This is a genomic window from Gordonia namibiensis NBRC 108229, from assembly GCF_000298235.1.
GTDB lineage: Bacteria > Actinomycetota > Actinomycetes > Mycobacteriales > Mycobacteriaceae > Gordonia > Gordonia namibiensis.
This window is the reverse complement of sequence record NZ_BAHE01000054.1, coordinates 1-57,671: the sequence shown is the minus strand read 5'-3', so window position 1 is coordinate 57,671 and position 57,671 is coordinate 1. Positions and strand designations below refer to the sequence as shown.

The 57,671-nt window shown below is 67.6% G+C and carries 53 protein-coding genes; 24 read left to right on the top strand and 29 right to left on the bottom strand.

Features of this window, described 5'->3' with window-relative positions; all coding sequences use genetic code 11:
• The first annotated feature begins 21 nt into the window (after positions 1–21).
• The 3 genes from GONAM_RS19975 to GONAM_RS19965 are packed head-to-tail and all read left to right on the top strand — an operon-like array spanning position 22 to position 2,602.
• Positions 22–540, top strand: coding sequence for a hypothetical protein (locus GONAM_RS19975; protein WP_040537037.1), 519 nt, complete (start codon positions 22–24; stop codon positions 538–540).
• Positions 537–1,151: an SRPBCC family protein gene (locus GONAM_RS19970; protein WP_006868563.1), complete on the top strand. Its 615-nt coding sequence runs from the start codon at positions 537–539 to the stop codon at positions 1,149–1,151. Before GONAM_RS19975 ends, GONAM_RS19970 begins: the two co-directional genes overlap by 4 nt.
• Positions 1,152–1,210: 59 nt before the next feature.
• Positions 1,211–2,602, top strand: coding sequence for an acyl-CoA synthetase (locus GONAM_RS19965; protein ID WP_006868562.1), 1,392 nt, complete (start codon positions 1,211–1,213; stop codon positions 2,600–2,602).
• Positions 2,603–2,768: 166 nt separating this feature from the next.
• On the opposite strand, the gene GONAM_RS19960 is transcribed toward GONAM_RS19965, so the two are convergent.
• The 3 genes from GONAM_RS19960 to GONAM_RS19950 form a co-directional block, all read right to left on the bottom strand.
• On the bottom strand, positions 2,769–3,620 hold the full coding sequence (locus GONAM_RS19960; protein WP_006868561.1) for a type IV toxin-antitoxin system AbiEi family antitoxin domain-containing protein: 852 nt from the start codon (positions 3,618–3,620) through the stop codon (positions 2,769–2,771).
• A gap of 209 nt (positions 3,621–3,829) precedes the next feature.
• Entirely contained in the window at positions 3,830–5,032 is a 1,203-nt protein-coding gene (locus tag GONAM_RS19955; protein ID WP_006868560.1) for an alpha/beta fold hydrolase, read from the bottom strand.
• On the bottom strand, positions 5,029–6,138 hold the full coding sequence (locus tag GONAM_RS19950) for a homogentisate 1,2-dioxygenase (protein ID WP_006868559.1): 1,110 nt from the start codon (positions 6,136–6,138) through the stop codon (positions 5,029–5,031). Before GONAM_RS19950 ends, GONAM_RS19955 begins: the two co-directional genes overlap by 4 nt.
• A gap of 203 nt (positions 6,139–6,341) precedes the next feature.
• Here GONAM_RS19950 and GONAM_RS19945 point away from each other — a divergent pair, with 203 nt between their 5' ends.
• Entirely contained in the window at positions 6,342–6,956 is a 615-nt protein-coding gene (locus GONAM_RS19945) for a TetR/AcrR family transcriptional regulator (RefSeq protein ID WP_006868558.1), read from the top strand.
• 57 nt (positions 6,957–7,013) lie between these two features.
• Positions 7,014–7,598, top strand: a complete 585-nt coding sequence (locus tag GONAM_RS19940) for a GNAT family N-acetyltransferase (RefSeq protein WP_040537058.1) — start codon at positions 7,014–7,016, stop codon at positions 7,596–7,598.
• Positions 7,599–7,938: 340 nt separating this feature from the next.
• Here GONAM_RS19940 and GONAM_RS19935 read toward each other — a convergent pair whose 3' ends face one another.
• The 6 genes from GONAM_RS19935 to dinB all read right to left on the bottom strand — a co-directional run bounded on the left by GONAM_RS19935 (position 7,939) and on the right by dinB (position 15,251).
• A complete protein-coding gene (locus GONAM_RS19935) occupies positions 7,939–8,688 on the bottom strand; it encodes a DUF429 domain-containing protein (RefSeq protein WP_006868556.1) in 750 nt (249 codons plus the stop codon).
• Positions 8,689–8,690: 2 nt separating this feature from the next.
• Positions 8,691–9,992: a TrpB-like pyridoxal phosphate-dependent enzyme gene (locus tag GONAM_RS19930; protein ID WP_006868555.1), complete on the bottom strand. Its 1,302-nt coding sequence runs from the start codon at positions 9,990–9,992 to the stop codon at positions 8,691–8,693.
• Between the two features lie 57 nt (positions 9,993–10,049).
• Positions 10,050–10,718 (bottom strand): response regulator, encoded by a 669-nt coding sequence (locus tag GONAM_RS19925; RefSeq protein WP_006868554.1) that lies wholly within the window; start codon positions 10,716–10,718, stop codon positions 10,050–10,052.
• Entirely contained in the window at positions 10,715–12,373 is a 1,659-nt protein-coding gene (locus GONAM_RS19920) for an ATP-binding protein (RefSeq protein WP_040537035.1), read from the bottom strand. Before GONAM_RS19920 ends, GONAM_RS19925 begins: the two co-directional genes overlap by 4 nt.
• 54 nt (positions 12,374–12,427) lie before the next feature.
• Positions 12,428–13,861: a CitMHS family transporter gene (locus GONAM_RS19915; RefSeq protein WP_006868552.1), complete on the bottom strand. Its 1,434-nt coding sequence runs from the start codon at positions 13,859–13,861 to the stop codon at positions 12,428–12,430.
• A gap of 181 nt (positions 13,862–14,042) precedes the next feature.
• Positions 14,043–15,251 (bottom strand): DNA polymerase IV, encoded by a 1,209-nt coding sequence (gene dinB, locus GONAM_RS19910; protein WP_006868551.1) that lies wholly within the window; start codon positions 15,249–15,251, stop codon positions 14,043–14,045.
• 78 nt (positions 15,252–15,329) lie between these two features.
• Between dinB and GONAM_RS19905 the strand changes: the two genes are divergently transcribed.
• From GONAM_RS19905 to GONAM_RS19875, 7 genes are all read left to right on the top strand, one after another.
• A complete protein-coding gene (locus tag GONAM_RS19905; RefSeq protein ID WP_040537032.1) occupies positions 15,330–15,863 on the top strand; it encodes an NADPH-dependent FMN reductase in 534 nt (177 codons plus the stop codon).
• A 3-nt stretch (positions 15,864–15,866) separates the two neighbouring features.
• The gene (locus tag GONAM_RS19900; protein WP_006868549.1) at positions 15,867–17,360 is read left to right on the top strand and encodes a DHA2 family efflux MFS transporter permease subunit; all 1,494 of its coding nucleotides are present in this window, start codon (positions 15,867–15,869) and stop codon (positions 17,358–17,360) included.
• A 143-nt stretch (positions 17,361–17,503) separates the two neighbouring features.
• Positions 17,504–19,012, top strand: coding sequence for an acyl-CoA synthetase (locus GONAM_RS19895; RefSeq protein ID WP_006868548.1), 1,509 nt, complete (start codon positions 17,504–17,506; stop codon positions 19,010–19,012).
• A gap of 97 nt (positions 19,013–19,109) precedes the next feature.
• A complete protein-coding gene (gene ilvD, locus GONAM_RS19890) occupies positions 19,110–20,825 on the top strand; it encodes a dihydroxy-acid dehydratase (RefSeq protein ID WP_040537054.1) in 1,716 nt (571 codons plus the stop codon).
• Positions 20,826–20,904: 79 nt separating this feature from the next.
• On the top strand, positions 20,905–22,740 hold the full coding sequence (locus GONAM_RS19885; protein WP_040537029.1) for a hypothetical protein: 1,836 nt from the start codon (positions 20,905–20,907) through the stop codon (positions 22,738–22,740).
• Positions 22,737–22,976, top strand: a complete 240-nt coding sequence (locus GONAM_RS19880) for a hypothetical protein (protein ID WP_006868545.1) — start codon at positions 22,737–22,739, stop codon at positions 22,974–22,976. The genes GONAM_RS19885 and GONAM_RS19880 overlap by 4 nt, the downstream gene beginning before the upstream one ends.
• Positions 22,951–24,300 carry a hypothetical protein gene (locus GONAM_RS19875; RefSeq protein ID WP_006868544.1) on the top strand — a complete coding sequence of 450 codons (1,350 nt, stop codon included), beginning with the start codon at positions 22,951–22,953 and terminating at the stop codon, positions 24,298–24,300. Before GONAM_RS19880 ends, GONAM_RS19875 begins: the two co-directional genes overlap by 26 nt.
• A gap of 83 nt (positions 24,301–24,383) precedes the next feature.
• Here the strand turns inward: GONAM_RS19875 and GONAM_RS19870 are convergent, their stop codons facing one another.
• The gene (locus GONAM_RS19870) at positions 24,384–24,968 is read right to left on the bottom strand and encodes a hypothetical protein (RefSeq protein WP_006868543.1); all 585 of its coding nucleotides are present in this window, start codon (positions 24,966–24,968) and stop codon (positions 24,384–24,386) included.
• 230 nt (positions 24,969–25,198) lie between these two features.
• On the opposite strand from GONAM_RS19870, the gene GONAM_RS19865 reads away from it, so the two are divergent.
• Positions 25,199–26,050, top strand: a complete 852-nt coding sequence (locus GONAM_RS19865; protein WP_040537027.1) for an SGNH/GDSL hydrolase family protein — start codon at positions 25,199–25,201, stop codon at positions 26,048–26,050.
• A gap of 8 nt (positions 26,051–26,058) precedes the next feature.
• Here the strand turns inward: GONAM_RS19865 and GONAM_RS19860 are convergent, their stop codons facing one another.
• Together GONAM_RS19860 and GONAM_RS19855 are read right to left on the bottom strand one after the other, a co-directional pair.
• Positions 26,059–26,655, bottom strand: a complete 597-nt coding sequence (locus GONAM_RS19860; RefSeq protein ID WP_006868541.1) for a class I SAM-dependent methyltransferase — start codon at positions 26,653–26,655, stop codon at positions 26,059–26,061.
• Positions 26,656–26,698: 43 nt separating this feature from the next.
• Positions 26,699–27,901, bottom strand: coding sequence for a MalY/PatB family protein (locus tag GONAM_RS19855; protein ID WP_006868540.1), 1,203 nt, complete (start codon positions 27,899–27,901; stop codon positions 26,699–26,701).
• A gap of 73 nt (positions 27,902–27,974) precedes the next feature.
• Here GONAM_RS19855 and GONAM_RS19850 point away from each other — a divergent pair, with 73 nt between their 5' ends.
• From GONAM_RS19850 to GONAM_RS19830, 5 genes are all read left to right on the top strand, one after another.
• A complete protein-coding gene (locus tag GONAM_RS19850; protein WP_006868539.1) occupies positions 27,975–28,766 on the top strand; it encodes an LLM class F420-dependent oxidoreductase in 792 nt (263 codons plus the stop codon).
• Positions 28,767–28,842: 76 nt separating this feature from the next.
• On the top strand, positions 28,843–30,909 hold the full coding sequence (locus GONAM_RS19845; protein WP_051992621.1) for a TPM domain-containing protein: 2,067 nt from the start codon (positions 28,843–28,845) through the stop codon (positions 30,907–30,909).
• Positions 30,910–31,255: 346 nt separating this feature from the next.
• Positions 31,256–33,337 carry a PhoX family protein gene (locus GONAM_RS19840; protein ID WP_040537023.1) on the top strand — a complete coding sequence of 694 codons (2,082 nt, stop codon included), beginning with the start codon at positions 31,256–31,258 and terminating at the stop codon, positions 33,335–33,337.
• A gap of 168 nt (positions 33,338–33,505) precedes the next feature.
• Complete coding sequence (locus tag GONAM_RS19835) at positions 33,506–33,991, top strand: MarR family winged helix-turn-helix transcriptional regulator (protein WP_006868536.1); 486 nt, start codon at positions 33,506–33,508, stop codon at positions 33,989–33,991.
• A 59-nt stretch (positions 33,992–34,050) separates the two neighbouring features.
• Positions 34,051–35,334: an MFS transporter gene (locus GONAM_RS19830; protein WP_006868535.1), complete on the top strand. Its 1,284-nt coding sequence runs from the start codon at positions 34,051–34,053 to the stop codon at positions 35,332–35,334.
• Positions 35,335–35,480: 146 nt separating this feature from the next.
• On the opposite strand, the gene GONAM_RS19825 is transcribed toward GONAM_RS19830, so the two are convergent.
• From GONAM_RS19825 to GONAM_RS19765, 13 genes are all read right to left on the bottom strand, one after another.
• On the bottom strand, positions 35,481–36,173 hold the full coding sequence (locus GONAM_RS19825; RefSeq protein WP_006868534.1) for a helix-turn-helix domain-containing protein: 693 nt from the start codon (positions 36,171–36,173) through the stop codon (positions 35,481–35,483).
• Between the two features lie 51 nt (positions 36,174–36,224).
• Positions 36,225–37,421 (bottom strand): NAD(P)/FAD-dependent oxidoreductase, encoded by a 1,197-nt coding sequence (locus tag GONAM_RS19820; protein WP_006868533.1) that lies wholly within the window; start codon positions 37,419–37,421, stop codon positions 36,225–36,227.
• Positions 37,418–38,749: an FMN-binding glutamate synthase family protein gene (locus GONAM_RS19815; RefSeq protein WP_006868532.1), complete on the bottom strand. Its 1,332-nt coding sequence runs from the start codon at positions 38,747–38,749 to the stop codon at positions 37,418–37,420. Before GONAM_RS19815 ends, GONAM_RS19820 begins: the two co-directional genes overlap by 4 nt.
• A gap of 239 nt (positions 38,750–38,988) precedes the next feature.
• On the bottom strand, positions 38,989–39,768 hold the full coding sequence (locus GONAM_RS19810) for a GltB/FmdC/FwdC-like GXGXG domain-containing protein (RefSeq protein ID WP_006868531.1): 780 nt from the start codon (positions 39,766–39,768) through the stop codon (positions 38,989–38,991).
• Positions 39,756–40,652 carry a class II glutamine amidotransferase domain-containing protein gene (locus tag GONAM_RS19805; protein ID WP_006868530.1) on the bottom strand — a complete coding sequence of 299 codons (897 nt, stop codon included), beginning with the start codon at positions 40,650–40,652 and terminating at the stop codon, positions 39,756–39,758. Before GONAM_RS19805 ends, GONAM_RS19810 begins: the two co-directional genes overlap by 13 nt.
• A 62-nt stretch (positions 40,653–40,714) precedes the next feature.
• Positions 40,715–42,076, bottom strand: a complete 1,362-nt coding sequence (glnT, locus tag GONAM_RS19800; protein ID WP_040537051.1) for a type III glutamate--ammonia ligase — start codon at positions 42,074–42,076, stop codon at positions 40,715–40,717.
• Between the two features lie 217 nt (positions 42,077–42,293).
• Positions 42,294–43,655: an ammonium transporter gene (locus GONAM_RS19795; RefSeq protein ID WP_006868528.1), complete on the bottom strand. Its 1,362-nt coding sequence runs from the start codon at positions 43,653–43,655 to the stop codon at positions 42,294–42,296.
• Between the two features lie 62 nt (positions 43,656–43,717).
• Complete coding sequence (locus GONAM_RS19790; protein ID WP_006868527.1) at positions 43,718–44,743, bottom strand: heme-dependent oxidative N-demethylase family protein; 1,026 nt, start codon at positions 44,741–44,743, stop codon at positions 43,718–43,720.
• Positions 44,740–45,729, bottom strand: a complete 990-nt coding sequence (locus GONAM_RS19785) for a PDR/VanB family oxidoreductase (RefSeq protein WP_006868526.1) — start codon at positions 45,727–45,729, stop codon at positions 44,740–44,742. The genes GONAM_RS19790 and GONAM_RS19785 overlap by 4 nt, the downstream gene beginning before the upstream one ends.
• Positions 45,726–47,261 (bottom strand): heme-dependent oxidative N-demethylase family protein, encoded by a 1,536-nt coding sequence (locus tag GONAM_RS19780; RefSeq protein ID WP_006868525.1) that lies wholly within the window; start codon positions 47,259–47,261, stop codon positions 45,726–45,728. The genes GONAM_RS19785 and GONAM_RS19780 overlap by 4 nt, the downstream gene beginning before the upstream one ends.
• Positions 47,258–48,262 (bottom strand): PDR/VanB family oxidoreductase, encoded by a 1,005-nt coding sequence (locus GONAM_RS19775; RefSeq protein ID WP_006868524.1) that lies wholly within the window; start codon positions 48,260–48,262, stop codon positions 47,258–47,260. The genes GONAM_RS19780 and GONAM_RS19775 overlap by 4 nt, the downstream gene beginning before the upstream one ends.
• On the bottom strand, positions 48,259–48,816 hold the full coding sequence (locus GONAM_RS19770; RefSeq protein WP_006868523.1) for a dimethylamine monooxygenase subunit DmmA family protein: 558 nt from the start codon (positions 48,814–48,816) through the stop codon (positions 48,259–48,261). The genes GONAM_RS19775 and GONAM_RS19770 overlap by 4 nt, the downstream gene beginning before the upstream one ends.
• 9 nt (positions 48,817–48,825) lie before the next feature.
• The gene (locus GONAM_RS19765; RefSeq protein WP_005200607.1) at positions 48,826–49,209 is read right to left on the bottom strand and encodes a cupin domain-containing protein; all 384 of its coding nucleotides are present in this window, start codon (positions 49,207–49,209) and stop codon (positions 48,826–48,828) included.
• Positions 49,210–49,479: 270 nt separating this feature from the next.
• Between GONAM_RS19765 and GONAM_RS19760 the strand changes: the two genes are divergently transcribed.
• Positions 49,480–49,689, top strand: a complete 210-nt coding sequence (locus tag GONAM_RS19760; RefSeq protein WP_006868522.1) for a hypothetical protein — start codon at positions 49,480–49,482, stop codon at positions 49,687–49,689.
• A 75-nt stretch (positions 49,690–49,764) separates the two neighbouring features.
• Here the strand turns inward: GONAM_RS19760 and GONAM_RS19755 are convergent, their stop codons facing one another.
• Together GONAM_RS19755 and ggh are read right to left on the bottom strand one after the other, a co-directional pair.
• Entirely contained in the window at positions 49,765–50,100 is a 336-nt protein-coding gene (locus GONAM_RS19755) for a hypothetical protein (RefSeq protein ID WP_006868521.1), read from the bottom strand.
• 89 nt (positions 50,101–50,189) lie between these two features.
• On the bottom strand, positions 50,190–51,530 hold the full coding sequence (gene ggh / locus GONAM_RS19750) for a glucosylglycerate hydrolase (protein ID WP_040537050.1): 1,341 nt from the start codon (positions 51,528–51,530) through the stop codon (positions 50,190–50,192).
• Positions 51,531–51,683: 153 nt separating this feature from the next.
• Here ggh and GONAM_RS19745 point away from each other — a divergent pair, with 153 nt between their 5' ends.
• On the top strand, positions 51,684–52,364 hold the full coding sequence (locus tag GONAM_RS19745) for an SDR family oxidoreductase (RefSeq protein WP_006868519.1): 681 nt from the start codon (positions 51,684–51,686) through the stop codon (positions 52,362–52,364).
• Positions 52,365–52,526: 162 nt separating this feature from the next.
• Here GONAM_RS19745 and GONAM_RS19740 read toward each other — a convergent pair whose 3' ends face one another.
• Positions 52,527–52,916: a nuclear transport factor 2 family protein gene (locus tag GONAM_RS19740; protein WP_006868518.1), complete on the bottom strand. Its 390-nt coding sequence runs from the start codon at positions 52,914–52,916 to the stop codon at positions 52,527–52,529.
• Positions 52,917–53,093: 177 nt separating this feature from the next.
• On the opposite strand from GONAM_RS19740, the gene GONAM_RS19735 reads away from it, so the two are divergent.
• The 4 genes from GONAM_RS19735 (at position 53,094) to GONAM_RS19720 (ending at position 57,359) form a co-directional block, all read left to right on the top strand.
• Positions 53,094–53,771 (top strand): DUF4129 domain-containing protein, encoded by a 678-nt coding sequence (locus tag GONAM_RS19735; protein ID WP_006868517.1) that lies wholly within the window; start codon positions 53,094–53,096, stop codon positions 53,769–53,771.
• A 65-nt stretch (positions 53,772–53,836) separates the two neighbouring features.
• Positions 53,837–55,033 (top strand): DUF4350 domain-containing protein, encoded by a 1,197-nt coding sequence (locus GONAM_RS19730; RefSeq protein ID WP_006868516.1) that lies wholly within the window; start codon positions 53,837–53,839, stop codon positions 55,031–55,033.
• Positions 55,030–56,067, top strand: a complete 1,038-nt coding sequence (locus GONAM_RS19725; protein WP_006868515.1) for an AAA family ATPase — start codon at positions 55,030–55,032, stop codon at positions 56,065–56,067. The genes GONAM_RS19730 and GONAM_RS19725 overlap by 4 nt, the downstream gene beginning before the upstream one ends.
• Positions 56,067–57,359 (top strand): DUF58 domain-containing protein, encoded by a 1,293-nt coding sequence (locus GONAM_RS19720; RefSeq protein ID WP_006868514.1) that lies wholly within the window; start codon positions 56,067–56,069, stop codon positions 57,357–57,359. Before GONAM_RS19725 ends, GONAM_RS19720 begins: the two co-directional genes overlap by 1 nt.
• Before the next feature lie 4 nt (positions 57,360–57,363).
• Here the strand turns inward: GONAM_RS19720 and GONAM_RS19715 are convergent, their stop codons facing one another.
• Positions 57,364–57,639, bottom strand: coding sequence for a DoxX-related protein (locus GONAM_RS19715; RefSeq protein WP_006868513.1), 276 nt, complete (start codon positions 57,637–57,639; stop codon positions 57,364–57,366).
• Between the last annotated feature and the right edge of the window lie 32 nt (positions 57,640–57,671).

Below are 57,671 nucleotides of genomic sequence, written 5' to 3'. Positions count from 1 at the left end.
TCGGGCGCGCAGACTTGACGTATGAGGTCGACACCGGGCCTCCGCCGCCCGCTCAACCTGGCTGCCCGATACCGACGTACTTGGGCCGCAGCAGTGCTGACTGTCGTCGAGATGCTCGTCGCCTACCAGGCGATCAACGGTGGTCTGGCGCTCGCCGACGACCAGTGGCAGATGCCCCGGGAGTGGCTGCACAACACGCCGTTCGACACCTGGACCGGCCCCGGCCTCGTCCTCATCGCGGCGATCGGCGTGCCACATGCGCTCGCCGCACTGGCCGTCGTCCTCCTGCCCGTCGACGCCCGGATCGGCATCCTCGGCGGTCTGCTGGCCGGCACGTCGTTGGTGGCCTGGATCGGCATCCAGATCGCGCTGCTCCAGATCTTCTTCTTCCTGCAACCGGTCATCGTCGTTCTCGGAATCGTCGAGATCTGCCTGGCTGTTCTCTGGCGGCGCGCGCTGGCGCGTCATCCGGCACCTCCCCCCGACGACCCATTTCCGACTCGCCCGCTGTCCGCCGCGTCGAACCGGGATCGGAAATGAGGAGCGGCCCGATCATCGCCGGCCTGTTGGCCGCCGTCGCGTCCTCCGCCGCGTACTACGCCTGGGTTCGGCCGTGGGTGATGACCTGGGGAGCGACGGACGAGGAGGTCGCCGCAACACTCCCCGGCGACGAGTTGCTGCCCGACGCCGACGGGGTGGCCACGCGGGCGATCACGATCGCCGCACCGCCCGAGGCGATCTATCCGTGGCTGGCCCAGATGGGTCCGTTCCCGCGGGGTGGCGCCTACACCTACGACTGGATCGAGAACCTGCTCGGACTCGACATGCACAGCACAGACCGGGTGCTCGAGGAGTTCCAGCATCCGACCGTCGGCGAGACCATCGGCGTCGGTCCCGAGGCCTCCCGCATCGAGATCGCCGACCCCGACCGCGCTTTCGTCACCCGGACCGCCGACGGTGATTGGGTGTGGTCGTTCACGCTGGTCCCCGACGGCGACTCGACACGGCTGATCAGCCGCAACCGATTCCGGCTGCCCGGGCTGGGCAAGAAACTGGCGATGATCCCGATGGAACCCGGGTCGCTGATCATGGAACGCAAGATGCTCCACGGGATCAAGGAACGGGCCGAGGCTCTCGCATACGCCCGGTGACACGACGCAGGTCACGTCGGGTCCACGGCACAACCCGGCGATCGTGGCACAGTGAGAGAGTGCTCCTGCCGACGTTGACCCCCACTGCCCCGGACGATCCCGAAGTCATCCGGATAGGTGAGGATCGTCTGTCGCGGGAAGACCTGGTCGGTGCCGCCACCGCTGTGGCAGAACGGATCGCCGGGGCGCGCAGCGTCGCGGTCCTGGCGCAGCCGACGGTCGAGACCGTTCTCGCGGTGGTCGGCGGCCTGATTGCCGGCGTGCCGGTGGTCCCCGTGCCGCCCGACTCCGGCCCGCGCGAATTCGCCCACATCCTGGCCGATTCCGGCGCACAGGCCTGGCTGGGACACGGACCCGCCGACACCACGCTGCCGGTGGTCCCGGTTCGTCGCTACGCGAAGTCATGGCATCGGCACCCCGAACCCCACGCCGATTCGACGGCGATGATCCTCTACACCTCCGGCACCACCGGCCTCCCGAAAGGCGTGCCGGTCACCCGTCAGGCCATCGCCGAGGGGCTCGACGCACTCGCCGACGCCTGGCTGTGGACCGCCGATGACACACTCGCCCACGGCCTTCCGCTCTTCCACGTCCACGGGCTCATCCTCGGCGTCCTCGGGCCGCTCCGACGCGGCGGCCGGTTGATCCACACCGAGAAGCCGACCGCGGCAGGTTACGCCGCCGCGGCCGAAGCCGGTGCGTCGATGTTCTTCGGCGTCCCGACCGTATGGAGCCGCGTCGGCGCCGAGCCCGAAGCAGCCCGAACACTTTCCAGCGCACGCATTCTCGTGTCCGGCAGTGCTCCCCTCCCGGTTCCCGTCTTCGACCGGGTCCGTGAACTCACCGGTCACGAGATCGTCGAACGCTACGGCATGACCGAGACCCTCATCACCGTCAGCACCCGGGTCGACGGTGAGCGTCGCCCCGGCTGGGTCGGACTCCCACTCGTCGGGGTCGAGACCCGGCTTCGCGAGGGCGACGCCGACGTGCCCCACGACGGCGAGTCCGTCGGCGACCTCCACGTCCGCGGACCGATGACGGCGTCGCACTACCTCAACCGCCCCGACGCGACCGCCGAATCCTGGCTCGACGACGGCTTCTTCGCCACCGGCGACGTCGCCGTCATCGACCCGGACGGCATGCATCGCATCGTCGGACGCCGGTCCACCGACCTCATCAAGTCCGGCGGCTTCCGGATCGGCGCGGGCGAGATCGAGACCGTGCTTCTCGCACATCCGGCCGTCCGTGAGGCCGCCGTGATCGGCGTCCCCGACGACTACCTCGGCCAGCGGATCGTCGCGTACGTGGTGGCCGACGACGTCGCCGACACCGAGCTCATCGAATTCGTCGCCGGCGAGCTGTCGAACCACAAACGCCCCCGCGAGATCCGGTTCGTCGACTCACTCCCCCGCAACGCCATGGGCAAGGTGCAGAAGAAGCTGCTCGGCTGAGTCGGTGCGGACTGCTGCCGCCGACGCGCGGCCCCCGCGTTGTCCTGTGCTGCCCTGGCGCTGAAAAGCGCCCCTGGGAAGCGCCCTCTGTGGCTGTGCCGGCGACATAGTGTCGTCGGGCAGGCTGTGGAGGGCGGAAATCAGGGGCGGTTTTCGGGGTCGGATTTCAGGGCCGGTTTCCGGACGCCGCCCGATTGCGGTGGTAGCCCTTTCGGACCGCGGCGGCGATGTCGGCGTAGGTGGTCTCCCAGTGGCCGAACACCTGCGCGTAGGTGAGTCGCATCGGTAGGTAGCCCAGCGGGATGAGTTTGCGGGACCGCACCCGGTCGCGTTCATAATCCTCCTCCGCGGTGTGGTGGGCCCGGCTGTCGAGTTCGATCGCGAGTCGATCCCCGACGAGCAGATCGATCCAGCCGACACCGGGTGCGTGATGCTGCACCTCGACGCGTAATCCGGCACTCTTCAGCCTCAGACGTGCCGCCGTCTCGGTTCCCGACGCTGCGAGCCGGTTGCACTTCTCGATCGCGTTCCTGATCGAGAGCGGGGCGAGTCGGAAATCGGCTCGGAGGTCGTCGAGGCTCAACTTGCCGTGATGAAGTGCGGAGTCGCACAGGATGACGAAGCCCTCCTCGTCGAAGCACCGTGCGGCGTACTGCAGGGCAGTCGCGACATCGTCGACGGCTGCCGGGGCGGGAGTCGGTCTACCGTGGCGTCGGCAACGGTCGGGTGACCGACGACGTTCGTACCGCGTCACGCGCGCATGGGACTCGACGGGATGGTCGGGAATCCACAACCCGTGTCGTCGAAGGGCGCTCGCGCACGAGACGACGGCGTGGTCGGCAACCGCCGCGACGATCTCAGGGTCGGCGTCGGGAACCCGAAACCATCCGTGCCGAATCCGGTGGATCGCACCGGATTCGACGGCGCGTCGAATATCCGGCGTGGTCTCTCCGGATTCCAGTAGCTGGCGGGTCGACACCACACCCCCGAAGCGCTCGATGAGCTGGTCGTAGTCCATCGACCCAGTGTCGAGTGTCGGGGACCCGACAGAGCGCGGCGTCGTCGGGCTGTGGATAACTCGACTGAAAACCGCCCCTGAGATCAACCCTCCACAACCGACCCGATGACACTATGTCGCCGGTCTCGCTACAGGGGGCGCATTCCAGGGGCGGTTCTCAGGGGCGCATTTTAGGGGCGCATTCCAGAGGCGGTTTTCAGAGCCGGAGATCAGTTCGCCCAACCCCGCTCACCCAGCCAACCGGTGATGATCCCGACCGCCTCCTTGAGGTGCGGTATCTGCTCGCGGCCCGAATAGTAGTGCGTCGCACCGGTGATCGTGTGGAGCGTCTTGTCCGGGTGGCCGACGGCGTCGAACAGGCGGTGGGTGTGGCTGGGGGTGCACGCGTTGTCGGCGGAGTTGCCGATGACGAGGGTCGGGACCTCGAGGTCGGCGGCGCAACGGGGACCGTCGCCGTGGGCGTCGTCGTAACTCCACTGCGACAACCAGCTTCGCAGCGTCGTGAAGCGCGCCAGACCGACGGGCCCCATGTTGACGATGCGCGGATCACCCAGGTAACAGCCGAGTTTGCGGTCGCTCGGGTCGACGGACAGGTCGAGCCATCGAGGGTCGGCCATGGTGCCGTGGACGATGAAACCGCGCTCCATCAGCGGCTCGCCGCGGCCGCGGAGGTCGGCGAGTTGTTCCTTGACCCACGCGGTGATCCGACGGTTGCGATCGATCTGCGCGGCGCGGTACCGCTCCAGGAACTCCGCGGTGTACGGCGGCTGGTTCGGGTTGGCCGGGTTGTAGAGATCGAGCTCGGGATCGCGCTTCTCCGGGTCGTTCTCGTCGAGGATCGACGGATCCATCCACTCGGTCAGCGTCCCGTGCCGCGACACGTGGGCGGCGAGGAGCATCATGCCGTCCGCGGCCGGGAGATCGAGCTGGGTGAGGTCCGGCGGTTCGCCGGCCGGGCTCTCGGTGACCGTCGCATGCTGCGCCTGCTGCTGGTAGTACAACGACAGCGCGCCGCCACCGCTCCAGCCGGCGAGGATGACCTTCTCGTAGCCGAGTCGTTCCTTGGCGTCCTTCACGCAGGCACCGAGATCCTGTACGACCTTCTCCATGATCAGGGCACTGTCGACGCCGCGATACCGGCTGTTGCAGTAGATGACGTGATGGCCGGCGCGGGCCAGTGCATTCGTCATCGGCAGGTAGGCGCCGCCACCGATCGGATGCATGAAGACGATGACGTTCTTCGACGGCACGCCGACCGGTTTTAGCAGATAACTCTCCAGAACGACGCTCTCGGTGACGCCGCCGTAGGTGTCCTTGTAGGCCGACGTGTCGTCGAAGACGACGAGGTAGGGAATGCGCTCGTATTCGTGGCGCGGCAACGTATTCGCCGTATTCGTGGTCGCCGACGTCATACCTCTGCCCCTTCCTGGACCTCGGCCTGCGCCGACTCGGTCATGACCGGCGTCGCGATGAGACGACGACGTGTGTCGATTGCGATAACCTTCCACTCGACGCGCTCGAACTCGTCGAACTTTCGGCGCGACCGTTCGCGGGCCCGTTCCGGGATGCCGTGGTGAATGCCCTGCGGCGCATGGGAGATCAGCCCCGGAGGCATGCCGATCCCGAACATGCTGCCGCCGTGGAAGAACGCGATCTCGTCGAAGTCGGTGTTGCGGTGGTACCAGGGCAGGCGCTCGGCGCCCCTGCGGGCCTCGGCCGGTCGCGGCAGGAAGTTCATCACGTACACGCCGGTGGCCTGCATGAACAGGTGCACGGTCGGCGGCAGGTGCACCGACTCCGAGGTGATGACGTCATAGTCCTCGATGTTGAACGTGAACGGGAACAGGTCCCCGCGCCAGCCCTCGACGTCGAGCGGGTGGAAGGGATAGAACAGCGTCGTCTGTCCCTCACGCTGACGGAAACGGACCTCGTACTCTTCGCGTCCGTCACCCTCGAAGACCTCGGCTTCCGGGACGCCGACCAGCGACGAGTCGAACGGGAAGAACCGTCCGAGCACGCCCGGCTCCGGAACCCGGTACTCGTCGACCGCCTCGATGATCAGCAGCAGCGACTGGTCGTCGGGGATCTGCCGATACGTGCATCCCTTGGGGATGTAGACGTAGTCGCCCGGGCGGTAGGACAACCGGCCGAACTCGGTCTCGAAGTAGCCGCTGCCCTCATGGACGAAGATCAGTTCGTCGCCGTCGACCGGACGGAACCAGAACGGTGCGGCCTCGCCTCGGCGACTCAGCGAGATGCGGCAGTCGTCGTTGTAGAACATCAGCAGCGGCTCACCCGAGGGGTCGATCTGATCGGTCGGGGTCAGCTCGGTGACGAAGCGGTCGACGCCGGTGTGGGTACCGACCGCGCGGAACTGGGTCGGGTCGTTGCGCCGGTAGAGGTGCGCCGTGCGACCGGTGAACCCGTACCGTCCGAGCTCGTCGTCCTTGAGGTCCTCGACGTCGCGGTGGACCTGTCGCGGCGTGCGACCTTTCCGGTGCTGGATGAACGATTCCACTGGCTGACTCCTGTGTGAGTGTTCGGGAGAGGACGAGCAGGCGCGATCGGTCCCGCGGGAACACCGGTGGTTCCCGTATGACTTTTCTGATGCTAGATTCAGGTTCAGAATATGACAAGGACCACATCAGTCGTTCGGACCTTCTCCGACCAATCTGAATGCGTGGTTCGATATATCGATCAGTCCCCGGAAGGAGTGCTCGGGTGCCGCCGACGAACAAGGGACGTCAGACCGAGGCCGCGTTTCTCGACGCAGCGCGTCGTTGCTTCGCCGACAAGGGCTACCTGAACACCAAGATCTCCGACATCGCGGAGGCCGCGGGACGCTCCACCGGCTCGTTCTACAACTACTACGACAACAAGGATCAGCTCCTCGAAGCGCTGCTGGATCAGTTCAGCGACGAGGTGGTCGAGGGCTCCCTTGCAACTCGCCACAGCGATCCCGAAGCCGGCGTGCGCGCCGCGGTCACCGCCTACTGGACGACCTACAAGAAGTACCTGCCCGAGATCATCGGCCTGTTCCAGATGTCCATGCTCGACGACGAGTTCCGGGATCGCTGGCACGCCAACCGGGCGTCGGGGATCAAACAGGTGTTGGCGGGGCTACACAGTGCGGAACGCGCCGGATACGACGTCGGTCTTCCACTCGAACCGCTCGCGTCGGCGTTGGTGAACACGCTCGAGTCCTCCTGCTGGTCCTGGCTCGCCGTCCGCGGCGGGGTGGTCGGGTCGATCCCCGACGACGACACCGCCATCGACATCCTGACCACCATCTGGTTCCGCACGGTCTACCGGTCGGCCCCCCGCATCCAACGCTGATCGCGGACAGGACCTGGCCCTTGCGCCACGTCCACGCCGGTTGTGATGCTGGGACGCATGACGATCGACGTCCGGCCCGCGACGAACTTCGCCGACATGGCGACGATCCTCGGCCCCAAGAAGCCGACCTCCAACGTGTGCTGGTGCCTCAGCTACCGCATCCCGAGCAAGCAGAACCAGGCACTGGTCCGCGAACAGCGCGGCGAGTACGTCAAGGAGTTGTGCGACAGCGGGATTCCGCTCGGTGTCCTGGCCTACGACAGCACGGAGGACGGCGAGGACGTGGTCGGCTGGGCGGCCGTGTCACCACGCGCGGACACGACCTTCGCGACCAATCGCAAGATCCCGCACGTAGACGATCTCCCGGTGTGGTCGGTCTGGTGCATCCGGGTCCGACCCGGACACCGCAAGCAGGGGATCTCACATGCGCTCCTCGACGGCGCGGTCGAGTTCGCGAGGTCGAACGGGGCGCCGGCCATCGAGGGGTATCCCGTCGACAATCACGGCGAGAAAGTCGATCTCACCATGGCGTACGTCGGCACCCGCGGACTGTTCGAGAAGGCGGGCTTCACCAAGGCCGCCGACACGACGTCGGTACTGAACGGATTCCCACGCGTGCTGATGCGGAAGTCGTTGGTGTGAGGTGGTTTCGATACGGCTCGTCGCACGCTCCTCGCCTACTCAACCAGCACTTCTGCTGGCCGAGTGCGTCGACCGAGCGAAGCGAGGACGCCGCGTATCGAGGTCAACGGGGTTTCGATACGACCTCGTCGCAGGCTCCCCGCCTACTCAACCAGCACTTCTGCTGGCCGAGTGCGTCGACCGAGCGGAGCGAGGACGCCGCGTATCGAGGTCAACGGGGTTTCGATACGGCTCGTCGCACACTCCTCGCCTACTCAACCAGCGAGGGGAACGACTCGTCGCACACTCCTCGCCTACTCAACCAACGAGGGGAACGGCTCGTCGCACCCTCCTCGCCCACTCAACCAGCAGAGATGAGCTCGTGAAGCTCACAGTTCGGCACGTGAATCCACCCCTCGCGCAACGCGACTGAACGATCACCCGCGGGAGGCAGCGTCGTGTACCCCAACTCGGCGGCGCGGGCGATCAGCGCGGTCACGACGGCGTCGAATGCGTCGTCGTCGCTGCACATCTGGCCGACGCGGTCACCGAGCACCAGCCATGGCACCGCCGTCTGCACAGCGTCGACCAAGCCGGCCAGCACAGTGCGGTTCGCTTCCCGCTTGTAGCCGCGCGAGGTGAGACCCCAACGTTTCAGCGCCCCGGCGGGATACGCCTCGACGGCCCAACCGTCGACACGGTCGTCGACGCCCAGGTCGGCGAGGAGACCCGCGCAGCGGAAGGCGACGTGAGCAATCTGATCGGCGGACACACTGAGTGGCCTGCCGAGTCCGGATTCGGCGATCCAGAGGTCGGTTCGACGCAGCGCGAGCGGGCGCCGATTGGCGATGTCGTCGAGCTTGCGACCGGGGCTCAGACCATCACGATGATGTGCGACAAGGAAATCCACGAAGTCGTCGGGCCAACCGAAGGGTGAGTCGATCCCGATGCGTGTCGCGCCGTCGGCGAGGCGTCGGATCTCGGTGTCGTCGGCTCCGACGACCAGGTCGACCAGCTCGGCGCGGTCGTCGAACCAGTCGAGGACTGCGACCGCGGTCTTGACCGGCGATGCGGACAGGTCGACACCGACCGTCCGCATCGCCGGGGTCATGCTCAGAAGTTGCCGTCGAGGAACTCTGCGTAGGCAGGCAGATCGAGCTGTCCATGACCGGACAGGCCGATGACCACGACCTCTTCCTTGTCACTGTCGGCGACGTGGGCAGCACAGGCCGCGATCGCGTGCGTGGACTCCGGAGCGGGGACGATGCCCTGCGCCCGAGCGAACTGCACGCCCGCGGCGAATGCGTCGTGCTGCGTGATGGCGACACCCTCGACCAGTCCGAGTTCGACGGTGTGGCTCAGCGCCGGCGCCATGCCGTGGTAGCGCAGGCCACCGGCGTGAATCGGGTCCGGAACGAAATCCATTCCCAGCGTGTGCATCTTGAGCAGCGGGGTGAGACCGGCGACGTCACCGTGGTCGTAGCGGTACTCGCCCTGGGTGATCGACGGGCAGGCGGCCGGCTCGGCCGCGACCACGCGCGGGTTCGACCGTCCGTGCAGCTTCTCCCGCAGGAACGGGAACGAGAGCCCCGCGAGGTTGGAACCGCCGCCGGCGCAGCCGAAGACGACGTCGGCACCACCGGGCTCGACAGCGTTGAGCTGGTCGACGGCCTCCTGACCGATGACGCTCTGGTGCAACACGACGTGGTTGAGCACGCTGCCCAGGGCGTAGCGGGTGTCGGCGTTCGAGGCGGCCACCTCGACCGCCTCGCTGACGGCCATACCGAGGCTGCCGGTGGTGTCCGGATCCTTGGCGAGCATGGCCCGGCCCGACTCGGTGAGGACCGAGGGGCTCGGGTGGATGGTGCCGCCGTAGGTGCGGATCAGGAAGCCGCGGTACGGCTTCGAGCTATACGAGGCGCGGACCTGCCAGACTTCGACGTCGATGCCGAACTGCGCTCCGGCGAAGGCGAGCGCGCTGCCCCACTGGCCGGCGCCGGTCTCGGTCGTCAGCTTGGTGACACCGTCGATGCTGTTGTAGTAGGCCTGCGCGACAGCGGAATTGGTCTTGTGGCTGCCGACCGGGCTGACCCCCTCGTACTTGACGTAGATGCGCGCCTTGGTGTTGAGCGCGTCCTCGAAGCGGCGGGCACGGATCAGCGGCGACGGACGCCACATCTTGTAGATCTCGCGGACCGGCTCGGGGATCTCGATGTAGGTCTCGCTGGAGACCTCCTGCGCGATGAGCCCGCTCGGGAACAGCGCGGCGAGGTCCTCAGGGCCGACGGGCTCCTTGGTACCGGGATGCAGGTGCGGGGGAATCGGCGTCTCGAGCTCGGCGGCGAGGTTGTACCAGTGCGTCGGCACACCGACCGTCACCAGATCGGGATTGGTGGCGTCTACTTGCGTCGTCATGGGTTGACACTCTAGTGCGCGAGGGTGGTGGCGTACCCCGGCCGCGACATTATCTGGTCACGATTTGGGGAGTCGGTATTCCTGCCGGGGTCGGCCGGTGGTTCCGTACTGCAGCGACATCCGGAGACGGCCTGCGGCCACGAGGTTGGCCAGGTGTCGCCGGGCCGTCGGAGCGGCGATCCCGACCTCCCGTGACACGTCGTCGGCGAACAGGGCGGTGGCCGCGTCGACGAACAGGTCGAGGATCCGTTGCTCGGTGGGCGATCCCGATTCCGACCGCTCCGCTGCGCGGGTGCCGAAACGCAGCGCGGACAACGCGGCGTCGACCGCGTGCTGGTCGACGTTCTCGCCGCTGAGCACGCGCCGGTACTGCGCATAACCGGCGAGGCGACGGGCGAGGTCTGCGTCGTCGAACGGTTTGATCAGGTAGGCCAGCGCACCGGCGCGCATCGCGGTGCGGACGGCGGCCGCGTCGGTCTCGGCGCCGACGATGAAGCAATCGCAGTCGAGTTCGGCGACCAGGTCGATGCCCGAACCGTCCGGGAGGTAGACGTCGAGGAGTGCGAGGTCGATGTCGGGATGGTCGACGAACGCCCGACGCGCCTCGGCGACACTACCGACCCGCGCGCGGACGCTGAAGCCCCGCACGGCGTCGACGATCGTCGAATGCAATGCGGCGACGCGGAAGTCGTCGTCGACGATGAGGACACCCAGCTCCTCGGTCATTGCGGCCTCACCTCCTCGTCGGACCCGGGCGCGATGATGCCCGGGAGCCGGGCGACGAACAGTGCGCCAGGCGGATCATGCTCCGGCGTCGGCGACCGTTCACCACCGGGGTCCGCGACCCAGAGGTCTCCACCGATCCGGCGCGCGACCTGACGCGCGAGGGACAGCCCCATCCCCCGACCGCCGGGGGTGTGGTCGCCGGGTTTGGTGGTGACGCCCTCGGCGAAGACCTGGTCCGGATCGTCGAAGGAGATGCCCGGCCCGGAGTCGCCGACCGAGACGAACAGGGTGTCACCGTCGGCGATCAGCTCCACCTCGACCACGCCGTCGACGCCGGCCCCGGAGGCGGCCTCGATCGAGTTGTCGATGAGGTTGCCGACGACGGTGGTGGCGACGACCGGTTCGGTGAGTGTGCCCTGCAGCCAGGTCTGATCACCGAGGCGGAGCGTGACGCGACGTTCGCGTGCGTGGGCGGCTTTCGCGTCGAGGAACGCGTGGAGGTGGGGTTCGCGAACGTTGCCCAGGCCGGCGAGCAGCGCGCCGCCGGGGCCGTTGCCGGACAGTTCTTCGAGGTAGTCGAGTGCTTCATCGACGTGGCCGTGACGTAAGAGGCCGGCAAGCACGTGGATGCGGTTGGCGGTCTCGTGCTGCTGTGCGCGGAGAGCGACGCCCATCGATCGGATGGAGTCGACCTCGCGGCTGAGCGCTTCGACGTCGGTGCGGTCGATGACCGAGAGGACCATGCCGAGGTCGCGGCCGTCGGCGTGGACCCGGTGGGAGCTGACGAGGACGACGCGATCGCCGACCGTGGCGGCGAGAGGCTCGTCGGTGGGCGTGGCCAGGACAGCTGCGATGCGCGGGGTGAGTCCCAGGTCGGCGGCCCTCGTACCCACCGGGGCGTCGATGTCGAGGAGCGCGCGGGCCTTGTCGTTGACGACCCGGACGATGCCGTCGGCGTCGACGGCCAGCACGCCGTCGGCCATCGCGTGCAGGACCGCGCCCTGTTCGCGGACGAGTTCGGCGAGTTCGTCGGACTCGAGACCGAGAGTGAGCTTGCGCCAGCGCCGGGCCAGCATGACCGAGCCGAGTGCGCCGATGCCCAGTGCGGTCAGCGCGAGGAGCGTCGTCGCGACGATGTCGCTGCGGGTCTCCTTCGCAAGCCGTTCCGTCGAGACGCCGACACTGACGAAGCCGACGATGCGACCGGCGGCGTCGAAGACCGGGACCTTCGCCCGGACGGACTCCCCGAGGGTGCCGCGGTCGGTCGCGATGTCGTCTGAGCCGGACAGTGCCGCCGACGGGTCGGTCGACACCGGTCTGGCGAGTTCCGCGACCTCGGGATGGGCGAGTCGGATGCCCTGGTCGTTGCCGATGACGACGAACAGTGCGCCGGTGCGCTCCCGAACCGCGGCCGCCTGGCGCTGCAAGGGTCCATCGGCGAGCTCGTCCGCGTCGACGGCGCGGCCCTGGTGGTCGGCCACCACGGCGCGGACGTCGGCGTCGGCTGCCACCGACCGGGCGATGGCGAGGGCTCGCTGTGCGTACTCGTCGCGGACACGGTCGTCGGCCCCGGCGATGACGAGACCGAACCCGACCGCGAGGCTGACCGCGAGGACAGCGAGCTGCAACAGCAGCACCTGCGTCCGTAAACGCATGACGTCAGCCTAGTGGCGGCGCTGAATCCAGCGCCGCCACCGACATCGATCCGTTCAGAACGGGATGGCTCCGACGAGCACGCCCGCTCCGAGCATGACCAGGGAGACCACCGTCGCCCGCCACAGGACCTTCTTGTGATGGTCGGCGAGGGTGACGCCGGCGAGGGCGACGAGCAGCAAGATCGCCGGGACCAGCGGGCTCTGCATGTGCACTGTCTGACCGGTGATGGATGCGCGGGCCATCTCGGTGGGGTCGATGCCGTAGCGGGTCGCGGTCTCGGACAGGACCGGGAGCACGCCGTAGTAGAAGGCGTCGTTGCTCATCAGGAAGGTGAACGGGATCGACAGGACGCCGACGACGATGGCCATGTGCGGCCCCATCCAGTCGGGGATGCCGTCGGAGAGCCAGTGGGCGATGGCGTCGACCATGCCGGTGCCGTTGAAGACGCCGGTCAGCACCGCGGCGGCGAGGACCATGGCCACCACCGAGACGATGCTGGAGCTGTGTCGGGTGATCGCAGCCTGCTGCTGCTTGACGTGCGGGAAGTTGACCGCCAGGGCGATGCCGGCGAAGACCATGAACAGCACGGGGATGGCGAGGATGTCGGCGCCGAGGATCGCCAGCAGCGCGACGGTGAGTCCGGCGTTGACCCAGAACAACTTTGGACGCAGAGTTTCCCGGTCGGGGTCGAGGACGCTGGAGAACGACTGGTCGCGGTCCTGGGTTTCGTCGTCGGAACCCGTTGGCGTCGAGTCGATGTCCGACGACCCACCGGTAGTGCGTCGTGGCGGCATCGGCGGGACGGTGGTGCCGGTGCCGGCGGCGACGAGCACCTCCTCGCGCGGGGCCAACAACGACTCCTTCATCTCGAGCGTGCCGATACGTCGGCGTTCGAGGACTCCCAGGTGGTAGGCGAAGAGAAGTACGACGACCAGCGCGGCGGCGAGCGCGGGGATCATCGGGACGAAGACATCGTTGGTGTCGATCTTGAGCGCACTCGCGGCGCGGGCGGTGGGACCACCCCACGGGAGGATGTTCATGGTGCCGTTGGCGAGACCGGCGACCACGGTCAGAACCACCGGGCTCACACCGAGTTTCACGTACAGCGGCAGCAGCGCGGCGGTGGTGATGATGAAGGTCGTCGATCCGTCACCGTCGAGCGAGACGACCATCGCGAGGACCGCGGTACCGACGACGAGCCGGGCGGGGTCGTCACGTACGGCTCGGACGACGAGGCGGACCACCGGGTCGAAGAGGCCGACGTCGATCATGATCCCGAAGAAGATGATCGCGAAGAAGAGCATCGCCGCGGTGGGTGCGAGATCCTTGATGCCGTCGGTGATCATGTCGCTGATGTCGAGGCCGGCACCCGCGAACAGGCCGAACGCGACCGGGACGAGGATCAGCGCCACCACGGGCGTGGCCCGTTTGGTGATGATCAGGACCATGAAGGTGGCCACCATTCCGAGGCCGAGTGCTACCAACATTGTCTAGCTCGATTCTGATGTGGATGTGAGGACGACCACATTTCGGTGGCCACATCAGAAGTGTTGGGGCAGTCGTCGATCCAGTCACGCTTGAGCGCATAAGTATCGTTTTGCGCTTTTCGCTCCCGCTGCGATTCGTAGAGAGCATGGGGACATGGCGCGCATTCTCTCTACGAATTCCCTAGTCGGGGAGCATCGGCGCGTCGTCGCCGTGGTGATGACCGATGAGCACGGCGCGCGTGACCGAGTCCCGACCGAAACGATCACGCAACAGGTCCATCGTTGCGTCGAGCTGTTCTGCGTGATCGGTGTCGAAGGGCAAGGTCAGTTGGATGTTGTCGTGGTCGTCGAGGTTGGTCAGTGACAACCCGACGAGGGTGCAACCGCGCTCACGGATGATCGGCATCGCGTCTGCGAGGAGTCCGCGCGCCGACGCCATGATGAGGTCGGTGCGGTCGGTGGCCTCGAGAAGGGTGCGGGAACGGGTGGCGCGAGTGAAGTCGTCGAATCGGAGACGGAGAACCACTGTGCGGCAGACCCTTTCCGCGGTGCGCAGGCGCTTGCCGAGACGTTCGACGATTGCCACGATGGTCGCCTCGAGGTCGGCCTCGGACTTGGGTCGACGCCCCAGTGCACGCTGCGAACCGATGGAGGACCGTCGCTTGCCGGTCTCGACGCGACGCGGGTCCTGGGCCAGCGAGAGCGCGAAGAGGTGGCGACCCGCCCCTGATCCGACAACCGCACGCAGCGACCGCTCACCCATCTCCGCGAGCTGGCCCACCGTCTGGACCCCCGCGTCGTGCAGTTTGGCCTCCGTCACCGGCCCGACGCCCCACAGCCGACGCACCGGAAGCGGATGAAGAAAGGCGAGCTCGGTGCCGGGCGCGACGATCAGCAGACCGTCGGGCTTGCCGACGGCGCTGGCCACCTTTGCCAGGAACTTGCTGCGCGCGCCGCCGACGGTGATCGGCAATCCGACCTCGTCGCGTACGCGGGCGCGGATCGTCGTGGCGATGTCGTGCGGGGTTCCGCTGATCCAGCCCAGACCACCGACGTCCAGGAACGCCTCGTCGACCGAGATCCCTTCGACGACGGGGGTGGTGTCGTGGAAGATGTCGAAGACCTCCCGGCTGGCCTCCATGTAGGCGTCGAACCGGGGACGGACCACCACGGCGTCCGGACAGAGGGCCCGCGCCTCGTGGCCGGGCATCGGCGACCGCACGCCCCTGGCCTTCGCCTCGTAGCTGGCGGCGAGCACGACGCCGCCGCCGACCAGCACCGGACGGCCGCGCAGGGACGGGTCGTCGCGTTGCTCGACCGACGCGTAGAAGGAGTCGAGGTCGGCGTGCAGGATCGTCGCCTCCTGCCGCTCCCGACGCTCGATTCGCATAGAACATATGTTCGCATATCGGGACGACAGCGGATAGATGCTTGACTTCAAGTGAACTTGAACTTGAACCCTGGGCTCATGACACCGACACCACCGAAGATCGTGCTCATCATCGCCAGTGTTCGCGAGGGCCGCATCGGCCCGACCGTGGCGGACTGGTTCATCGACCAGATCGATCCGTCCGACCTCGACCTCGAGGTTCTCGACGTGGCACGGGCCTCCGAACCGGATACCTCTGAGTTGCTCGCTCGGGCAGACGGATTCGTCATCGCGACGCCGGAGTACAACCACTCCTACCCCGGACACCTGAAGGTGCTCATCGACGAGCACGGCCCGGAGTGGAGCCGGAAACCCGTCATGTTCGTCTCCTACGGGGGCGTGTCCGGCGGACTGCGGGCCGTCGAACATCTTCGGGCCGTCTTCGCCGAACTCCACGCGGTGGGGACACAAACCGGCGTGGTGATCCACGCGCCCTGGGAGCACACCGTCGACGGCCGTCTCGTGTTGGACGAGGTCGCCGCCGCATCGGCGCGCGAGGCGATGAGGGAACTGCTCTGGTGGGCCGAACTCCTCAAGCCCACAAGGACCTCCGGCGAGCGAGGAGCGGCCTGAGACATGGATGCACTCGCGAAGAAGGTCGCCTCGGTCCTGGCTCTCGGAACCCTCATGGTGATGCTCGACGTCACCGTCACCGTCGTGGCGATCCCGCGTTTCGCCGAGTCCTTCGACACCCCGCTCTCGACGGCCCAGTGGGTTACCACGGCGTACACGCTCGCGCTCGTCGCGGTGATGCCGACCTCCGCCTGGACGATCCGACGGTTCGGCGCCAAACGGGTCTACCTCACCGCACTGACCGTGTTCGTCCTCGGTTCGGCACTCGCGGGCTTGGCCTGGAACATCCAGAGCCTCATCGTCTTCCGCGCGGTGCAGGGTTTCGGCGGCGGGTTCCTCCAACCGGTCGGCATGACGATCGCGCTGGGCCTCGTCGACGAACGACACCGCGGTCAACTCATGGGTTGGCTCGGCATCCCGCTCCTCGTGGGCCCGGTGCTGGGTCCGACCGCGGGCGGGCTTCTCGTCGACCATGTGGGCTGGCGCTCGCTGTTCCTGATCAACGTGCCGGTCGGCCTGCTCGCGATCACGCTGGCCGCCAGGCTGTTCCCGCGTGCGGCCGGGGCGGCGACGGAGACGCTCGACTGGGCGGCCCTGCTCTGCCTCGCCCCCGGCGGCGCCCTGATGGTCTACGGCCTGGCCCAGGCCGGTGATGCCGGCGAGCCATTCGACGCGAAGGTCGTGGTACCGGCGGCGACCGGTCTCGTTCTGCTGACGGTGTTCGTTGTCCGTACCCTCCGCTCGCCGCGACCGTTGCTCGATCTGCGACTACTGCGGAAACGGTCGCTGGCCACCGGATCCGGCGCGATGCTGCTCGTCGCGGGCGCCTACTTCGGATCGATGATGGTGGGCCCCATCTACATCCAGGCCGTGCGCGGGGACAGCGCGACCACCGCCGGGATGATCATGATCGCCCAGGCCCTCACAACCGGTGTGGTCGCGCAGGTCGCGAGCCGGCTCGTCGACCGAACAGATCCACGCCGCGTCGTCTGGTTCGGGATCAGCGCCACCATCGTCGCGATGACACTGATGACCACCGTCCTCGATTACGACACCCCGTACCCAATTCTCATCGGCATCGGCGTCGTCATGGGCCTGGGGATCGGTTCGACGTTCATGCCGCTGATGACGGCGGCACTACGGGGCGTCGACGGTCCGGGCACCGGGTCGGGGACCACGATCCTCACCACCGGCAATCAGTTCGCCAGTGCCATCGGAGCAGCGCTGGCCGCCACGATTCTGACCTCGCTGTTCAACTCGAGGGCAGGACTCCTGAACGGCAGCGGAATGACCGGCGCCCAGCGCCTCACGCCGGACCAGCGGGTCGCCGCGGCGCCGGATCTCGCGAGCGCGGTCGCCGACACCTACCTGCTGACGTTGAGTCTGCTGGTGGCGGGCATGGTCGTGGCGCTGTGGCTGCCCAAGACCGTCCGGCCCACCGCGGTGCGCGCGTCGCGTTCGGACGACTCCGAACGTCCGCTCGACGCGTCCCGATAGTTCCCCAGGTGCCCCGCCCGTCACCTCGTCGGGCGGGGTCCCTGGATTTCGGGGGGGGTACCGCGTTGCCCACACCAACAACCGTTGACGAGGAACGGGGTGCGTGCCACGACGCTCCGCTCAACCGTCATTCTGTTGATGTGATGACCCCCACTTCGAACACCGTCGACGGAGTGCTGCGCCGCACTGCCGCGAGATTCCCCGACCGCGCCGCCCTCCATTTCGGCGACGACACCCTGACCTACCGCGAGCTCGACGACGCCGTGACCCGCGCCGCCGGTCACCTCCTCTCCCTCGGTCTGACCAAGGGTGATCGCATGGCCGGTTACGGCACCAACTCGCACGCCTACGTGATCGGTTATCTCGCCGCGGCGCGTGCCGGGCTCGTCCACGTACCGATCAACTACGCCCTGCGCGCCGGCGAACTGAGCTACCTGCTCGAGCAGTCCGGCGCCCGGGCCGTTCTCGTCGACCCGGCTCTCACCGAGAACCTCGACGCCGTCATCGACGTCGTACCGGCCGAGTTCGTGCTCCCCCTGCGCGACGCCGACGATTCACTGTTCGCGATCGCAACCACGGGAGACGTTCCCGCACTGGACGTCTCGGTCGAGGACACCGACCTCGTGCAGTTCCTCTACACCTCGGGCACGACGTCGAAGCCCAAGGGCGCCATGATGACCCATCGTGCCCTGATCCACGAGTACACCTCGTCGATCATCGCGCTGGATCTCAAGTCCGATGACAATCCCCTCATCTGCATGCCGCTGTACCACTCGGCAGGCATGCACGTCTTCATGGTTCCGTACCTGGCGGTCGGCGCCACGATCCGGTTGATGCCCGCACCCGACATCCCCGAGATCCTGCGTCTCGTGGAGGAACACAAGATCGGTTCGTTGTTCCTGGCGCCGACCGTGTGGGTGCCGCTGGCCGCGCACCCCGACCTCGAGACCCGCGACTTGTCGTCGCTGCGCAAGGCACAGTACGGCGCGTCGATCATGCCGGTCACCGTCCTGCAGCGCCTCCGCGAGCGCTACCCCGACCTCGGCTTCTACAACTGCTTCGGTCAGTCCGAGATCGGTCCGCTGGCAACGGTTCTCCGCCCCGAGGAGCACGACGCCCGACCCGCTTCGTGCGGACGGCCGGTGTTCTTCGTCGAGACCCGCGTCGTCGACGCCGACGGCAACGACGTGCCGGTCGGTGAACCCGGCGAGATCCTGTACCGCTCGCCGCAGCTGTGCCAGGGCTATTGGGACAACCCGACCGCCACCGAAGAGGCCTTCCGAGACGGCTGGTTCCACTCCGGCGACCTCGTCACGCGCGACGAGGAGGGTTACGTCACCGTCGTCGACCGCATCAAGGACGTCATCAACACCGGCGGCATCCTCGTCGCCTCGCGCGAGGTCGAGGACGCGATCTACACCCACGACGCCGTGGCCGAGGTCGCCGTCATCGGCACCCCGGACGACAAGTGGATCGAGGCGATCACCGCGGTCGTCGTGCTGCGCGCCGAGGCACTGGTCACCGAGGCCGAGCTGATCGACCACGTCAAGCAGCGGCTCGCGCCGTTCAAGGTCCCGAAGCTGGTGAAGTTCGTAGAGGAACTGCCGCGCAACCAGAGCGGAAAGCTGCTCAAGCGCGAACTGCGCGCCTAGAAACATCTGCTGTTCATCGAGATCAGGTTGCGTTTCGGCCCGTTCGGCGAGATGAAACGCAGCCTGATCTCGTCCGCGGACCACTACCGTGGACCACATGACCGAGCGCACCAGCACAGGCAACGACGTGGACATCAAACCTCGCAGTCGCGACGTCACCGACGGCCTGGAGAAAACCGCCGCCCGCGGCATGCTCCGCGCGGTGGGCATGGGCGACGACGACTGGGTGAAACCCCAGATCGGTGTCGGGTCGTCGTGGAACGAGATCACCCCGTGCAACCTCTCCCTCGACCGTCTGGCCAAGGCCGTCAAGGACGGAGTCCACGAAGGCGGCGGTTATCCGCTGGAGTTCGGCACCATCTCGGTCTCCGACGGCATCTCCATGGGCCATGAGGGCATGCACTTCTCGCTGGTCTCCCGCGAGGTGATCGCCGACAGCGTCGAGACCGTGATGAGCGCGGAACGCCTCGACGGCTCGGTCCTGCTCGCCGGCTGCGACAAGTCCTTGCCCGGCATGCTCATGGCCGCCGCCCGTCTCGACCTCGCCTCGGTGTTCCTCTACGCCGGGTCCACGCTGCCCGGATACGCGACGTTGTCCGACGGTTCGGAACGTCAGGTCACCATCATCGACGCCTTCGAGGCGGTGGGCGCATGCTCGCGTGGGCTGATGAGCCGCGAGGACGTCGACACCATCGAACGCGCCATCTGCCCCGGTGAGGGCGCCTGCGGCGGTATGTACACGGCGAACACGATGGCCAGCGCCGCCGAGGCACTCGGCATGTCGCTGCCCGGGAGCGCGGCTCCCCCCGCCCCGGACAAGCGTCGTGACCAGTTCGCGCGGCAGAGCGGTGCGGCCGTCGTCGAGATGCTGCGCCGCGGGATCACCGCCCGCGACATCATGACCCGCGAGGCCTTCGAGAACGCGATCGCCGTTGTGATGGCCTTCGGCGGGTCCACGAATGCGGTGCTCCACCTCCTCGCCATCGCCAACGAGGCGGAGGTCGAACTGACGCTCGACGACTTCATCAGCGTCGGCGCCCGCGTCCCCCACCTCGCCGACGTCAAGCCGTTCGGCCGGCACGTGATGACCGACGTCGACCGCATCGGCGGTGTGCCGGTGGTGATGAAGGCCCTGCTCGATGCCGGTCTGCTGCACGGCGACTGCCTGACGGTGACCGGCAAGACGGTCGCGGAGAACCTCGCGCACATCGCGCCGCCGGATCCCGACGGGCAGGTCCTGCGGGCCACCAAGTCGCCCATCCACCCGACCGGCGGCATCACCATCCTCAAGGGCTCGCTGGCGCCGGAAGGTGCCGTGGTGAAGTCGGCCGGTTTCGACTCCGACGTGTTCGAGGGCACCGCACGGGTTTTCGACCGCGAGCGGGCGGCGATGGACGCCCTCGAGGACGGCACGATCACCGCCGGCGACGTGGTCGTGATCCGCTACGAAGGCCCCAAGGGTGGACCGGGAATGCGCGAGATGCTGGCCATCACCGGCGCCATCAAGGGCGCGGGCCTCGGCAAGGACGTGTTGCTGATGACCGACGGCCGGTTCTCCGGCGGCACCACCGGGCTGTGCGTCGGTCACGTCGCGCCCGAAGCAGTCGACGGCGGGCCGATCGCCCTGGTCCGCGACGGCGACCGCATCCGGCTCGACGTGGGGCGCGGCCTCCTGGACCTGCTGGTCGACGACGCCGAACTCGAGGCCCGCGCCAAGGAGTTCACCCCCCTGCCGCCGCGCTACACCCGCGGGGTCCTGGCGAAGTATTCGAAGCTGGTCACGTCGGCCTCGCAGGGGGCGGTCTGCCGCTGACACGCGTTGCGCGCAGTTCGCGCACGCAGGTTTGACCAAGCCCCTCGCGGGACATGGATGAAATGTGCATACTTCGTTCATGACAACAAGCGATGTCACGAACCTCCACCTCGCCGCGGAAGGCGGAGGGGCGGCACTCGACCAGGTGTTCCTGATGTCGGCAGTGGCCGCGGTGGTGTCGATCGGGCTCCTCTGGATCGGGTACCTGCACCGGACACGGAAGATCACCTGGCTGACCACCCTTTCGGAGTGGGCAGCCCGGCGCGTCAACCGACCGCCATGGGCGGCCTTGCCGATCTTCCTGTTCACCAGCACGATCATCTGCGCCCTGTTCGGCTTCCTGTGGGACGTCAGCCTGCACATCGGTGACGGTCGCGACGAGGGACCCCTCGCCAACCCGGCGCACTACTTCATCCTGGTCGGCCTGTTCCTGTTGTTCATCTCCGGCATGCTGTCGGTCTTCCTGCCCTTCGACAAGCCCGGCGCCTCCGCCATCCGGATCACCCGGCACTGGTACGCGCCGGTCGGCGGAATCCTGTTGGCGGGCTGCGGCTTCTACGCCCTCGTCGGCTTCCCCCTGGACGACGTCTGGCACCGCATCTTCGGCCAGGACGTCACCCTCTGGGGTCCGACGCACCTGATGCTGATCGGCGGTGCCGGGCTGTCGCTCATCGCGGTCGTCATCCTCGACCGCGAGGGCAGGGCCGCGATGGGCGCCGACCTCCCACCGGACGGACGCGGGCAATGGATCGTCCGCTGCCTGGCCTTCGGCGGTCTGGTCATCGGCATGTCGGTCTTCCAGATCGAATACGACTTCGGCGTCGAGCAGTTCCGGTTGGTGCTACAGCCGATGATGATCGCCGGTGCCGGGGCGTTCGCGCTCGTCGCCGCCCGGATCAGTCTCGGACCGGGCAGTGCGCTCGTCGCCGCGGTCTTCGCGATCCTGTTGCGCGGCGTCGTCGCGGTCGTCGTCGGTCCCGCGCTCGGCGCGCCGATCAACGTGTTCCCCCTGTACCTGGGCGCAGCCGTGGTCATCGAGCTGCTCGCCCTGACGCCGCTGTTCAAACGTCGTGTGCTCTACGGCGCGGTGGCGGGCCTGGGCGTCGCGACCGTCGGCCTCTGGATCGAATCCTGGTGGATCGCAGCCGCTTACCCGTTCCCGTGGGTGACCGGTATGTGGGGCGAAGCGCTGGCCATGGCCATCCCGGTGGGCGTGGTCATGGGTCTGTGCGGTGCCTTGCTCGGCACCGTCTCCGTCGGTGAACGCCTGCCCCGACGCTGGATCAGCATCACCGCCGTCGTGCTCTCGGTATTGGTGGTCGGCGGTGCCGTCGCGAACGGTCTGCGGGTCTCGGTACCGGCCGACATGACGGCCCGCGTCGTCCTGACGCCGACCGGACCCAACGCCGCGGCCGACCAGAACGTGACGGCCGAGATCTACCTCGACCCGCCGGACGCGATCAGCGGCGACCCGGAGTGGGTCACGTTGATGTCCTGGCAGGGCGGCACCGACAACGACCGCGGCATCGTCATCGACCGGCTCGAACGTCTGGGCCCCAACCACTTCCGGTCCACCGAACCGATGCCGGTGTCGGGATCATGGAAGACGATCCTGCGAGTACAGGACGGGACCACGATGGCCGGGGTGCCGGTGTACCTGCCGGCCGATCCCGCGATCGGCGCAGAAGGTGAACCGGCGCAACTGACATCGACGAAACCGTTCGTCGCGGAGATCTCGATCCTGCAGCGCGAGCGCACGTTCGACTACCCGTCATGGCTGTTCGGCGTCGCCTCGCTGGTGGTGCTGGTGTGCACACTGCTGCTCATCACCGCGTTGTCGTGGGGCGCCGGGCGGGTCAACTCCCGCGAGACGACCACGAGCGCACGAGAACACGAATTGCAATCACAGCCATGATCACCGCCGGACCGGACGTGGTGGTCCACCACCTCGCCACACATCCCCTGATCCTGGCGCTGCCCGCCGTGGTCCCGGCGTTCATCCTGGTGGGCGTCATCGTCGCGATCGCGATCCACGACCGCCGTCGGGGCGATGACGAGGACACCCTCGATTCCGAGAGCCCCACCGATCCCGACCACACCGTCCCACCCACCCGGAACGAGGCCGATGACCCCGACCGTGAGGCCGACTGAAACCCTGCTCGCCCACGGTCTGGGCGGTTCGGAGTACCTGCCGGTCCCGCTGACCGCTGTGCTGATCGGCGGCGCCTGGGCATTGACGATTTCGTTCGCGGTTATCGCATTCGCCTGGCGCACACCGCGGTACGGGCAGGCCGACGCCGGGCGCGAACTGCCGTCGTGGGTGACGGCGCTCGTAGACAACTCGTGGGTTCGAGGCGTGATCTCCGTCGCCGCCCTGGTACTGACACTGTGGCTGGTGCTCGCCGCGTTCGGTCCCGACACCGACGAGAATCCGCTTCCCGGTGCGTTCTACGTGCTGCTGTGGGTCGGGATGACGGTGCTGTCAGCGTTGATCGGTCCGGTCTGGCGGCTCCTGTCGCCGATCCGCACCGTGCTGCGCGTCGTCGGTGCCGTCCTCGGCCCCCGAGTTGTCGGATGGAAGGCCTATCCCCGACGTCTGGGTTGGTGGCCGGCCGCGTTCGGCCTGTTCGCCTTCGTCTGGCTGGAACTGGCCTCCCCGGAACCGGGATCAGTGGCGGCCGTACGACTCTGGTTGCTGTCCTACGTCGTGATCACACTCGTCGGCGGCTTCGTCTGTGGACTGCGGTGGACCGACAACGCCGACCCGTTCGCGGTGTACAGCACCGTGGCCTCCCGACTCGCACCGTTCGCGAAGAACGCCGACGGCAGGGTGATCGTGCGCAGTCCGATGAACTCGCTGACCACGCTGCCGGTCCTGCCCGGAACCGTCACCGTCCTGGCGATCCTGCTGGGGTCGACCGCTTTCGACAGCTTCTCGGCGATCCCGCTGTGGCAGGAGTTCGTCGACGAGCGCGCCGACGGAAGCCAGATGGTCACGACGCTCCTCTCAACCGCCGGTCTGCTGGTGTTCATCGGCGTGGTCGTGGTGACTTTCTGGTCGGCCGCCCGCGCCGTCGGCGGGGTGTCACCCGATCTCCGGCGCCGGCTGCCCGGACTGATGGCGCACTCGCTCATCCCGATCGTGATCGGGTACATCCTCGCCCACTACCTGCAGTCCCTCGTCGAACAGGGGCAGGAAGCGCTCTTGGCTCTCGGCGATCCGCTGGGGCGGGGCTGGAACCTGTTGTGGCTGAGCGATGCCCACCCGGTGTACATCATGTCCGACCACCCGACGTTCACCGTGACGCTGAAGGTGCTCTTCGTCGTCGGCGGACACATGATGGGAGTCGCCGCGGCCCACGACGCCTCGCTGCGATTACTTCCCCGACGGCATCAGCTGACCGGCCAGCTCACCATGATGGTGACGATGGTCTGCTACACCTTCCTCGGGCTGTACCTGCTGTTCGGCGGGTAGAGCGACCCCGGCTCGAGATCAGATTGCGTCGTGTCGCGGTAGGCGCGACAGAACGCAATCTGGTCTCCGTCGGCAACGAGTAACTAGAGGCTGAGTGAGCCGAAGTCCAGCCCACCGCTCGAGCTACGGCAGCCTTCGACGACCAGTTTCTGTGGCGTCGGCAGACGATCAGCAATCTGGGCCCCGGTCTTGATCCGGAACCAGATCGTCTTCGTTCCCTCCGCCGACGGTTCGGGCGCGCCGGTCACCGTCTTGAGGTCGATCGTCCGCTGTGTGACGAACCCGTCGGGTTGTGCGTTCCGGTTGTACGGATTGCCGTTGCCCCAGCCGTCGACCCCCGGACCGAGGCCCGAGGCCAACGGCGGATCGCCCACCCAGCGCGCCATCGGCCACTGAATTCCTGAGGACTCACGCCACGGGGCCGGCATCTCGGCCGGGATGGTCGTCGCGTTCACCATGGCCGGATCGTTCTCCTGCTCGAACCACCAATCCGGCTGGAAAAAGGTCGAATTCGTGAAGTTGGTGACCTTGATGGTGGCCGTGCAGTCCCCATTGTTGACCCCCTCCAGGATCAGTCCACCCGCATCCTCGGCGAATGCTGCTCCGGCGCCGGTCATTCCACCCGCCACCACGCCTGCTGCCAATACTGTCGCGCACAGGGCGCGCACTGATGATTTCTTCAAGAAACCTCCCCGATAGGGACGCAGGAACGTCGTCGGTTGAATCCCACTGCGCCAACGTCACGGTAAATCGAACGTAAAGTCCGATGTGCCGTGTTCAGCGTTTACCTCTGATCAAGTGACAAAGTCCGACTTGCTTGATGTCAAGGACATCTCGGTTCACTCACGAAGCAGTCACCACGAGTTCACTCCAGTACACAGACGGTCACTCTCGACCCATGCGTCTACGTCGCCGAACAACAACACTCGCCCTCGCGTTGGCCACCGTGGCCGGACTGATAGCCGGAGCAACCGCGGTCGCGCTCGCCGATGACCCCACCGAATACGTCGCCCTCGGCGCGTCGTTCTCGGCCGGCGTCGGGATTTCCCCGTCGGCAGGAGGACCGAGCGGATGTGGGCGGTCCACGAAGAACTTCCCGAACCTGGTCGCCGACGCGGAGGGCTTTCGGCTCAAGGACATGAGTTGCGGTGGTGCCCAGACCCGGCATCTGACGACGAGCCAGACCGCCGGTCAGCCACCGCAATTCGACGGTCTGAGTTCAACGACGGATCTCGTCACCATGCAGATCGGCTACAACGACGGAAACGTGTACTCGGGCAGCATCGCCGACTGCTCCCAAACGGCTTCGGGCAGCTCGCAACTCGCACCTTGTGAGGCGCGGACCCTCGGTCGGTACTCCGCGGAGATCCAGGTGACGGCCGCCAACATCGCCACCGCGATCGCCGGGATCAAGAGCCGCGCGCCCTCCGCGAAGATCCTCATCGTCGGATATCCGGCGGTGTACCCGAAGCAGGGCAACTGTCCCGCGCGAAACCCGTTCTCCGCCGCGGACACCGCGTTTCTCGACCGCCTCGAGGTCGAGTTGAACACCATGCTGAAGACCCAGGCCCAGTTGGCCGACGTCGATTTCGTCGACACCTATGGTCCCAGCGTCGGGCACGACTCGTGCAAGTCCCAGTCGATGAGATGGGTGGAGCCGTACTCGAATCCGGTTGGGGCGATTCGCCTTCATCCGAACGCGACGGGTCACCAGCAGGTCGCGAAGGCCGTGCGTGCCGCCCTCGACTGACCGCGGAGTTACTGGCGGCCGGCTCGTCGCGCCCGGAACACCACGTCGTGCGTGTGGTGACCGCTGCCTGCGGCTTTGCCCCGTTCACGCGTCTCGTCGGTGACGATCTCCCAGTCGTCACCGACGAGTTCGGCGAACCCGCCCGGTTGGACGTAGTCGTCCGGATCGAACCCGTGCGCCCGCACGCCTTCCGGCGCATGGGCGACGACCAGCAGCGAACCGCCCGGGCCGACGGCGGCAACCAGCTTCCGGGCCACCTCGATCTCCTCGACGGGGATCGGGAAATAGTGCAACGCGACGAGACCGAAATCGCCGCCGGGAACGGGATCGACGACGAGGTCGGCGCGCGTCCACGTGATCGGCAGATCGCCGCTGATCTCGCGCGCCCGATCGAGCGCCACCTGTGAGATGTCGACCGCGGTCACCTGCCAACCGCGGTTCGCCAGCCAGCGGGCGTCGGCACCCTCCCCCGAACCGACGTCCAGCGCGGTGGTCGGCGTAAGGCCTTCGGTCTCGGTGATCAGCGCGGGATTGACGTCCGCGGTCCACAGTCTCTCGGCATTGCCGTATCGCTCGTCCCACTCGGCTGCCCGATCGTTGTCCATTCTGAGATTCATAGCAGCCGACCGCGGCAGGCGCGGTTTCGAGCTAGGAAACAGGTGCATTGGCGACGACGCGGGCGATCCGTTCGACCGCCTCGGTCAGCACCTCCGGCGAACACGCGACGTTCAACCGTGCGAAGCCCGCTCCCTGCGCGCCGAATGCCGGCCCGTAGTGCAACGCGACCCGGCCGTGCTCGAGGATCGGCAGCCCGGGGTTGTCGCCGAGTCCGGCGTCGCGGAAGTCGAGCCAGGCCAGGTACGACGCATTCGGCCGCCGATAACCGACGCCCGGTAGATGTTCGGCCAGGAGCTGATCGAGCAGGTCGAGACTCTCGCCGATGACCTCCAGGGTGGCGTCGAGCCAGTCGTCGCCCCGAGCGAAGGCGGCCTCGGTGGCGGCGCGGCCGAGGATGGACGTGCGGTACTGCACCTCGTCGGGCTGACGCGCGACGATCCCCCGGCCCGTGTCGGAGGTGGCCACCGTCAACGCGCACTTGGCCCCCGCCAGGTTGAACGCCTTGCTGGCCGAATGAGCGGCGATGCCGACCTCACGGGCGACGTCACTCACTGCGAGGAACGGGACGAACCCGACGCCGGGATGCACCAGCGGCGCGTGGATCTCGTCACTGACGACCGTCGCACCGTAGGACGCCGCGAGGTCGGCCAGCCGCGCCAGGTGGGATGCTTCGTGGACCAGGCCCACCGGATTGTGCGGGTGACACAACAGAACTGCCCGCACACCCGCCTTCAGCGCCGCCTCGATGCCGTCGAGATCCATCCGCCACCCGGGATCGTCGAGCAACGGCACCTCGACGACGGTTCCGCCGGCCTCCGGGATCAGCTCGAAGAACGGCGGATACACCGGCGGCATCAGGATGACGCCGTCACCCGGACGTATTGCCGTCCGCAACGACTCGACGATCACGACGCTCACATCGGTGGTCAGCGTGACATCATCCGCGCTCAGCTGCCAGTTCCACCGCCGCTCCGCGAAACCCGCGAAAGCCGTTCCCACGCCGCCCGAATCGCCGGCGTAACCGACGTCCGACGCCCGGATGCGGTCGATCATCGCCTCCGCCACAACAGGTGCGAGCTGGTAGTCCATCTCCGCGATGAACAGCGGCAACACGTCGTCGGGGTGGGTGGACCACTTCGAGGAGGTGCGGCGTCGGAGTTCGTCGAGCGGCGGTGCGGCGGGTCTGGGTGTCACAGGCTCTTTGGTACCACCCTTCGAGACGGCCCTCCGCATGCTCCGGGCCTCCTCAGGGGGCAAAGGTCACGAGTCATCGACGCCGACGCCGTGAGAAGGCAGACTGGTCGCCATGGCCTTCCCTCTTCGTATCGGTGTCCAGATCCAGCCCCAGCACGCTCCTGAGTACGGCCTGATCCGGGACGCGGTTCGCCGCGCCGAGGATGCGGGCGTCGACGTCGCCTTCAACTGGGATCACTTCTATCCCCTGTACGGCGCGCCGGAGGGTGAGCACTTCGAGTGCTGGACGATGCTGGGTGCGTGGGCGGAACAGACATCGCGGGTGGAGATCGGCGCGCTGGTGACCTGCAACTCCTACCGCAATCCGGAGTTGCTCGCCGACATGGCCCGCACCGTCGACCACATCAGCGGCGGACGTCTGATCCTCGGTGTCGGCGCCGGCTGGTTCCAGAAGGACTACGACGAGTACGGATATGAGTTCGGTACCGTCGGCTCTCGCCTCAACGACTTCGGTGCGGCGCTGCCGCGCATCAAGTCGCGTCTGGGCAAGCTGAACCCGGCGCCCACCCGCGACATCCCGATCCTCGTCGGCGGCAGCGGCGAGAAGAAGACGCTGCGCTACATCGCCGAACACGCCGACGCCTGGCACGGCTTCAACGACGTCGAGCAGTACCGCCACAAGTCGAAGGTGCTCGCCGAGCACTGCGCTGCGGTCGGACGCGACCCGGAGACCATCGAACGGTCGTCGGCGGTGCAGTTCGACGGCGACGTCGACGCGTTGCTCCGCGGTGCCGACGCGCTGGCCGACGAAGGCATCAGTCTGCTCACCGTCGGCGTGACGGGCCCCGACTACGATCTCACCGCCGTCGAGGCCCTGTGCCGGTGGCGCGACGCTCGACGCTGAGCACGTGCCGGTACCCATCGAGGTCAAGGACGGACATACACTCACCCGAATGCGGCCGCTGGTTAAATTTGTGATCATGCATCGGGAACCTGCGATTCGTGGTGGGTGGGGACACGTCGTGGCACGTCGCCTCTCCGCAGCTCTCGGCGCAGTCGGTCTCGCGCTCGGAATGACCCTGCTGCTGGCGGGTGTCGGAGCCGGCCCGGCCGCCGCCGAACCGCCCGCCCGCCTGCCCACCTACGTCGTCGACTCGGCCGAGGTCATCACGCCGGAGCAGCGGACCGAACTCGAGAATGCCGCCGACGACCTGTACAACAAGCACGACATCCAGATGTGGATCGTGTACGTCCGCAGCTTCGACAGCCTCACCAGCGAACAGTGGGCCGACCGGACTGCCATCGCCAGTGAACTCGGCGACCACGACGCCCTGCTGGCGGTCGCGACCGAGGACCGCTCCTACCGGATGTTCGCCCCGGACGACATCGGCGGGCTCGACCAGTCGACCCTCGATGACGTCGCCACCAACGACGTCGTCCCCCAGCTTCGTGAGGGCAACTGGGCGCAGGCCGGCCTGGGCGCGATCAACGGGCTCTCGAATGCCCTCGACCCCAGCTACACCGGGGTCATCACCGCCGGTGTCGTCGGCGGAGCGGTCGTGGTCGGCGGTGGCGGTGCATACCTGTATTCGCGGCGCCGCAAGCAACGTCGGATCGACAGCAGCCTGGAAGCGCTTCGCGAACAGGAACTGACCGTCGACCAACTCGAGGAACAGCCACTCGACGTGCTGGATCCGTGGTCTCGCGAGGTCCTCACCGATCTCGACAACGCCATCCGCACCAGTGAAGAGGAACTGCGGCTGGCCGTCGACGAGTTCGGCCATGCCGAGACCGCACCGTTCACCAAGGCTCTCGAACGGGCGAGACGCGATCTCGCGCAGTCGTTCACCATCCGTCAGCGACTCGACGACGACGTCCCGGAGACCGAAGACGAGCGCCGCAGGATGCTCGTCGAGATCATCACCTCGTGCACCGAGGCCGACGCCGCGCTCGACGACCAGGTCGAGGCCTTCGACGCGATGCGCAACCTGCTGATCAACGCCGACGCCCGCTTCGACGCGATCACCCAGCAGCTGATCGGCTTGCGCGCACGTCTCGACCCGGCGTCGCAGCAGCTCACCGAACTGACCGAGAAGCACGGCGAGCAGACACTCGCCTCGATCCTGTCGAACGTCGAACTGGCGCGGCAGCAGATCGATTTCGCCGAGGCGACCGCCGATCAGGGCCGTGCGGCGAGTGCGGCACCGGTCGGGCAGCAGGGTCCCGCGGTCGCGGCCATCCGTTCGGCCGAGGGATCCATCGAGCAGGCGACCGTGCTCCTCGACGCGATCGATCACGCCGATGCGAACATCGCGGCCGCGCAGTCCCGGATGCCTGCGCTGATCGAGGAGGTGGAGGGTGAGCTCGCCGAGGCCGCCTCGCTGACCGCCGACGGCGGTCCCGCACTGGCGACTGCCGCAGCGGCCGCACGAACCGCTCTCGACGCGGCCCGCACCGGCTTCGATGCCGACCCCCTGGGTACGTTCACCGCGCTGGTCGACGCAGACGCCGATCTCGACGACGCGCTCGACGCCGCACGGGACTCCGCGGCCGAACGCACCCGTCGCGCACAGGTGTTGACCGCGGCCCTCGAATCGGCGACCGCGAAGGTGACCGCGGCGTCGGACTTCATCGGCACCCGACGCGGCGCCGTCCAGTCCACCGCCCGGACCCGTCTGGCCGAGGCCCAGCGACTTCTCCGGTCCGCGCAGGAGGCCGCCGGAACCGACCCGGTCGCGGCAACCTCCGCGGCACGCCAGTCCGGCGCTCTCGCCGACCAGGCACTGATGGCCGCGCAGGGCGACGTCGTGAGCTGGCAGCAGTCGCAGCAGCCGCGGTCCAGCGGATCGTCGACCGCAGGTGCGGTTCTCGGCGGCATCCTGGTCGACAGCTTTCTGCGCGGCACCGTCAGCGGCGGTCGCGGAGGCGGATACCGGGGCGGTTACCCCGGTGGCTTCGGCGGTGGATTCAGCAGCGGCGGACGCAGTCCCGGCTCTTTCGGCGGCTCCGGATCGTCGGGACGGATCGGTACCGGTGGGCGGTTCTGAGTAGCTCCGCCGACCGCGGCACCCATTGCTCCCCGAGAGGTTCGTGCCCTGGACACCACCCTCTCGCTCCCTGAGGGGTGCGGAGCGCAAGCCGCCGGGTTGAGTAGCGACGAAGGAGCGTATCGAAGTCGACGAGCCATGAAGGGCAGGCGAGGTCGTGTCGCCAGCCCTTCGTGGCTCGCTTCGCTCGCACCTCAGGGAGCAAGGGATCGGCTCCGCCCGCACCTCAGGGAGCAAAGGGATCGGCTCTGCCCGCACCTCACGGAGCAGAAGAGCCACCGCGCGTTCGGTTTCCGTTCACTTCTGAGCACCCGGCGGTTCGTCTGGCTCTCCTAGCGTCCTGCGGGTGCGAATCCAGTTGCCGCTGTTCACCTCCGCCGGCCGCGATGCCGGCCGGTCGTCCCGTGCCCATGTGACCTGCCGCTACAAGTGCGGCGACGCCTGCCGGTCGGACCCCGGGAACTCCAGCGACAACGCGTACTTCCGCGACGTCGTGCGTACCGCGGTCTCTCGTCGAAGTGTTCTCAAGACCTCTGCGGGTACGGCGGTTGCGGTCGGAGCGGCATCCGTACTCGCAGCCTGCGGTGACAGCGGTTCCGGTACCGGGTCGCCGACGAGTGGTGCAGCTACCGGAGAACCGTTGCCGGGCATGAAGTTCACCGCCGTCCCGGCGAACACCGAGGACGCGGTGGTGATCCCGGACGGATACCGCCAGAAAGTCGTGATCCGCTGGGGCGACCCCGTCCTGCCCGGCGCCCCGGACTTCGACTTCGCCGCGCAGACCCCCGAAGCGCAGGCCAAACAGTTCGGCTTCAACAACGACTTCGCCGGACTCATCCCCGTCGACGGCGTCCCCGGACACTTCTACCTCGTCGCCAACCTCGAGTACCCCACCGAGCCGTTCATGTTCACCGGTTACCGGGAGGGTGCACCCACCGAGCAGCAGGCGCGGATCGCGATGGCCGCGGTCGGTATCGCCGTCGTAGAGATAGTCGCCAAAAACGGCACCGGAGCCCTGGAACCCGTTGTCGGACCGCGCAATCAGCGACTCACCGCGTCGAGCCCGTTCCGACTGACCGGCCCGGCCGCCGGCAGCGAGTTCGTCCGGACCGCAGCGGATCCGGCCGGCACCACGATCCTGGGCACCTTCGCCAACTGCTCCGGCGGTCTCACGCCGTGGGGCACCATGCTCTCCGGTGAGGAGAACTTCAACAACTACTTCGCCAACGCGAGCAAGGTCACCGACCCGAAGGCGGCCGAACGCCTCGACCGCTACTCCTTCGCCGACGATGACGACGAGCACCAGTGGGGCCGGTACGACAAGCGTTTCGACCTCGCCGTCGAACCCAACGAGGCCAACCGATTCGGGTACGTCGTCGAAGTCGATCCCCACGACCCCAAAGCCGCCCCCGTCAAACACAGCTCGCTGGGTCGATGCAAGCACGAATCGGCCAACATCCACGTCGTGAAGAACGGCCCGGACCGAGGCACCGTCGTCGCCTACAGCGGCGACGACGAGAAGTTCGAGTACATCTACAAGTTCGTCTCGTCCCGCAAGATCAAGAGCGGACTCTCGAAGACCGCACGCGAGCACAACATTCGCATCCTCGACGAGGGCACGCTGTACGTGGCGACCTTCACCGGGGACAGCCCGGACGACTCCGGCACACCACCTGCCTCGGGCAAGTTCGCCGGGAAGGGGTCGTGGAAGCCGCTGTTGACCAGCAACGCCGACGGATCGGCCCGCTCGCATGTGCCCGGGATGTCGCCGGCAGAGGTTGCGGTGTTCACGCGTCAGGCCGCCGACGCCGTCGGCGCCACCAAGATGGACCGGCCCGAGGACATCGAGCCGAGCCCCATGACCGGCAAGGTGTACTGCGCCCTCACCAACAACAGCGACCGCGGCACCGACGGCAAGGCGCCCGTCGACGCGGCCAATCCACGCAACGAGAACAAGAACGGGCAGATCCTCGAGATCTCCGACGACCACGCCGGTACCGAGTTCACCTGGGAGTTGCTGCTGGTGTGCGGTGACCCGACCGCCGCCGACACCTACTACGGCGGCTTCGACAAGACGCAGGTCAGCCCCATCTCCTGCCCGGACAACCTGGCCTTCGATCCGCACGGCAACCTGTGGATCTCCACCGACGGCAACGCCCTCGGATCCAACGACGGACTGTTCGCCGTCGCACTTCACGGCGCCCGCCGTGGCGAGACCAAACAGTTCCTGACCGTCCCGATCGGTGCCGAGACCTGCGGGCCGGTCATCGACAGTGACCGCATCCTCGTCGCCGTGCAGCACCCCGGTGAGCTCGATGACCACTCGGCTGACAACCCCGCATCCCACTGGCCCGACGGTGGCAACTCCCAGCCCCGGCCCGCAGTGGTGGCGATCTGGCGCGACGGCGGGACCGCGATCGGGGTCTGACCGGGCGGTTTCGATACGGCTCGTCGCAGGCTCCTCGCCTACTCAACCAGCGAAGGATCGGGCACCCGCAGGCTCCTCGCCTACTCAACCGGCGAGGGGGCTGGTGTCGGGGATATCACAGCGTCGCGAGGTATTACTTCGAGAGTCTAAGTATTAGAGTTTCGAAATGTGACTGTTCCAGATGCCGCTCAACTCGCCTCGGCCCTCCGGCCGAGCATCACGCGGCTCTACCTGTCGCTTCGACGACGCACACCTGTCGTCGAACTGACCGCCGCACAGACATCGGCGATCAACGTCCTGGCCGATCACGGCCCGATGCGCATGGGTGAGCTCGCCGAACGTGAGTCGATCCGGATGCCCACCGCGACGTCGGTGATCGACGGACTCACCAAGCACGAACTGGTGGAACGCCGACCCGATCCTGCCGATCGTCGTGCCGTACTCGTCGATCTCACCGACCATGGTCGCGAACTGGTCGAACGGATCCGCCTCGGCCGCGACGTCGCCCTCACCGACGCCCTGGCCAACCTGAGCCCCGAACATCTCGAAGCGCTCGCCGCGGCCGCTCCGGCACTGCAAGCGCTCCGCGACGAGCTCGATCATCACCCCGCACAGACCTCAGCGGCGGTGGATGCCAAGACGGCCGAGAACTGACCCCTCGCCCGATCCACGTCCCCCGTCTCCGACAACCAGCCCCCGTTCAGAGGACCCACATGACCGTCACCGAAGACAAGGCCGCCACCGGCGCGTCGAACCCGACACACGCCGACGACGCGCAGAACACCTCGCTCCTCGCCATGTTCCGCATGCAGCCCCGCGCCGTGTGGATCACCGCGTTCGCGGCGACCATCGCCTTCATGGGCATCGGTCTCGTCGACCCGATCCTGCACAGCATCGCCCAGGCGCTCAACGCTCCCGCGAACAAGCTCACCCTGCTGTTCGGTGTGTACGTCGGTGTGCAGTGTGTGGCCATGCTGCTGACCGGCTGGGCCGCTTACCGTTTCGGCCCCAAGCGGACACTGACCGTCGGCCTGGTGATGATCGTCGTGGCCGCCGGCGTCTCGGTCTTCGCGAGCAACATCGATCAGCTGATCGCCTTCCGCGTGCTCTGGGGCCTGGGTAACGCCTTCTTCCTTGCCACCGCGCTCGCGTTCATCGTCTCCTCCGCCAAGGGCAGCAGGCAGGGCGCGATCATGATGTACGAGGCGGCCCTGGGGATCGGCCTCGCCGTCGGCCCGCTGCTCGGGGCGACTCTCGGTGAATGGAGCTGGCGTGCCCCCTTCGGCGGCACCGCGCTGCTCATGTTCGTCGGCGCCGTGCTGTGCGCCATCATGCTCCCCTCCGACGGCCCGCGGTCGGAACGTGCCCGGGTCAGCATCGTCGATCCGCTCAAGGCCCTGCGCAATCGCACGCTCACCATCGCCGGTATCGGGTCGGCCTTCTACACCGGCGCCCTGTTCACCGTCATCGCCTGGGCACCGATCGCCATGGGACTCCGGCCCATTCACGCGGGCCTGGTCTTCTTCGGCTGGGGCCTGCTGACCGCAATCGCCGGTGTGTTCGTCGCTACCCCGCTCGCCCGGGTCGTCGGCGAGAAGGGTGGTGTGCTCGTCGCGATCACCGGCTACGGCATCGTCATGGCCCTCGCCGCTGTCGGAACGCTGTCCGACCAGATCTGGCTCATCGGTCTCGCGGTCGTCCTGTCCGGTCTTCCCTCGGGCATCCTCAACACCCTGTTCACCGACCTCGCCATGGCCTCGGGCGGCAACGACACCCCCCGCTCGGTGTCCAGCGCCGGCTTCAGCTTCCTGCGCTGGGCTGGTGCGGCGGTCGCCGCGGTCCTGGTCTCCTACCTCGCCGAATGGTTCGGCGACGTCGCCCCGTGGTGGTTCGCCGTCGGCTACTGCGCGGTCGCACTCGGTGCGGTGGCACTGGTCAAGACCAACAAGAACAAGGTCTCTCCCGACGCCGCGCTCATCGGAGCCGAGGAGTTCTGAGGCCGGGCACGAGTCCTTTCGATACGCCCTTCGCAAGCTCCGGGCTACTCAAGGAACAGGGTGTACGCCCTTCGCAAGCTCCGGGCTACTCAAGGAACAGGGTGTACGCCCTCCGCAAGCTCCGGGCTACTCAAGGAGCAGGGGCTTCAGACCGCGGAGTCGGGGAACGCGATGACCGACAGGAAGCGCACGGGCAGTTCGACGAGTTCGACCGGCCCGTGCGCTCCTTCGCCGTCGAGCTGGAGGGCATCGCCGGGATGCATCCGGTACACCGACCGGCTGTGCGCGTAGTCCATCACACCCTCGAGGACGTACAGGAACTCGGTACCGGCGTGCTGGAACAGCGGCTGGGTCACCGACTTCTCCGTCAGGGTCACCAGCAGACATTCGAGTCGTTTGTGTTCTCCGCGAAGCGATCCGAGCAACTCGTACTCGTGCCCCTCGCGTGAACCCTCACGGATGATCTCGTTGCCCTCCCCCGCTTTCACGAAGACGGCCGACCGCTCCATCTCCGCGCCGCGGAACAACGACGTCACCGAGACATCGAAACCGGTGGCCAGGCGGGCGAGGGTGCTGAGGCTGCACGAGGTCTGAGCGTTCTCGATCTTCGACAGCATCGCCTTGGAGATGCCGACGCGGGTCGCCATGTCACCCACCGACAGTCCCTGCTGACGACGCAGCCGGCGCACGTTGTGCGCGATGGCAGTCTCGAGCTCGAGTTCCTCGACCGACTGGTCGACGGGGCGCTCCCGTGCGATGCCAGATTGGTTACGGATCAAAGGGTCGTCGGTCACCTCGCCAGCATAGTGAGCGAGGTCGTTCACTGTCAGTTGACACATGTTGTCGCGTCCTCTCGTCGGTTCACCCCCGTGCACACCGCTCGGGAACGCTCAGCGCATCTCTCCTGCTCCCACGTACGGGAACCTCGTCTTCAGCGGGTCGCCCTCGGCGAACCGGGTGAAGCGGAAGTCCGACTCCGGGATTCGCGGGTCCGAACTGTGTCCGTCGACGACGAGATCGGCGACGAGCCTGCCGACCGCCGGTGAGATCTTGAAGCCGTGGCCACTGAACCCGACCGCGAGCACGAGGCCGTCGAGCGGCCCCCGCGAGATGATCGGATTCCAGTCCGGTGTCACGTCGTAGCAGCCGGCGTAGCTGCTGGTGATCGCCGGGTCGGTGAACCCCGGGAACCGGGTGCCCACCTTGTCGACGGTGAGATCGACGAAATCGCTGTCGACTCGGTTGCTGTAGTTGTCCGGGTCGGCGATCTGGAGTTCCTTGAGATCACTGTTGCCGAACAGGATCTCACCGCGGACGTCCGGGCGCACGTACTGCAGGGAGACGAGGTCGGAGAAGACCGGCACCTGACCGAGATCCTCGCCCGGATGAATCATCACGATCTGTTCGCGATGCACCGAGATCGGGACGTCGATGCCATGCGGCGCCAGGAAGGGCTTGGACCACACACCGGTCGCCACGACGACGGTGTCGGCGGAGATCGTCGAGCCGTCGGCCAGGCGGACGCCGGTGACCCGGTCCCCGTCGACGACCAGCTCGGTGACCGTCGTGCCCTGGCGGATCTTGATGCCGGTGGCACGTGCGGCGGCGGCGAACGCCTGAGCAGTCTGGTAGGCGTCACCGTAGCCGCCGCGTTCCTCCCACCCAAACGCCGCGAACGGTTCGAGATCGGCTGCCGGCCACATCTTTGCGACCTCTGCGGCGTCGATCTCCTCGGTCTGGACGCCGACCTCCCGCTGCGCCGCAAGGCTTTTCCGCAGGTTCTCGACGTTCGCCTCGCCGACGCCGACGACATAGCCGGTCTGTCGGAAGCCGATGTCGGTACCGAAGATCTCCTCGGCCTTCTCGAAGACCTCGAGGCCCACCGCCGCCATCGCGGCGAGCGAACTGACGCCGTAGTGGCAGCGGACGATGCCCGACGACTTGCCGGTCATCCCGCCGCCCACAGTGTCACGCTCGCAGACCACCACATCGGTGATGCCGCGCTGACCGAGTGCCCATGCGGTGGCGGCGCCTTCGAGGCCGCCACCGACGATGACGACCGATGCGGTCGTGTTCGCCGCGCTCACAGCCCACTCCCCGGAATCCAGTTGGTGCCCGCCATCGGGACCCGTGCCATCGCCGCCGCCTCGATCGTGATGGCGACGAGGTCCTCGGGTTCGAGGTGCTGAAGGTGCGCCTTGCCGCACGCGCGGGCGATGGTCTGGGCCTCCATCGTCATGACCCGCAGGAAGTTGGCGAGGCGCTTGCCGCCGAGGACCGGGTCGAATCGCGCCGACAGTTCCGGGTCCTGGGTGCTGATGCCGGCCGGGTCGCGACCGTCCTGGAAGTCGTCGTAGTAACCGGCTGCCGAGCCCAGCGCCTCGTACTCCTTGGCGTATCGAGGATCGTTGTCGCCCAACGCGATCAGGGCGGCGGTGCCGATGGCCACCGCGTCGGCGCCGAGGGCCATCGCCTTGGCGACGTCCGCACCGTTGCGGATGCCGCCGGAGACGATCAGCTGGACCTCCCGATGGACGCCCAGTTCCTGCAGAGCCTGGACGGCCTGCGGGATGGCGGCGAGCGTCGGGATGCCGACGTGCTCGATGAAGACTTCCTGGGTGGCCGCGGTGCCGCCCTGCATGCCGTCGACCACGACCACGTCCGCGCCGGAGTGAACGGCCAGCTTCACGTCGTAGTAGGTGCGGCTGGCACCGACCTTGACGTAGATCGGCTTCTCCCAGTCGGTGATCTCGCGCAACTCGTTGATCTTGATCGCGAGGTCGTCGGGACCGGTCCAGTCCGGGTGTCGGCAGGCGCTGCGCTGGTCGATGCCCTGCGGGAGGGTGCGCATGCCCGCCACGCGCTCGGAGATCTTCTGCCCCAGCAGCATTCCGCCGCCGCCCGGCTTCGCGCCCTGACCGAGGACGACCTCGATGGCGTCGGCCTTGCGCAGGTCGTCGGGATTCATGCCGTAACGCGAGGGCAGGTACTGGTAGACGAGGTGCTTGGACTGACCCCGCTCCTCCGGGGTCATGCCGCCGTCACCGGTGGTGGTCGACGTACCGACCTCCGACGCCCCTCGGCCCAGAGCCTCCTTGGCGCCGGCCGACAGCGCCCCGAAACTCATGCCCGCGATCGTCACCGGGGTCGACAGGTGCAGCGGATACTTCGCGTTGCGGCCACCCAGGACGACGTCGGTGTCGCAGCGCTCGCGGTAACCCTCGAGCGGGTAGCGCGACATCGAGGCGCCGAGGAAAAGCAGGTCGTCGAAGTGGGGGAGCTTGCGCTTGGCACCCCAGCCGCGGATGTCGTAGATACCGGTCTCGGCGGCCCGCTGGATGGCGGCGATGGTGGTGCGGTCGTACGTGGCGGATTCACGGAGTCCGCGCTGCTCGACGCTGAGGTTCTCGGTCATGGTGATGTCTCTTTCGGTGTGTGTCGGCGCGAGGGGCTGGGATTCGAGGGGGTCGCCAGCCCTTCGTGGCTCGTCGCTATCGCTCCTCGCACCTCAGGGAGCGAGGGGATGGCTCCGCTATCGCTCCTCGCACCTGAAGGGAGCGAGGGGGTGGCTTCGCTATCGCTCCTCGCACCTGAAGGGAGCGAGGGGATGGCTTCGCTATCGCTCCTCGCACCTGAAAGGAGCGAGGGGACGGCTCAGTAGGCAGAAGCGTTGTCCACCTTGAAGTGGTAGAGCTCGCGGGCCGATCCGTAGCGGGTGTAGGCGGTCAGATCGTCGTCGCCGTAGCCGGCGGCTTTGAGCAGGCCGGCGAGCTCCTCGAGGTGCTCCTCGCGCATCGGCTTGGCGATGCAGTCGGCGCCCAGCGAGGCGACCTCGCCGCGGACGTAGATGCGGGTCTCATAGATGGAGTCGCCGAGGCCGTCACCGGCATTGCCGCGGATGACCAGGCGGCCGGCCTGTGCCATGAACGCGCTGTTGTGCCCGACGTTGCCGCCGACCACGATGTCGACGCCCTTCATCGAGATGCCGCAGCGTGCCGCGGCGTCACCCTCGACAACGAGCAAGCCGCCGTGTGCGGTGGCGCCGGCCGACTGCGAGGCGTTGCCCTTGACGATGACGCTGCCGCTCATCATGTTCTCGGCGACACCGGTGCCGGCGTTGCCGTTGATGGTGACCTCCGCCTGCTGATTCATGCCGGCGGCGTAGTAGCCGACGTGACCGTTGACGGTGATCTTGACCGGGGCGTTGACGCCGGCCGCGACGCTGTGGGCGCCGGCGGGGTTGTCGATGACGATCTCACCGGAGATGTCATCGTGGAGCGCCGAGTTGATCTCTCGCAGCGGGGTGTTCGCGAGATCGAAGTGGTGGTTGGGGCTCATCGTCTCAGCTTTCGCCGTGTCGGTGGGGGAGGTGGTGGGATCGAGCGTCCCGGGTTGTTCGAGGATCCCTGGTTGTGGGAGTGTCACCGTGTCCATGCGTAGACCACCTCGGGCTCGGGCTCCCAGATGCGGGCGTTCTCGACGCCGGGCAGCTTGGCGAGTGCGCGGTACTCGCTGGCGATCGCGACCCAGTCGTCGGTCTCGGCGATCACCGCGGGCTTGCAGGCGATGGCGTCGCGGACGACGGCGAAGGAGTCGCGGTTGGAGACCACGAGGGTGTAGAAGCCGTCGAAGTTGGCGCACACCTCCTTGAGGGCGGTCTCGACGTCCTTGCCGGCGGCGAGCTGGTGCGCGACGAAGCGGGCGCCGACCTCGGTGTCGTTCTCGCTGTCGAATTCGACACCCTGAGCACGCAACTCGCGTCGGATGGTGGCGTGGTTGGCGAACGAGCCGTTGTGCACCAGGCACTGCTCCGGACCCACGGCGTAGGGGTGAGCACCGGACGGGGTCACCGCCGACTCGGTGGCCATCCGGGTGTGGCCGACGCCCTGCCAGCCGGAAGCAGTTGCCAGACCCCAGGATTCGGTGAGGTCGCGAGGTGCGCCGACACCCTTGAGGACGGTGAGGTCCGAGCCGAAGCCGGCGACCAGCGCGTCCGGGTAGGCGGCACGGGCTGCGCCGAGGAGTTCTTCGGCACCGACCGGCGCCGACGCGACCAGCGTGGCGTCGACGAGCTGGGCGGCGACGGGCACACCGAGCGCCGCGCTCAGGGTCGTCGAGACTTCGTCGGGCAGGACGTCGAGTTCGAGCAGCGAGACACAGCCGTGGCCGGGAGGCGCCCACTCGGGGTTGCCGTAAACCGCGATACCGGCCGAGTCCGCGCCGCGATCCTGCATCTCACCGAGCATCTCGGCAAGCATGGCGCCGAGCCGGGGATGAAGATCGGGATTACGCAGATGCAATCCGACGATTCCGCACATTGTCGAATCCTTTACGTCGAAGGGGGAGTTGGGATGTGGTTCGGCGGCCGGGTTCGGTCGCGTCAGAAGGCAGTGAGGTACTGGTCGACTTCCCACGGGGAGACGGCGGCGTGCCAGTTGAAGAACTCCTCGCGCTTGAGGTTCGAGAAGTAGGTCGACACCCTGCCCTGGTCTTCCGGCCAGTCCTGGGGGAGTGCGGCGTCGAGCACGCCCGCGACGACGGCGTCGGCCTCGAAGGCCTCGACCGCGTGCAACAGGGTGAGGGGCAGTTCGGCGATGTGGCTGGGTGCACCGCCGACGGCTCCGGGGTCGAGGCTCCGCTTGATGCCGTCGAGGCCGGCACCGAGCAACGCGGCTGCGGCCAGGTATGGGTTGGCCGATCCGTCGCCGCCGCGGAGTTCCACGCGCTGGTCGTCGGGAACGCGGATGTAGTGGGTCCGGTCGTTGCCACCGTAGGTGGCCTTGCGCGGCGCCCAGGACGCACCCGAGCGGGTGGCGGTGGCGCCGGTTCGCTTGTAGGAGTTGACGGTCGGTGCGATCACGGCCTGCAGTGCCGGGGCGTGCTCGAGGATGCCGCCGATGAACCCATAGGCGGTGTCGGACAGGCCGAGTCCGCGATCGTCTTCGCTGACCTGCGGGAAGGCCGGCTCACCGCCCTTGGTGAGCGACAGGTGGAAGTGGAGTCCCGAGCCGGTGCGATCGGCGAACGGCTTCGGCATGAAGGTGGCGATCATGCCCTTCTCCGCGGCCATGGCCGAGAGGAGGTAGCGAAGCGTGACGACCCGGTCGGCGGTGGTGAGCGCGTCGGCGTACTTGAAGTTCTGCTCGAACTGTCCGTTGCCGTCCTCGTGGTCGTTGGCGTAGTTGCTCCAGCCCAGCTGATTCATGGCAGTGGACACCGCGGTGAGGTGTTCGTACATCCGGGTGAGTCCGCGGACGTCGTAGCAGGGCTGGTCGGAGTCGTCCGCGGCGTCAGCGGTGACGAGCGAACCGTCGTCGGCCCGCTTGAGCAGGAAGTATTCGACCTCGGCACCCACCCACGGCTCGAAGCCGGCGTCGGCGGTCTGAGCGACGAGGGTCTTGAGGATGTTGCGCGGGGCAAACGGCCACGGCTTGCCCTCGACGTGCGGATCGCACTGGACGACGGCCAGACCTTCCTTGATGAACGGGATCGGGAGGAAGGAGCTCACGTCGGGGATCGCGATGAGGTCGGGGTCCTTGGGCTCCTGGCCGATGGCACCGACCGCGTAGCCGGCGAAACCGACTCCCTCCGTGGCGAGTTCGTCGACCGCTTCGACCGGCACCAGCTTGGCGCACGGCTTGCCGCGGAGATCGACGAACATGGCGAGGATGAACTTGGTGTCGTTCGCCGCACACAGCTCGGCGAGGGTGCTGGTGTCGGTGGCTGCGTTGGTGGTGGTCATGATGCGCTCCGGGGGTCGACTGTAGGTGTTGCCTGTCGGGATGTCCACTAGCGTGAATCAATGTCTACCGTTAGTAGACCGACCGTTTGTTTCCCCACTGTTTCCGCCGGGTGAGCGGTCGGTGTCGTTTCGGCGCCTCATGTGACGGGACGAAAAAGACCCGGGGCCCACCGTTCTCACGGTGGGCCCCGGGCCGTTGCTCACTTTCTCCGCGCGGTCAGACCTGCGCGGGCGGAGTCGAGGAGGGCATCGACTTCTCCACCGAATCGGCGGCTGCCGACGGCAACAGCGAGCCCAGGCCGCCGCCCGGATGACCGACGCTCGCGCTGGGGATCTCGTAGGCGGTCTCGGCGTGCAGGACGGTGTCGAGGCCGACCATCTCGGTCTCGTCGTCGACGCGGATCCCCATCACCTTGTCGAGACCCTTCGCGATGAGCCAGGTCATCACGAACGAGTAGGTGCAGGTGATTGCGATACCGGCGAGCTCACGCCAGATGATCTCGGGATCGCCGCCGAACAAGACGCCCTGGACGCCGGCCGGAGCGACATCGGTGGCGAACAGGATGATGCAGAAGGTACCGACGATGCCGCCGATGCCGTGTACGGCGAAGGCGTCGAGCGTCTCGTCGACCTTCAGCTTCGACTTGAAGCTGAGCAGGAAGGCGACGACCGCGGCGGCGAAGATGCCGACGAGCAGGGCACCGAGCGGGGCCATGCTGCTGGCCGCCGGGGTGATACCGACCAGACCTGCGACGACGCCGGTGATGATGCCCAGCGAGGTGACATGACCTTCACGCCACTTCTCGATGATCGCGAAGCCGATCATGCCGGCGGACCCGGCGAGCAGGGTGTTCAGGATGACCGACTGGGCCAAGAAGTTGGCGCCGAGGGCACAGCTGCCATTGAAACCGAACCATCCGAAGAACAGAATGCCGCCACCGAGCATGGTCATCGGCACGTTGTGCGGACGCTCCATGCGACGCTTGCGGGCACCGAGCACGACGGCGAGTGCGAGCGCGGCGACGCCGGAGTTCATGTGGACCGCGGTTCCGCCTGCGTAGTCGACGATCTCGAGCTTGTTCAGCAGGAAGCCGCCTTTGTAGTCGTCGTCGACGTCGGCCGAGAAGACCCAGTGGGCCAGGGGGAAGTACACCACCAGCAGCCAGATCGGCGCGAAGACCAGCCACGCCGAGAACTTCATGCGGCCGGCAGCGCCGCTGGCCACGATGGCGATGGTGATGGCGGCGAACAGGATGAACCAGGCCGCGAAGTACAGCGTTTGGGTCGCCCCCGATGCGTCGTCGGTCAACCAATTGGTCAAGCCGATGAAGTCGGTCGGGTTGCCGATGAGGCCCCAACCGCCCACCGACGGGCCGGACACGAGTCCGTAACCGATGACGACATAGAGCACAGCGGTGATCCCGAGAGTGGAGATGACCATCGACATGATGTTCAGGACGTTCTTGGAGCCGACCATGCCGCCGTAGAAGAAGGCGAGGCCGGGGAACATCAACAGGACGAAGACGAAGGCCGCCAGCATCCAGGCCAGGTCGGCGTTAGCCGCGAGTATCGGTTCCATGGGCGATCTTTCGGTTCGGAGACTCTGAGGTCCGGGTTACTTACACCAGCAGCTCACGGGCGTCATTGACCGCGTAGATAGGCGACGACGTTGTCGCGATAGTCGAGGAATCCCTTGTAGGCGGCGATGTCCTCACCGAGTGTCTCGATGACGGTCGCCAATTGGTTGGCCCACTCGGGTATTCGTTTCACGTCCTCCAGCGAGGCCATGAATGTCCGGATATTGAACGTCACGGCACCCGACATCGGCAACCGGACGAAGTGTTCGAGCTCGATTCGCAGGCGCGCTCTGCCGAAATCGCCGTCGGCGATCATGCCCGGGACGTCACCCGCCCAGGCCGGGAGCTCTTCGAGACTGACGTCGAGCTTGTGCGAATCCGACGCCGAGAGAGTCCAGTTCACCCTGCGGTACACCTGATCCGCCGGTAGATTGCGCAAGAACTGTTCGGCGCGGGCGACGATGCCCTCGCGAAGCATGCGCGGGACCGGGGCGTGGATCTCGTACATGTCCATACCGACATCGAAGGAGACCGACCACGCCGCGGCGAAGGTCACCACACCGGCGTCGAAGTACAGGCGCCCGTCGCGTTCGGTGACGAGCAGGAGGTCGTCGGGCACCTCACGCGCCAGGAACTCCATGGGCCCGTAGGGCAGCGAGTCGGGGTCGCCGAGCACGAATTCCTGGTCGGTGCCGAGGATCTCGTTGCGCCAGTGGAACCTGCCGTCACCGTACTCGTCGAGGTGCATGATGTCGGGATACGAGATGCCGAGGTCGCGCAGGTAGTAGAGCAACAGGTCCCAGCAGGCGACCTCCATACCGGCGCGAACCCGCACGCGTGACGGGTCGTTGTCGAGGATCCGGCGGCGTTCGGCCATCATCTCCGGGTACTCCGCACCGCCGAGATCGACCAGGCGCCTTCCCCATTCACCGCCACGGGTGCGACGGGGGTTGCGGGCGGGTTCGACGTTGACGCTGTAGGAGAACTCTTCGAGGTCGTCGGGAAACGGCCACGGCAGGTTGGACAGGTGGTCCACCGGGCCGGACAGGTACTCGCGGCCCGATGCGGTCGGGATCGCTTCTGTGGTCACAGGTCCACCTCGATGCTCTGGCCCCGTGAGACACAGCACAGCATGGCGTCACCGAGCGCCTTCTCCTCGTCGGACAGGACGAGGTCGCGGTGTTCGATGGTGCCTGCCCGCACGGGGATTCGACATTCGCCGCAGACACCCTGGCGGCACAGGTTGGGCACCTCGACGCCGCTGTCGAGGAGTCGTTGCAGCAGGGACACCCCGGCCGGGACGTCGATCCGGGCACCGGTCGAGGAGAGCGTCACGGTGAACGGGTCGCCGGGCTCCTGTTCGGGTGCGGCGAATCGTTCGAGATGAACTCGCGCCGTGGGCCATCCGGCCTGCGCGGCGAGCTGTGTGTAGGTGTCGAGCAGGGTGGCCGGTCCGCACGCGTAGGCGTGGGTCCCGAGCGGTTGCGACCGGAATCTCTCGGCGAGCAGTTCCGTCGTGGCGTCGATCCCCGAGACCTCGTGCAGGGTGACGTTGGGTTGCTGGGCGAGCGCACGGAGATCGTCGAGGTGGGCGCCGCTGCCGGACCGGTAGGAGTAGACGATGTCGGCACGACGCCCCTCCCGCGCCAGCGCCCGAGCGTGCGACAAGACCGGGGTGACGCCGATGCCGCCGGCCACCAGCAGCGCTCCCCGCTGGTCGAGGACCGGCGCGAACATCGACCGGGGCCCCTCCACCTCGACGATCGCATCCTCGGTGAGGTTGTCGTGCAACCAATCCGAGCCTCCACCGGCGCCGCGGCGCAGGACCGAGATGCCGTAGGTGTTCGGGAACATGCCGTCGTCGACGAGCGAGTAGGCGTTACGGTGGTCACCGGCCGTGACGATGAGATGGCTACCCGGTTGGTAAGGCGTCAGTACCTGTGGGGCGTCGTCGAGTGGTGCGAACCGGAAGTGGGTGATGTCCCCGGTCAGTCGTCGAACGGCGGCGACGCGCATCGGACGTGGCGCGGTCGCATACCCCGGGTGCAGGTGTGCGGGGATGGCTGCTGCCGTCATGCATCACCTCCCGCGGCCGACGCCAGGAAGCTGCCCATCGTCGGCGAATGGTGCTCGTGGATCTCCAGATCCCGAGCACAACCGGGACAGGTGACGATCCCGCCGGCACGTCCCTCGACGCGGAAGGTGTTGCGGCAGTGCGCACAGTAGAGCGGCAGATCGCGGGTGTGGACGACGAAGGACGACAGTTCGGCGGGGACGGCTCCGGCGTCGCGCGCGATCGCCAGGGCGGTCATCACGTCGTACTGGCCGCCGGTGACGAGGACGCGGGTGCCGGTGAGCGCTTCGCCGAGTGCGGCGTCGAGGGCCGCACGATCCTGCTCGTCGGTGAGGGTGTCGAGCACGAGCAGCCGGGTGGCGACGACGGCCTCGGCCGCCGCGACCCAATTGCGCGAGACGTGCGCGCTCTCGGCGCTGTCGCCGATGGCGACCACGAGGAAAGCGGCCCCGGTGGTGTCGATCGCCGGGGGAGTGGCCGGCCAGACCGGCATGCCCGGGCCGGTCGGTGCCGGCGGGGTCGGTGCGGCGTCGCGCAACCACTGCGCCGCGCGATCCCGGTACTTGATGATGCCCTTGTACTCGGCCATGTCCGCGGGCAGTTCGGCCAGGACCTCGGCGGCACGACGCCGCCACGGGTCGACGGTGGCCAGCTGCTCCAGGGGGAGCATGTAGGTGCGGATCAGGAACATGACCGCGCCCGAGTCGGGCAGGCGGATCAGGTGTTGCACCTCGACGCGCAGGTGTACGCGGCGACCGAACTCGGCGTCGTCGACGAGCTGGATGGTCTCGCGGTCGGGGCCCCACTCCGGGTAGAGCTCCGTCGACATGTCGAGGCGGCGATCGATGGTGAGTGTCCAGTTGGTCCGCCGGTAGGGCTGGTGCGGTTGGAGGCGCTTGAGGAACTCGTGGGCCCGGGTGATGACGCCTTCCCTGCGGACCCGCGGGACGGGCCCGTGGATCTCGAGGAAGCTCATGCCGACGTCGAAGCCGAAACTCCAGTCGGCGGCGAAGGTCACCACGCCGGCGTCGACGAAGAGCTGGTCGTTGCGCTGGTCGAGGAGGGCGATGTCCTCCTGGACCTGAGAAGTGATGTACCGCAACGGTTCGTCGGGGAGAGTGGTCGCGTCCCCGTAGCGGAAGTGTTGTTCGATCCCGAGGATGCCGTTGCGCCACAACCATTCGTCGGGTCCCGTCGAGCGCAGCTGCATCTGCTCCGGATACGCGGCGTCGAGTTCGCGCATGAGGGTGAACATCGCATCCCACGCGGCGGGGGCCATGTGGGGGAGTACGGCATGGCGGGTCGGATCGGCGGCGAGGATCACCGCGCGCTGGTCGAGTTCGGCGCGGTACTCGCAGTCGATGTCGACGACCGCGGTACCCCACTGACCCGCCGGCGTCGTGACGAGTTGCTCGGCCGGTTCCACGTTGGTGCTGTACCGGTACCGGTCTTCGAGGAAGGGGAACGGGAAGCCGGCGATCAGTTCGGTCTCGGCCGAGGTCTTGGCGGCCGTGTTGTCGAGAGTGCTTGTCACAGAGGAACCTCCAGGGTGCAACCGTCGGCGGCGCGCGAGACGCACGGCATGATGGCGTCACCGGCGGACTTCTCCTCGGCACTGAGGTAGAGATCGCGGTGGATGGGTGATCCGCCGGCCAGGGGGATGCGACATTCGCCGCACACGCCCTGCCGGCACAGATTCGGGACCTCGACGCCCACCTCTTCCAGGGCCTCGAGCATGCTCGTCCCGGACGGGACGTCGATGCTCCGGCCGGATTCGGTGAGCTCGACGCGGAAGGGGTCACCGGCATCGAGTGCGTCGATGCCGAAGCGCTCGAAGTGGATTCGGGACTCGGGCCAGCCGGCCGCGATCGCCGCACCGACGACGGCGTCGATCATCGCCGACGGTCCGCAGACGTACAGGTGGGTGCCGACCGGCTGGGCACGAAGCGCCTCATCGAGACGTTCGGTGAACGAGAGACGGTCGGTGAACAGTTCGGCACGGGCCCGGGCGAGCGCCGTGACGTCGTCGAGGTGGGCGGCGGCTTCCTCGCGGAACACGTACAGCAACTGCACGTCGCGTCCCCAACGCACGGCGGCCCGCAGGTGGGACACCATCGGGGTGATCCCGATCCCGCCGGCGACCAGCAGGTGCTTGCGGGCGCGGGCGATCGGTGCGAAGGCGCTACGGGGAAGCCCGACGGTCAGCAGGTGTCCGACGACGAGTTCGTCGTGCAACCAGCGGGATCCGCCGTTGCCGTCGTCGACCTTGAGGACCGAGATCGAGTACTGCATGGGATTGGTGCCGTCGCCGGTCAGGCTGTAGGCATTGGTGTGCTCACCCGCGTGCACCACCAGATGGCTGCCCGGTACGAAACCGGGGAGCGCGCGACCGTCCGGGTCCGCGAGCGTGATGCTGCGGATGCCGGCGACGGCGGCGTCGAGCGCGGTCACGACGAGTTGCATCGTGGGTAACCGGTCGACGCGGGTCTGCACCGCGGTACCGGACAGATCGTGTTCTGCGACGGTGATGCTCACAGTTCGACCTCCTCACCGGTGGACAGGAGTTGCGCGGTCTCGGCGTCGACCATGAAGCCCAGGTACTGCCCCGTTCGACGGGATACGTGGTGGTAGACGAGCAGGTCGCGACGACAACCGACACAGGGGATGACGTCATCGATCGCCGCTCGGGCGCGGGTCACCGACCGGCAGTGTGAGCAGAAGACGTCGGCTTCGGTTCGATCATCGGAATCGGTTGTCAGCACCTCGATTTCGTCGTCCTCGAGTCCGGCGTTCACGGCGACGGCGCGCAACCGCAGTGCCGAACCCGTGTCGGCGACGATCCATACCCGGACGCCGACGGTGGCCTCGGCGAGTGCCGTGGCGAGCAGGTCGGCGGCGGTGTCGGCATCGCCGTGGATTCGGGTGGTGACCTGCGGCGGGCACTGGGCCTCCCAGCGGCCCAGTGCGTCGGCGACGTCCCCGGCACCGACCAGCAGGTAAGAACTGCCGGTCGGTGTGGGGGTTGTCGTCTCGGCCAGGTCACCAGGTCGCGCCCACGCCGGCACGCTGGAGTACGCGATCTGCGACATGACGGTGGATCAGAGCAGGGTGGCGTCGCGCTGGCCGGTGTAGAAGGCGAGCGCGTAGTCGGGGGTGCTGAAGTAGATCTTCGAACCCTTGGGGAAGAAGATGGCGTCCTTCGCCTTGGCGACGATCTTCTGCCCGGTCTCCTTGTTCTCCAACAGGAATTCACCCTCGAGCACGACCTTCATCTCGTCGTATTCGTACTCGTAGTAGAGCGGCTCGTCGGTGTGACGGAGTTCGAAGTAACCGCTGCACATCGGGCTGCCGTCGGGGTTCTCGTAGACGTCACCGATGAAGCCCTCGGTGCCCGGGTACTCCGTCTCCGGCATCTTCGGCAGGTTCTTCCAGGCGTCGCTGGTCACGCGGAACTCCAACGCCTTGGCACTCTCGATCGTCACGATGCTCCTCCATGCTCACTCGGGCGCTACGCGCTCGTCGGGGTACGTGTTCGGCGTCCTCGGGTCATCGTGCTCGTGATGACTCTTGGTAGTGGACGCTGACCCCTGTCATGAAACAAGTGGAGTGTTTCAGCAGTGTGACGGCTCTGTAATGGTGTGCTACGTGGCGAGTGCCGGGCGGCTAGGCGACCATTCGATGGACCTACGGCTATATCGGTGCTGGCTACCCTGGGTCTTGTTGCGGCGTCGTGCCAAACGGAGGAGCACACTGTGGGCACCGAACGAGGCTCGTCTCGCAACCCCCTGAGCCGTAAGGCGGTGTGGGCCGTCGTCTTCGGGGTCCTCTACGCCGTGTGCATGGGGTGGCTGACGGTCATCTGGTGGCTGGATGGCCGGTGGTGGTGGGTCGTTGGGGGTGCGGCCGCGATCGTGCTGGGTCTGACGGCGACGATGATGCAGGTGCGAGTCCAGGCGGACTGAGATCCGCTCACGTAATCCGTTTGCGCTCACGAAAATCGGGTGAGCGCGAACGGAACATGTGAGCGCTCCTCGCGCCTATTGCTGCCGGTAGTCGAGCAACCCGGACCAGAATTCGTCGGGGATCACGTCACCGGCACGCAGCACGCGGGCGAGTCCGGCCGCCATGAACGCCCCGAGGAGCCCGAGCCACAACCCGCACAGTGAGATCGCGACCCACGCTACGGTTACCGCGAACGGCCAGGGATCGAGGATCAGCAGGAGCGGGGCGAAGAAGAAGCCGGCCCCGATGAACCACGACGAGAGCGCTCGGTCGCATCGCGCCACGGCCACCAACCAGCGCGGGGTCGAGGCGGTGGGGGTCGCGCCCAGTGGGGGTCTTCGGTTCCGGTGAATGGTCGAGTCCGTGGTCATCGGACACCTCCTGAGACGGATTGCCGTGACTCCAGACTCCGCCCCGGAACGCGCGCAAGCCACTACCTCTCAGGTAGTCGAATCGCCTCTCAGTCGAGCCAGTCGAGCACCGACGCCGCTGTCCAGCTCTGCTGCATGCTGCCGAGCGGCTCGCCGGTGAACGGTTCGTAGTACTCCGCGAACGAGCCGTCGGTGGCCTGACGGAGACCCTCCTCGCGGAGACGCGCGGACCGCTCGGTCCAGCCGCGACGCGCGAACGCCCAGCTGAACAGCCAGGTCATTACCGGCCACACCGGGCCGCGCCAGTACTCGCGGGGACGGAAGTCGGCGGAGATCGGCGACGTCGACGGCGGGACGACGTACCGGAGGTCGGGGTGGCCGCAGAAGCGCGGACCGTCGAACAGCCGCAGAAGTGCGCGTTCGCGGTCGCGGGGGAGCCCACCGCAGATGAGCGGTGCGAACGCGGCGATGGTCTCGGTGGTGATCCACGAGTTCGCGCGCAGGTCGAAATCCCGTGCCGCACCGTTGCGGTCGTTGGCGGCGGCGACGACACCGGCGCGGAACCGATCGGCCCAGGCGCGCAGGTCGCGGACGTCGGCCAGCGGCTTGGAGTAGTCCTCGCCGATCGTCGCGAGCACATCGCAGGCCACCGCGAATATCGCGCTGACGAAGACGTCCTCGACGGCGAAACTCATGACGTTCGGCAACACCTCGTCGTCGTAGTTCGCCCGCTTCATCTGCTCGACGAGCCAGATGTACCGGTCGTACTCGAGGTCGGTGGGCCGCATCGACAGGTCGGTGACGTGGTCGAGGTCGGCGCGTACGTACGGTGGAAGGTCCAGTCCCGGAACGACGTTCGCGTAGGCCGAGTCCCAACGCGGCGAGTTGTCCATGCCGGATTCCCACCCGTGGAAGATGGTGATCCGGCCACGTCCCATGGGATCCCGGGCATGGGCCAGCCAGCGATGCCACCGCACGAGCGAACTCCACCGACGGTCGATGAACTCGTTGGCCACCGCCCGCGTCGTGCGACCGTGGCGTCGGGAATGGTCGAGAATCCGCTGCACCGCGATCGCATGGACCGGCGGCTGCGTGATGCCCGAGGTGTCCGGGAAGTCGGGGGCGCACTCGGCGAGTCGTGCGCACTCCCAGCGTGCCGGGCCGGGGAAGTATCCGTCACGGCCGTTGGCGAACACGATGTGCGGGATCATGCCGTTGCGCCACTGGGCCGAGAGCAGGGTGTCCATCTCGATCACCGCACGCTCGACGGACAGCGGTGCGAGACCGACGGTCACGAACGCGGCGTCCCAGCTCCACATGTGCGGGTACAGCTTGGGCGCCGCGCTGGTCATGGTGCCCAGGTCGTTGCCGCGCAGCAGATAAGCGGCACGTGCCGACAGCTGCGTTGGGGTGAATCCGTACCTGGCCACGCCGACGATTGTGCCCCGCGACGAGCGCATCTGCTCACCGAGGTGGCCTCGAAACGCGGCTGCCTCGCTCCGCTCGGTCGTCGCCACTCGGCCAACGAAGGGTGGTGGGCAGAACGATTTCGGCATCCGAGTCGTCGCAGTAGGGTTGCCAGAGTGCCCACTGCATTGATCACCGGGGCCAGTCGCGGCCTCGGCGCCCAGATCGCCCGACAACTCGCCCCCACGCATGACCTGTTGCTGGGCGGACGCCCCTCGCCCGAACTCGACCACCTCGCCACGGAACTCGACGGCGCGAGCACCTTCGCCGTGGAACTGACCGACTACGACGAGGTCGCTGCGGCGGTGGAGACCATCAATGAGCTCGACGTTCTGGTCCACAACGCCGGCGTCGGCAGCAGTCTCGAGCACGTCTCGGACACCCCGGTCGAGGAATGGCATCACGTCCTCGAGGTGAACCTCGTGGCGGTCGCCGAACTGACGCGGCTCCTTCTTCCTGCGCTACGGCAGGCAGAAGGGCACGTCGTCTTCGTCAACTCGGGCGCCGGGCGGTCGGCCAAGCCACGCTGGGCGCCCTACGCGGCAAGCAAGTTCGGCCTACGCGCACTCGCGGACTCCCTACGCGCCGAGGAGCCGACGCTCCGGGTCACGTCGGTCTACCCCGGACGCATCGACACCGACATGCAGCGCGAACTGGTTGCCATCGAAGGCCGGGACTACGACGCCTCGCAGTTCCTGCGCCCGGAGTCGGTCGCCGCCGCCGTCGTGCACGCCATCCAGACCCCGGCCGACGCCCACCCGCAGGACATCGTGCTGCGGCCGACGGGCCGGGGTTGAATCGCGGAAGTCGTTTCACCAGGCCTTCGTGGCTCGTCGCTACGCTCCTCGCGCCTCAGGCAGCGAGTAGGGATCGTCGCTCACGTCCCTCGCGCCTCAGGCAGCGAGGGGGCCGCGCCTGCGTGCAGTCTTGGGCAGCGAGGGGCTGCGAGTAGGTGCAGCTCAGAGCTGGGTCAGGTCTTCCGGACGCCAGACCGCGCGCATCGACGACACCTTGCCGTCGGCGTTGAAGACCATGATGTCGACCGGGGTGATCTCGAAGGCGAGACCCGAGGTCTTGGTGACGAGGGTGAACTCGAAGACCGCAGTGTCGCCGGCGACCTTCTTCCACTTGAGGGTCGCGGTGCGCTCTTCCATGCCGGTGATCACCGAGTAGAACTCGACGAGTTGTTCGCGGGTGTTGCGGATGTCGGCGCCGATCGGGTCCTCGACCGTCGCGTCGGGGGCATAGAGGTCGGCGATCTGTTCTGCGGTGCCGTTGTTCAGCAGCTCGACGTAGGCGTCGACCGCCGCGTCGATCTTGTCGGCGAGGTCGGCTTGCTCGACGGTCATGAATCCTCCAGGAATTAGAACGTGTTCTAGTTCCGCACCGTAGCACGCGGGTCCGTCGACCGGTGGATGTTTGCGGTGCTTGCGCAGGGTTCTTTGATACGTTCGCCGCAAGAGTCCCTTCCGGCCTCGAGTCCGGGAAAACGACGAGGTCGCAGCAGCGCGGAAAGGCCGGTATCCGTGACCCCGATCCTGGCTGCTCCGCTGGACCCCGGCAACGAGGAGGCCCGACGCTGGGCCGAGGACGAGCTGTCGAAGGACGTCTATCAGCCGCCGGAACCGTCGTGGTGGGACGAGTTCAGCGACCGCGTGTGGGAGTGGATCGCCGACAACATCCTGGACTTGTTCGGTGGCTCGGACACGATCCGGGCCATCGTCATCGTGGTCGCGATACTTTTGTTCGTGGGCCTCGCCGTGCTCGTGATCCGTCGGGTTCGACGTATCCCGCGCGTCCCGAAGACCGCGGACTCCAGCGCGGCCAAGGTGGTGCTGTCCGGTACGCGATCGGCGAAGGAACTCCGTGTCGAGGCCGAGACTCTCTACGCTGCGGGCGATTACGACGCCAGTGTCATCGCCGCGGTGCGTGCTCTCGCCCGGCGCGCCATCGAACGAGGCCTGCTCGCCGATGAGCCGTCTCTCACCGCACACGAGGTGGCCACCGAACTGGTGTCCCGGTTCCCCGACCACGGCGTCGAACTGCGCAGTGCCGCCGACCTGTTCGACGCGATCGCATACGGCGACCGCCACGCGGCCGCCGGACCGGCGCGGGCGGTGCTCGAGCTGGAACGTGCGGTGTCGTCCACCCGGCCGGCCGCGGTGGGCACCTCGGGTCCGCATCGTCTGGCGGTGCCCCGATGACGACGACCAGTGCTCCGTCGATCGCGCCCGCCCCGCCGAAGCGCGGTACGCCGCGAAGGATCTGGGTGCTCGTGGTGGTTCTGGTCGTCGTCGTGATCGGCGCGATCGGTCTGCTCGGAGTGTCCGCCCTGACCGTGTTCGGGGCGGAACCCGGGCCCGGGGTGAGTTACGACCCCGACAACCCGCGGCCCCAGGGGGCCCGGGCGCTGGCCCGGATCATCGACGAGCACGGCGGCGACCTCCGTCAGGCACGCGGACTGGACGAGTTCACCGGCGCACCACGCCCCGGAGGCAACACGACGGTCGTCGTGTCATCGGTGGGCGCGCTGAATCCCGGTACCGCGCAACAGTTCCTCGATCGGGTGTCCGAGGCACACCGGGTGATCCTGATCGCGCCGCAGGACAGCGCTCTGTCGCTCCTCGAACTTCCCGTCCGGCTGGAGTTCGGCGGAGCCCCGACCGGCGTGGCCGCCCGGTGCACCACCGCCGAGATCGCCGCCGACGACATCATCACCGGCGGCGCTATCGGCTACAGCACCTCCGCACCGGGTGCGACGTCCTGCTTCACCACCGGCACCGCGTCGAATGTGCTGTACCTGCCGGCCGGCTCCGGCCGTCCTGAGATCGTGGTCGTCAGCGGCGACATGCTGATCAACGACAACCTCGCGCTCCGGGACAACGCCGGCGTGACCACCCGGCTCTTCGCCGATGCCGACGATATCCTCTGGTACGTCCCGTTCTTCACCGACGAGGTGCCGACGCAGGACGAGGACTCCGACATCCCGGCGGCGATCGGGCCGCTGATCGTGCTCGCCGCGTTCGCGGTCCTGGCCCTCATGCTCTGGCGGGGTCGCCGGTTCGGCGCGCTGGTCACCGAGCCGCTGCCCGCGGTCGTCAAGGCGATCGAGACCACCCAGGCGCGGGGTCGGATGTATCACAAGGCCCGCGCCGACGCACGGTCCGCCGCCGCGCTGCGAATTCACACACTGACCTCGCTCGCCTCGTACCTCGGCCTGCTCTACGACGCCGGGAGGGCCACCGACGAACTGGCCACACCCGGATGGGAAAGGACTGTGGCCCAGGGGGAGACGACCGATCCTGCGGTACACGCCATCATCACCGGCGTCGTGTCCGTCACCGGCCGCGACCTCGTCCGGGTGCGCGCCCTGCTCGCCGGACCGCTCCCCACCACCGACGAAGGCCTCGTCCTCTTCGTGGCCGAACTGACCGCCCTCGAGAAGGAAGTCCGACACACACCATGACCGTCGACCCATCCCGCGCCTCCGGACCCGGTCCGTTCGAGAAGGCGCCGCCGCAGAGTCCGCACAGCGGACCCGCCTCGTCGTCGAACACCGCGCGCGCCGCGCTCGGTGCGGTACGTGCCGAGGTCGCCAAAGCGGTTGTCGGACAGGACCCGGCGGTCGCCGGCATCCTCATCGCACTGCTCTGCCGCGGACACATCCTGCTCGAGGGCGTACCCGGTGTCGCGAAGACGCTCCTCGTCAGATCGGTCGCGGCCGCGCTCGACGTCGACACCAAACGCGTGCAGTTCACCCCAGACCTCATGCCCGGAGATGTGACGGGGTCGCTCGTGTTCGACGCCGCCAGTTCGGAGTTCACGTTCCGTGAGGGCCCGGTGTTCACCAACCTGCTGCTGGCCGACGAGATCAACCGCACCCCGCCGAAGACGCAGGCGTCGCTGCTGGAGGCGATGGAGGAACGGCAGGTGACCGTCGACGGCGTGGGCCGCCCCCTGCCCAGCCCCTTCCTCGTCGCCGCCACGCAGAACCCCGTCGAATACGAGGGCACGTATCCGCTGCCGGAGGCCCAGCTCGACCGCTTCCTTCTCAAGGTGACACTGCCCCTGCCGCCCCGTGACGACGAGATCACGGTCCTCACCCGGCATGCGGCCGGATTCGATCCGCGTGATCTCGCCGCGGCCGGACTGCGGCCGGTCGCCTCCGCCGCCGACGTCGAGGCCGGGATCGAACACGTCCGGCGTGTCAGCGTCGCACCTCAGGTGGCCGCCTACATCGTCGACATCGCCCGTGCGACACGGTTCTCCCCGTCCCTCGCGCTCGGCGTCAGTCCGCGAGGCGCGACCGCATTGCTCGCGACCAGCCGTGCCTGGGCTTGGCTGAACGGTCGCGACTTCGTGACCCCCGATGACGTTCAGGCGCTGGCACAGTCGACGCTCGCGCACCGCCTGTCGCTGCGTCCCGAGGCCGAACTCGAAGGGGTATCGGTGGGTTCGGTCCTCGACGCTGCTGTGAACTCGGTCCCCGTCCCACGCTGATGTTCCTCACCGGCCGGTTCCTGATCCTGCTGCTGTTCGGCGCAGTGCCGATCCTGGTGTGGCCGAACTATGCCGTCCCGGTGCTGTGGGTGCTGTTCTGCGTACTGCTGATGTGCTTGGACCTCGTGCTCGCCGGGTCGACGAAGACCGTCGCCCTGGCACGGTCGGTGCCCGGACCGGTCCGGCTCGGGGAGACCACCTCATGTTTGATCACCGTCACCAACACCGGAACCGGCACCTTCCGCGGCGTCCTGCGCGACAGCTGGCAACCGTCGGCCGGTGCCACCGACACGGTCCATCGACTCACCGTGCCCCCGGGTGACACCCGCTCGGTCACCACCACTCTCACCCCGACGCGCCGTGGCGACCGGCTCGCGGTGCGGGCGACCGTTCGTCGCCTCGGCCCCCTCGGACTCGCCGGTCGGCAACGCAGCATGCCGCTACCGGGCCGGGTCCGCGCGCTCCCGCCGTTCGGTTCACGACGCCTGCTGCCCTCACGGCTCGCCCATCTGCGCCAACTCGACGGCCGGTCGGCGGTCCGGATACGCGGCCAGGGAACCGAATTCGACTCCCTTCGGGACTACGTCGAGGGGGACGACGTCCGCAGCATCGACTGGCGGGCGACAGCACGACGCCGCTCGACCGTCGTGCGCACCTGGCAGCCCGAGAAGGACCGTCACATCGTCATCGTGCTCGACACGTCGCGTACCTCGGCCGGTCGTGTCGGCGACGTCCCACGCCTCGACGCCGCGATGGACGCCGCTCTGCTGCTCGCCGCGCTGGCGTCGCATGCGGGCGACCGCGTCGACCTCATCGCCGGCGACCGACGCGTCCACCGACGGGTGGTCGGGGTGGTCCGCACGACGCTGCTCAACAGCTTGGTCACCGCCATGGCGAACCTCGAACCGGCGCTGCTGGAGGCGGATTGGCCGATGCTCGGGGCGGAGGTCGCGAAGATCAGCCGACAGCGGGCCCTGTTGGTGCTGTTGACCCCACTGGAACCGGCCGCCGTCGAAGAGTCACTGCTGCCGCCGCTGTCGGTCCTGGCGCAGCACTACAAGGTCGTCATCGGATCCGTCGCCGATCCGGCGCTGGAGGAGATGATCGCGGCCCGGGAGAATCCGGAGGCCGTCTACGACGCGGCGGCCGCGGCCCGGACCGTCACCCTGCGGAACCGAACGGCCACTGCTGTCGGCCGGATCGGCGTCGACGTCGTGGACGCCCCGCCGGACAAGCTCCCCGCTCGGCTCGCCGATCACTATCTGCTGCTCAAGTCGCGCGGGTTGCTGTAGCCGACTAGCTCTTTGCCTGCACCCCGCGGTAACCGAGGAAGCCCAGATAACCGGCCAGGCATGCGAGGCCGAGGCGTCGGGTGCGAGGGGACACCAGCGCGACGCCGATCGCGGTCTCGCAGGCGCCGTTGCGGTAGGTCCACTTCGTGGTGTCGTCGGGGAACACGGGTGCGGTGATGGGGGCGAACAGCTCCGGCTTCACGAAGTGCGTCAGACCGACCGCGGCGAGACCTCCGCCGATCAGCGAGACCGCGTCCAGGGACTTGTCGTTCTTGGCCATTCGGGTGTTCCTCTCGGGTGGGGCTGGTTTCG

Excerpts from the sequence above, each read along its gene's own strand:
- GONAM_RS19975 (WP_040537037.1), top strand. The coding sequence starts at position 22 with ATGAGGTCGACACCGGGCCTCCGCCGCCCGCTCAACCTGGCTGCCCGA.
- GONAM_RS19970 (WP_006868563.1), top strand. The coding sequence starts at position 537 with ATGAGGAGCGGCCCGATCATCGCCGGCCTGTTGGCCGCCGTCGCGTCC.
- GONAM_RS19960 (WP_006868561.1), bottom strand. The coding sequence starts at position 3,620 with ATGGACTACGACCAGCTCATCGAGCGCTTCGGGGGTGTGGTGTCGACC.
- GONAM_RS19955 (WP_006868560.1), bottom strand. The coding sequence starts at position 5,032 with ATGACGTCGGCGACCACGAATACGGCGAATACGTTGCCGCGCCACGAA.
- GONAM_RS19940 (WP_040537058.1), top strand. The coding sequence starts at position 7,014 with ATGACGATCGACGTCCGGCCCGCGACGAACTTCGCCGACATGGCGACG.
- GONAM_RS19935 (WP_006868556.1), bottom strand. The coding sequence starts at position 8,688 with ATGACCCCGGCGATGCGGACGGTCGGTGTCGACCTGTCCGCATCGCCG.
- GONAM_RS19930 (WP_006868555.1), bottom strand. The coding sequence starts at position 9,992 with ATGACGACGCAAGTAGACGCCACCAATCCCGATCTGGTGACGGTCGGT.
- GONAM_RS19925 (WP_006868554.1), bottom strand. The coding sequence starts at position 10,718 with ATGACCGAGGAGCTGGGTGTCCTCATCGTCGACGACGACTTCCGCGTC.
- GONAM_RS19920 (WP_040537035.1), bottom strand. The coding sequence starts at position 12,373 with ATGCGTTTACGGACGCAGGTGCTGCTGTTGCAGCTCGCTGTCCTCGCG.
- GONAM_RS19915 (WP_006868552.1), bottom strand. The coding sequence starts at position 13,861 with ATGTTGGTAGCACTCGGCCTCGGAATGGTGGCCACCTTCATGGTCCTG.
- dinB (WP_006868551.1), bottom strand. The coding sequence starts at position 15,251 with ATGCGAATCGAGCGTCGGGAGCGGCAGGAGGCGACGATCCTGCACGCC.
- GONAM_RS19905 (WP_040537032.1), top strand. The coding sequence starts at position 15,330 with ATGACACCGACACCACCGAAGATCGTGCTCATCATCGCCAGTGTTCGC.
- GONAM_RS19900 (WP_006868549.1), top strand. The coding sequence starts at position 15,867 with ATGGATGCACTCGCGAAGAAGGTCGCCTCGGTCCTGGCTCTCGGAACC.
- GONAM_RS19895 (WP_006868548.1), top strand. The coding sequence starts at position 17,504 with ATGACCCCCACTTCGAACACCGTCGACGGAGTGCTGCGCCGCACTGCC.
- ilvD (WP_040537054.1), top strand. The coding sequence starts at position 19,110 with ATGACCGAGCGCACCAGCACAGGCAACGACGTGGACATCAAACCTCGC.
- GONAM_RS19885 (WP_040537029.1), top strand. The coding sequence starts at position 20,905 with ATGACAACAAGCGATGTCACGAACCTCCACCTCGCCGCGGAAGGCGGA.
- GONAM_RS19880 (WP_006868545.1), top strand. The coding sequence starts at position 22,737 with ATGATCACCGCCGGACCGGACGTGGTGGTCCACCACCTCGCCACACAT.
- GONAM_RS19875 (WP_006868544.1), top strand. The coding sequence starts at position 22,951 with ATGACCCCGACCGTGAGGCCGACTGAAACCCTGCTCGCCCACGGTCTG.
- GONAM_RS19865 (WP_040537027.1), top strand. The coding sequence starts at position 25,199 with ATGCGTCTACGTCGCCGAACAACAACACTCGCCCTCGCGTTGGCCACC.
- GONAM_RS19860 (WP_006868541.1), bottom strand. The coding sequence starts at position 26,655 with ATGGACAACGATCGGGCAGCCGAGTGGGACGAGCGATACGGCAATGCC.
- GONAM_RS19855 (WP_006868540.1), bottom strand. The coding sequence starts at position 27,901 with ATGCGGAGGGCCGTCTCGAAGGGTGGTACCAAAGAGCCTGTGACACCC.
- GONAM_RS19850 (WP_006868539.1), top strand. The coding sequence starts at position 27,975 with ATGGCCTTCCCTCTTCGTATCGGTGTCCAGATCCAGCCCCAGCACGCT.
- GONAM_RS19845 (WP_051992621.1), top strand. The coding sequence starts at position 28,843 with ATGCATCGGGAACCTGCGATTCGTGGTGGGTGGGGACACGTCGTGGCA.
- GONAM_RS19830 (WP_006868535.1), top strand. The coding sequence starts at position 34,051 with ATGACCGTCACCGAAGACAAGGCCGCCACCGGCGCGTCGAACCCGACA.
- GONAM_RS19825 (WP_006868534.1), bottom strand. The coding sequence starts at position 36,173 with ATGTGTCAACTGACAGTGAACGACCTCGCTCACTATGCTGGCGAGGTG.
- GONAM_RS19815 (WP_006868532.1), bottom strand. The coding sequence starts at position 38,749 with ATGACCGAGAACCTCAGCGTCGAGCAGCGCGGACTCCGTGAATCCGCC.
- GONAM_RS19810 (WP_006868531.1), bottom strand. The coding sequence starts at position 39,768 with ATGGACACGGTGACACTCCCACAACCAGGGATCCTCGAACAACCCGGG.
- GONAM_RS19805 (WP_006868530.1), bottom strand. The coding sequence starts at position 40,652 with ATGTGCGGAATCGTCGGATTGCATCTGCGTAATCCCGATCTTCATCCC.
- glnT (WP_040537051.1), bottom strand. The coding sequence starts at position 42,076 with ATGACCACCACCAACGCAGCCACCGACACCAGCACCCTCGCCGAGCTG.
- GONAM_RS19795 (WP_006868528.1), bottom strand. The coding sequence starts at position 43,655 with ATGGAACCGATACTCGCGGCTAACGCCGACCTGGCCTGGATGCTGGCG.
- GONAM_RS19785 (WP_006868526.1), bottom strand. The coding sequence starts at position 45,729 with ATGACGGCAGCAGCCATCCCCGCACACCTGCACCCGGGGTATGCGACC.
- GONAM_RS19770 (WP_006868523.1), bottom strand. The coding sequence starts at position 48,816 with ATGTCGCAGATCGCGTACTCCAGCGTGCCGGCGTGGGCGCGACCTGGT.
- GONAM_RS19755 (WP_006868521.1), bottom strand. The coding sequence starts at position 50,100 with ATGACCACGGACTCGACCATTCACCGGAACCGAAGACCCCCACTGGGC.
- GONAM_RS19740 (WP_006868518.1), bottom strand. The coding sequence starts at position 52,916 with ATGACCGTCGAGCAAGCCGACCTCGCCGACAAGATCGACGCGGCGGTC.
- GONAM_RS19725 (WP_006868515.1), top strand. The coding sequence starts at position 55,030 with ATGACCGTCGACCCATCCCGCGCCTCCGGACCCGGTCCGTTCGAGAAG.
- GONAM_RS19720 (WP_006868514.1), top strand. The coding sequence starts at position 56,067 with ATGTTCCTCACCGGCCGGTTCCTGATCCTGCTGCTGTTCGGCGCAGTG.
- GONAM_RS19715 (WP_006868513.1), bottom strand. The coding sequence starts at position 57,639 with ATGGCCAAGAACGACAAGTCCCTGGACGCGGTCTCGCTGATCGGCGGA.